Source organism: Geobacter sp., from assembly GCA_009684525.1.
GTDB lineage: Bacteria > Desulfobacterota > Desulfuromonadia > Geobacterales > DSM-12255 > Geoanaerobacter.
The window spans coordinates 980413-1038083 of record WKKR01000001.1 but is presented as its reverse complement, the minus strand read 5'-3'; the positions used below and the strand labels follow the sequence as shown (position 1 = coordinate 1038083).

Here is a 57671-nt window from a genome sequence, read left to right as displayed (position 1 = left end):
CATGGCGGACTTCTGCACGACATTGTTCAACAGATGGTTGCGAATCCTGCCAGGGAGGGGGCCACTGGATCGAGATCGGGTAGCTTTCCACCATCGTCAGCTTGCCGCGTCGGGATATGGTGGAGGATTCGTGCTCGATGCGGGTCTCCAGGTAGCGGTCCACGGTCTCAAGAAAATTCTTGCAGTGGAACGGGGTATGGAACCCGAGGATCGTGCTGCCGAGCATGCCTCGCAACAGCTGTTCCCGCCAGGGGCAGATGCCGAACGATTCGGGGTTCGGCCAGGGGATATGCCAGAACGTGATGATGGTTGCCTTGGGAAGGGCTTTGCGGATCATCTCCGGCAACAGGGCGAAGTGGTAATCCTGGACCAGGACGACCGGGTCGTCGTTGTCCGCTTCCTTGACGACCGCGTCGGCAAATCGCTGGTTGATGGCAACGTACTGCTGCCAGTCGCTGGAGCGAAAGATGGGACGGACATGGGCGATATGGCAAAGGGGCCACAGACCTTCGTTGGCAAAACCGTAGTAATAGCCGTTCTCTTCTTCCTTGGTGAGCCAGATACGTCGCAACGTGTATTCGGGATGCTCCGGAGGGACCTGGATTCGGTCATGCCTGTCCACGGTTTCCCGATCGGCGCTGCCGCTGCCGTGAGAGATCCAGGTGCCGGAGCAGGCCCGCATAACCGGTTCGACAGCTGTCACCAGGCCGCTCGCCGGGCGATGAACCTCGACCCGCTCCTCTTTTCTGCTATGGATGTACGGTTCCCGATTGGAAACGACGATGATCCGTTCCCCGGCTAGCTGCTTGTGAAGCAGGGTGCGGAGAGAGTCGGGGCTCCAGGTGATGGTGACGTCGTCGGCGAAGCGCCGTTCGGTGTCGAGCGACCTGAGGAGTGCCTTCAAATCGCCAACCAGGGGCTGCAATTCCGATGCAACAGCTGGCTGTGAAAATGGCTTCAGAATCCCTTCGCCGCGCAACATCGCCTGCACGCCCTCCATCCAGCCACGCCAGCTCAGATGGGCGACGAATACGGTAATAAAGGAGACCACGATGCTGAGAAAGGCAAAGAAAAGGATAACATATTTGCGGGTATCGGCGCTACGGCGCTCGACAAAGCTCATGTCGTGGACGAGGATTAAGGTACCGTTTTGTCCCCCCTCCGGCGCAAGGGGGTAGGTAGCCACGTGAACGGCCCCTTGGGGGAGCTTGTGCAGTGCATTGACTGCCGTCTCCGTGGTACAGCCGAGCGATTTAGGAAAGGAGGGAGTGTGATAGAGGATCGTTCCGGTGCCATCGCAATAGCCGAGAGCCAGCAGTCGTTCGTCCTGTGTTGCCCGCAGCAGCAGGTCATTGATTCGTTTCCTGTTTCCCATGCGGAGCTGTTCGACCAGCGGGTCGTGCAGGGTGTTGCCGATAAGTTGGGACCGGATATCCATATCACGGATGAACCAGCGCAGGGTGAGCTGGTCAACCAGGGGAACGACGGCATAGGCCAACAGGGTCAACGCAATGACAAGTGGCACGATGAATCGCAGAGAAAGTCGAAGTGAGCGGAAAGGTTTCATGGTTCGGTACACCTCTTTAAATGCGTCATTTCTGCACCTGCCGGTCGTGGCACGCCCGCGAGTGCCTTGAATCAACTGTGAAGCGGTTGCGGGATAATATCCTCAGCTCCGAGCATTTTCACCATCTGCTTCATTCCTTCTTCAACAGTACAGAACTCTTCTTCGGTTAACGCGGTTAGCCCTTTCACCAGCATGATTTGGGCAACTTCGGGTGCTTCTGTCGCCAACTCGTGCCCTTTCTCGGTAAGATACAGGTCCACAGCCCTGCGATCCGTCATCGAACGGGTCCGTGTGACCAGTTGTTTTCCTTCAAGCCGATCAAGGATTCCAACAACTGTTGAAGGACGCAGGTACATCTGGCGAGCAAGATCGGAAACCTTCATGGGAGAGGCAGTGGCCAGGATTTTCAAAGCCCAGAGTTGCGGTCCGGTCAAGCCGGTTGAACGTTCTGCTGTTTTCGAATACTCGGTAATCGCCTGAAAAACGCGCCTTAAATTATCGATTATATGGGGAATAGATTCTCGTTCGGTGCCCATGGTATCTCCAGGAATTACAATGATAAATTAATTAGCCTTGCTAATTATATGTGTTGCTAATCATAATGATGAAGGTACATCTCGTCAAGACTTGATTTCGTACTTGTCTGGACATTAGAAACAACCTGCTGCAGAGGTTGTTTCTAATGTCCAGCCGGATAGGTAATGCCGGCAGTGGTACTATGTGAAAAAACGGTTGTTCCGATTGAGGGGAATACAAAGCATCTCCGCTGAATTACAGCGGAATCAAGGGGCTGAATGTATGTCCATCTATCTATCTGCTGTTTATTTGACATCCGCATGCCGTACAATCCTGAGCGACAACCCTGCAGAAGCGGCTGCATGTGAAGTCGGCTGATTCAGTGCCAGAGAGCTTTCGGGGACGGCAAGCTCTTTGTTGAGGTAATTTCGCAATGTTGCGATGTTTCGAATATTCTTACGCGTGTAGGGCTCCAGGGAGAACCGATACCTTGATGGCCCTTCCGGTAACTGCTTGATGATACTGAGAGCTTTAACACTTTCTGGCGTTAGTGAGCTGTCCTTGGTGAAATGGAGCGTCGGCAACAGCGGGGTCATGGCAACGGAAAGTTCAATGGGTACTCCCAGAGCTTTCTCCAACTGGCGTGTAAGTATTAATCTTTCATCGTCACTTACCGGAAAGTCGCGCTGAAGCGTAGTTGTAACCAGAAGGGGTTTCGTTCTTCCGGCAAAGGCCAGCCTGGTATCAAGAACCGGGAATGGGGCTAATGCCACTGCCAGTTCATGTTCTGTCTTTGCCACCATCCCCCCGACCTTGCCGGATATTTCGGCGGTCGTTTCGAGGCGTGGTGTTCCCGTTGCGCTGTCAGACCTGAACGCACGTATGTCCGTTGCTGCCGGCAGACTTTCCGAGGCGACTATCACCTGTTCCAGCTGCAGCTCAACCGGAATGGCAAGCCTGGCCCGCAGCGCGTCTTCGATCTTCTTTACCGTCTGTTTATCTATGAAATGCACAGTATTGACCGAGGCCGCGACCACAGAGCCGGAATCAAGAGTCTGATAGTCATAGCCGGTCATACGTGATTCATGTTCCTTGTCGAGTTCTGCCTTCAACACCCGTTCGATCTGTTTTTTCGTATTCAATCGCTTCAGATCCACCACCAGGGTGTAGACCAGAGGGATCGAGATCAGCAGGAGCACCACCGCAATGATCAGTAACCGGGTGCGCTGGGAATACTGAATGGTATCTACGTGACTGGTGCGGAATCCCATGGTGAAGAAGACCAGGTCGGAGGTGATGACGATTGCCACGAAGTTAGTGAAAAACAGCAGAAATCCTCCCAGTGCCAGCATCAACTGTCCGGTTCCGAGGCCGTACCCGGCAACGCTCAGGGGGGGGATGACCGCGGTGGCTACGGCTACGCCGGTGGCGGTGATCAGGTAGTTTCGTTTGGTACAGAGCGCCACAGCACCAGAGATCCCGGAAAAGACCGCCACAAAGAGATCGTAGATATTGGGTCTGACCCGTGCCAGGATTTCTGCGGTAGGCTCCTTCAGTGGAGATATAACCGTAACAATGGCGCTGACCGCGATGGTCAGGGCAACGCTGATGGCAATTGTGCGGAAGGCGCGCCGGGCCAGGGGGAGGTCACCGATGGTAAGGGCCAGACCCGAAGAGATGATCGGAGCCATCAGCGGAGAGATCAGCATGGCGCCGATCACCACTGCCACGCTGTTGGTAAGGAGCCCGAGCAACGCAATCAGGCCTGCCATCATCAGCATGAGATAGTAGATCCAGGAACGCTCGACACTGGATACAACGTCTTTCACCACTGCCTGATGATTGACCATCTCTGTTTTAAGTGCCAGAAAATCCTTCGCTTTTTTTGTCAGATACTGGAAATGGGCACTTTTTATCATGAATCTCCTCTTATCCTACCCACGATCATGAACAGCGACATTCCTGCAGCAGGATCTCTATCCCCCGCAACGTGAGATCGACCGAGTCAGGGCGGTTATTCAATTCGTATCCGAGTTCGTAGGCCATTTTATGGAACAGGAAACAGCGCAGCATGATCGAAATATCCTCCCTGTTGGCCGGTACCAGGGGAGAATTCTTCATTGCGTGCAGATAGGCCTTCAGGTATGAACCGCTGACATACACGTACCAGGCTTCCATCCAGGGTTCGAGTAAGGGGATGTCGTCGGGGTGAGCGGCACCATGCTGAAGAAGGGCAGTCATGGCGGCATAGTGGAAGGAGTGGATCATTCCTGCTACATCCCGTAGCGGTGAGCGTTTCAGCCTGCGTTCGCCGAGAGAATGGGCAGGTTCTCCCTCGAAATCGATGAAGATGAAATCCTTGCCGGTGAAAAGCGCCTGACCGAGATGGAGATCGCCGTGGATCCTGCATTTCATGGCTGGGAGGCGACGATCGGTAATTTTTTGCAAACAGGCAACAATCTCTTGTTCTGATGCCAGTATACGCCCGGCCCGTTGCTGGACATCTGCAGGCAGTCGCTGAAGTTTTGCCGCAAGAACCTGGAAATTCCTTCGCACCAGGCCTCGCATGGACTGGAAAATCGAACGCTGGTAGAGAGAGGAAAACTCCTCCATGTTCCATTCGTTCTCTGTCGTTGCCGATACCAGTGCCCGATGCAGTTCCGCCGTGCGCCGGCCGAGCAGCAGGGCCATCTCCAGATGGAGCCCGCGAACGAGATCACGATATTGATCCGGGATGCCACTGTCGACAACTTCCAGGAGTGTCGGAAGCCGGTCCGGGAGTTTCGGCAGATCGTGTTTATGGGACAAAATGTGCTCAGTAAACTGGGTGAGGCTGGTCAAGGTGTTCCGCCAGGCATCGCCATGGGAGGATATATAGGTCTGCAACACGCCGAGGTCGTATGTCCTGCCGCCGGGAGCGCGGTATTGTATCGATCCTGCATAGGATGGCACATTGCGGAAGCGCGTCTTGCTCCCCAGGAAACGGAGAACTTCCGGTTCGGGATTGATTCCTTCATCCAGTTTCCGGTACATCTTGAGCAACAGATGATCGCCGAACAGTATGCTGGAGTTGTTCTGTTCCACAACCGTAACTCTGCCGGGGAACAGCTCCGTCCTTGGCGGCTGGTTTTTTGTGAGAAAGCTGCCTCGCCGTCCAACCAGTTGTGAGTCGTTTGCACCATGTATTTTGCTTTGATTCCCTATAAGGTCATAGAGCAGTTCGCGGAATTCCTCCAGGTAGATCGCATCGCACAAAATCCCCTCGGCATCTCCTATCGCGAGTGGGGCTATGGTCCCCAGCGGGTGGCTGTCCATCAGCGACTGAACTCGCTCGCTCGGCAGCCAGGTCAGGGGGAGCTGGTAGATTTCCGGTACGCCGTCGGTGTAGTTGACCTGAATGAACGCGAGAAGAAACAGCCGTTCATGTTGTTTCAACGGGAAGCTTTCGATCACGCTGACCTGGCTGATGGTGCGGCCTTTGCCGAAATACCAGAAGACTCGCTGCAGATAATTGGGAATCACCATGCTGCAGAGGCGTTCCCCTGCCTTGCCTTTCAGGACGTTCACCCAAGGGGCTCCCTCCCGCAGTTTCAGCTTCTGCACACCCTCTGGCGGTTCTATCCGTGCTTCATTGCTGCGCAGAGCAAACCAGAAATAATCGTATGGCCCGGTGGTGAAGTGGTAACGAGTCTCCTGGATCATGGGGAAACGATTGCGGCTGAAGACCTCTTCCGGGGTCATGCCGGCATAGCGTGAAAGATCGACGGTAACCGTCTGCGAGAAGCGGGACAGGTTGACGACAACCAGTAGTTTTTCTTCCTCGTGGCTGCGAATGAAGGTCAATACCTTTGGATTGTCGGAGGAGAGCATTTCAAGGTTGCCGAAGCCGAATGCCTTGAAGCGCTTGCGCATGGCAATGGTGCGGCGCATCCACCAGAGCAGCGACGAGGTGTTTCGCTCCTGGTTCTCCACGTTGATCGATTCATAATGGTATTCCGGTTCAATGATGACCGGCAGAAACAGTTTCTGGGGGCTGGTTTGGGAGAAGCCCGCATTCCGGTCCGGATTCCACTGCATGGGGGTTCGGACACCGTTGCGGTCCCCCAGGAAGTAGTTGTCGCCCATGCCGATCTCATCACCGTAGTAGATGATGGGGGTTCCCGGCATGGAAAAGAGCAGGATATTCATCAGTTCGATCTTGCGGCGGTTGTTGCGCATCAGCGGGGCCAGGCGTCGGCGGATGCCGAGGTTGATGCGTGCCCGCGGGTCGGATGCGTAGACCCGGTACATGTAGTCGCGCTCTTCGTCGGTTACCATCTCCAGGGTCAACTCATCATGGTTGCGGAGAAATATGGCCCACTGGCAGCCTTCCGGGATGGTCGGCGTCTGGTCGAGGATGTCGACAATCGGGAAGCGGTCTTCCATTTCGATGGCCATGAACATGCGCGGCATCAGCGGAAAATGGAATGCCATGTTGCTTTCGTCCCCGTTACCGAAATAGGCGGCGGCATCTTCCGGCCATTGGTTGGCCTCCGAGAGCAGCATGCGGTTTTTGAAGGAGCTGTCCAGATGTGCCCGCAGTTTCTTGAGAAAGGCGTGGGTCTCTGGGAGGTTTTCGCAGTTGGTCCCCTCCCGTTCAAACAGGTAGGGGACCGCATCGAGCCGGACACCATCGACCCCGAGCCGCATCCAGAAATCTATCACCCGCAGCATCTCGGCCTGCACCTTCGGGTTGTCGTAGTTGAGGTCGGGCTGATGGGAGTAGAAGCGGTGCCAGTAATAGGCCTTGGCCAACGGGTCCCAGGTCCAGTTGGAGGTCTCAAAATCCTGAAAGATGATGCGCGCCTCATGGTACTTTTCCGGTGTGTCGCTCCAGACATAGAAATCGCGATGCGCGGAACCCGGCTTGGCTCGGCGGGCGCGCTGGAACCAGGGGTGCTGGTCAGACGTGTGATTGAGAACCAGTTCGGTAATCACCCGGATACCGCGGCTATGGGCTGCGCGGAGCAGCTGTTTGAACTCGCGCAGGGTGTTGTAGCTCGGGTTCACGTTGTAGTAGTCGGCGATGTCATAGCCGTCGTCGCGCTGCGGAGAGGGGTAGAAGGGGAGCAGCCAGATTGCCGTGATGCCGAGCTTCTGCAGGTAATCGAGCTTGCCGATCAGGCCGTTGAAATCTCCCATGCCGTCCGCATCCGAGTCGGAGAACGCCTTGATGTGCAGCTGGTAGATGATGGCATCCCTGTACCAAAAGGGATTGTCTTCCAGTACCGGATCGTCATGACGCATGGGCAGTTTCTCCTTGTTCTGCTCTGCCGTAGCGCACCAGCTGGGTGCGTACGGAAGTTGCCAGGTCTTTCGGGAGCATCTCCCAGGTAAATCGCCACTCCCAGTTGCCGAAAGGGGTGCCGGGGATATTCATGCGGGCTTCGCTGCCCAGTTTCAGGAGATCCTGCAACGGGATGACCGCCGTATTGGCAACCGACATGAGCGCTGCCCGGATCAGGTCGCCGACGCAGTCGTCGCCCCGGGTCCCAAGGTATGCACACATCTCCTGTCGTTCCGCATCCGATCGTGCTTCATACCAGCCTTTGCTGGTGTCGTTGTCGTGGGTGCCTGTATAGACGACGCCGTTTATGACATGGTTGTGCGGCAGATCCCGGTCATCCTGCTCGAAATCGAAGGCAAACTGCAGGATCTTCATGCCGGGAAAGCGGTAACGGTCACGTAGCGTCAGCACTTCCGGCGTGATCACTCCCAGGTCCTCGGCAATGATCGGCAGCTCTCCCAGGGAAGCACGCAGGGTATCGAACAGCCTCTCGCCGGGCCCGGTGACCCACTCGCCGCAGATGGCCGTCCGTTCGTCTGCCGGAATCTGCCATGCTGCTTCGAAGCCGCGGAAATGGTCGATGCGGACAATGTCGAACAGTTCGAACGTCGATCTGAAGCGGTCGATCCACCAGCGAAAGCCATCCCGCTCCAGGGCATTCCAGTCATAGAGTGGGTTGCCCCAGAGCTGGCCGGTTGCGCTGAAGTAGTCGGGGGGGACGCCTGCCACCACCGTCGGTCTGCCGGAGTCGTCGAGAAGGAAAAGCTCCCGGTCGGTCCAGACATCGACTGAGTCGTGGGCGACAAAGATGGGAATATCGCCGATGATCGCAATGGCGCGCTCGTTGGCATAGCGGCGCAGCTCCTGCCACTGCTGCGAGAACTGCCACTGTAGGTATTTCTGTACCCCGACCTCATGGGCGAAGTGCGCAGAAAGGCGTTCGCGTATTGCGGCTGTGGGGCAGGCGATCTCCCGGGGCCACTGCTCCCAGTGGATGCCATTGTAATGGCGTTTCAACGCCAGGAAGAGGGCGCAGTCGTGCAGCCAGGGTGTGGTTTCGCAGAAGGTGTGGAAAGCATCTGCGCGGGGTGACCCTTTGTGGGCGAGAAAGGTGGAGCCGGCCCGGTGGAGCCGCTCCATCTTTCGTGTCGTCACCATGCCGAAATCGACTCGGCCTGCCGGAAGATCTGCAGGGTCACTGTCGGCAGCGGCAAGGTCTCCGGCGACAACGATCTGCTCGATGTCCAGCAGGAGCGGGTTGCCTCCGAAGGCGGTCAGGGCGGAATAGGGGGAGTTGCCGCAGGCAGGAGGGCCAAGCGGCAGCACCTGCCAGTAGGTCATACCCATTGTGTGCAGCAGATCGATGAACCGCCGTGCATCGGCTCCCAGAGATCCGATACCGCCTGGACCGGGCAGCGAAGTCGGATGGAGCAGGATTCCGGCTCCTCGTTTGTTGAGCATAGATGCTCCCCTGTCAGGTCTGGTGATTATTCCATGATTCATTTGTCGTACAGTGCTGCACCGGTCATGCCTAGGCGGCGGTGCCGGAACGGTCCAGACGTTCCAGCAGTGCGACCGGGAAATCCGCCAGGATCCGGTGCAAAGCCAGGCTCAGTCGCCCCTCTTCCTGGTCGAGCGGTAGGATCTCGCCGGTGAACAGGTTACGGTAGCGGCTTAACGCCGTGTCAAACGGTTGCATGATCCGGGTATCCTGCCAGACCTCCGGCCCCAGCGGCAGTCCGTCGCTTGACTCGATCAGGCGGGAAGTAAAGAGCGGCACCACCACAAGGACCGACCGGTTGTTGTCCGAGCGCTCGAAGGCGCAGACATGCTCCTGCCGGGCTCCTTCGACCGTGAGCGGCAGGTAGCGGCCGGATTCGAACAGCGACCTGTTGTCGCGACGGTAATTGAGCGCCTTGGCGGTGAGGTAGAGCTTTATGCGGCCGTCGTTTCGGCTGGCAACGACCTGCCTCGCCGTTTCCAGCGTTCCTGCGGTCTCTTCCAGATTGAGCAGACCGTCGAGAGCCTCCACTCTTGTATGGAAATCGACCAGACGGCGGTTGTCGGGATCGACCAGGCTGAAATCCCACAGCTCGTTCCCCTGAAAAAAGTCCGGGATGCCCGGCGAGGCGATCTTGAGCAGAGTCTGGGAGAGGGAGTTGAAGATACCGCAGGCGGCGGTCAGTTTCTGGAACGATGCAAAATCGTAGAGGAAATGGTTGTGTCGCGATTCCTTCAGGATCGAGTCGATGAAATAGATCACCGCATCCTCGTGCAGCGAGTGGGGATTGATCCAGCTGGAATGGACCTTGGCCTCGCGCATTGCCTTCAGCATGTATTCCTTGATCCTGCCGCGGAAGCGGGAAAACTCTTCTGCCTCGATCCCGCAGAAGGGCCAGGCACCTATCAGCGTCTGGTAGAGCAGGTACTCCTCGTTGCGGGTCGGCGCCGGCTTGCCGTCGACGACCATCTTCAGTTTCCGGTTCTGGCGGCTCCAGCGGGAAAGCCCCTCCCGCCAACGCTCCGGCATTTCGGAGATGACATTGATACGTGCCCGCACATCCTCGCTCCGCTTGGTGTCATGGGTCGATGTGGCCAGCAATGCCAGTGGGCGATTCTTGCACCGTTCGATGTTCTGGCCGTGGAATGCCTCCAGGGTAATGCCGAACCGCTCCGGACTTCCTCCCACCTCGTTCAGCGAGACAAGGCGGTTGTACAGGTAAAAGGCGGTGTCCTCGATCCCCTTTGCCATGATCGGCCCGGTGATCTGCTGGAAGCGCTTCACGAAATCGAGCCACATCTGACGGTGCTCTTCGAGCAAGGAGTCGGGGAAGCGGAGCAGCAGGACGTCGCGGATGAAATCGAATACCGAGGCGCTGGTGGCCGGATTCTGCCGCCGTGCCTTGCCGGTGGCTGATTCGATGTACTGGCGGTCCCGCTCCGTGACGTCGAAGCTGTAGATGTAGGTCCGGTAGACCGGGAAATAGGCAATCACCTCCACGATCGACTTGATCAGGCTGTTCAGGGTGAAGTCTCTGGTATTACGGTTCTGTTCCGATATGCGGTTCAGGTAGTGGCCCAGGGTGTTGATCTCGCTCGACATGGACACCTGCATGACAAGTTTTTTCTTTTCGTAGACCACATCCTGGAAATCGATACGGTGCTGCATGAAGCGTGTATAGAGCGTTTCAAAGACTTTTGCCTGTCCTGTGTCCACGAACAGCCCGTTGACCTGGTTGGCGAAATCGTACCCCGTGGTGCTGAACACCGGCCATGATTCAGGCAGCTTCTCCGATTTAAGGAGGATCTTTTCTCCAATGATGTAGAACGGCTTGTAGGAAGGATTTGCCGCAACAATCAGGTCATATTTCTCTTGCAGCGCTGCCTCGCTCTCTTCGTCACCTGCATCCTTCTGCCGGGTTTCGGGGGGGCTGCTGTACATGCTGATGAAACAGGCGGTTTGAAGCCTGCGGAAATAATCCTCCGGGTCCTGCAGTCCATCGGCGTGGTCAACGCGCAATCCGGTGACCGTCCCTGCAGCGACCAGCGAAAAGATGAGCCTGTGAGTCTGGTAGAAGACAGTGGGGTCTTCCATCCTGATGGCGCCGAGGGAGTTGATGTCGAAAAACCTCCGGTAATTGATTTCTTCGGTGGCGACGCGCCAGTGGGAGATGCGGTAGACCTGTTCGCAGAGCAGCGCGTCCAACAGATTGAAGCTGCGTGCCTCTCCCTTGGTGCCGTTGATAGTCGAGACGGAACGGTCGATGTACTCCCTGATGGCGATGCTGTTTTGATAGAGGTTCCAGAGGCGTCGCTTGACGATCTCTTTTTCCCGGTAGCGCTCGGCGATCCGCCCCGGATCTGTCTCGGTGATTGGCGGCAAGTGTTTGAGAGCGGTAACGATGCTCATGAGTTCCTGGAACTGGAGGGCATCTGTGGTGATGTCCTGTTCCAGGCTCGGAATGTCGAGCGTCAGGATATTATTGTAGGTTTTCGGGATGATCGGCAGTGTGTGCTCATAGTAGGAGACGAAAAAGGCGCCTTCGGCAAAGGAGAGTTGCAACTCGCCGTTTTCGAGTACCGCACCGTACTGGTCGCCCAGTATCGGGATGAGGATTTTGTTTTCCAGTTCCTTTTTTACCGGATGCCAGTCGATATCGAAAAAGCGCGCAAATGGCGAGCTGGGCCCGTTTTCCAGCACATCCAGCCAGAGTTCGTTTTCTCCTTCGATGCACATATGGTTGGGGACGATGTCGAGAATCTGCCCCATATCCCGTTCCTTCAATACGGCGCTGAGCGCCTCCAATTCCTCCTCAGTGCCGATCTCGGGGTTCAGACTGTTCTGGTTGAGGATATCATAGCCGTGCATGCTTCCTTGCCGGGCTTTGAAATAGGGCGACGCATAGAGGTCGCTGATGCCGAGGCGGTGCAGGTACGGGACGATTTCCCGTGCATCGTCGAAGCGGAACTGCGCGTTGAACTGGAGGCGGTAGGTCGAAGTCGGTATTCTGAGCCCTTTGCCGATCATAGGTCACCATTTCCTGCCGCCAAGACGGCAGGTACGTTGAAATAGAGCAGATGCCCAAGCTCCACGAGCATCTGTCCCAGCGAACTCTTGTCTGCCCCATCGCCGCCAGAGCCGGGGAGGGCAACGCGTGATTGCAGCAGGCTGAAGTACATGTTTTGCGTCTGCCAGAGGTTGACGTTCACCGGGATAGAGACTGCCGCTTCGACGAGCAGGAGAAGTTCTGCCAGGAGCCCGACATTGTCCGGTTCTGCAAGCACTGTTGTCATCGAAGTTTCAAGTCTGCGACGAATGATAAACTCGAGCGCCACCGCATCGAGACCGACTCCCCAGGTGGCGATCTCTGCGGCAACTTCTCTCAGTCTGGCAACATCGACCGTCTCCGAGCTGAACATCTTTTGCAGGAGGAGATTAAGGGCGGTCTCGGCGGTGGTCATGAAACGATGCGGTACCGGCATGCCGGTTTCCCGGAGGAATCCCATCAGGCTCCGGCTGTTTTCGTAGAGGGTGATGAACTTGTCCTCGAAGTCCTGGAGCGTGCCGGCGATGATGAGTTGGAGGATATGGCGCTGTTCATCCCGGAACAGGTCCTTCAGGGAGTAGGTGTGCATGCCGAAATGGGAGTCCATCAGCCTGACGATGGCTGCGAAGTCGGCTTCATTGAAGGCGGTGACAATTTCCTGGGCCATTGCGAGGTAGGCTTCTTCGCCGAGGTAGGAGCGCACCCCGCAGTTCAGGGCGTGGCCTCCGAAGTAGAGGGTACAGAAGCTGATCCGGTCGGCTTCACGGGTAATGGCCGAACGGATGTAGACTCTGCCCACGGCCAGTCGCATCTGACCAGAAGTGAGAAGGACAAAATCCTCCCTGAAAACGCGATAACTGAAAATGCCGGTTTCCTCGCCGTACTCCTCGAACACGGAGCTGACGGCGAAATGGGCGCCGACCTTGATCAGGTCGATCATGGCGGGCTTGACAAATCTCAGGTAGATTTCGGCCCCGTTACCTTGTTCGGGGAGATTGCTCGCTGCCTCTTCCAGGCGCCGGAGAAATCCGGTCTCGATCTCCTGGTGGCAGTATTTCTCCGCCAATTGAATCGCTCGGCCGGCATACCGGATGATCTGGACGGTTTCGAGCCCAGACAGCTCGTCGAAAAACCACCCGCAGCTGGTGTACATGAGCATGGCATGGCGCTGCATCTCCAGCATGCAGAGAACGGCCACCGTCTCATCTTCATCCAGGGGGCGCAGAGAATGTTCGAGCAGGAAGGCGGCCACGTTTTCTTCGCTGCGGTCGAGCATGGCATCGATATATTCGTTCCGCGCAGCCCACGGGTCCGTCAGGTATCCAGCCATTACATCTTCGTAGCAGGTCGCCAGATGTCCGCTGAGCCAGTCCAGCGCCTCCCGCAGGGGCCGGCGCCACTCTTGGTTCCAGTCGCCGCACCCCCCCGAATTGCAGCCGCAGTCGTTTCGCCAGCGCTCGATGCCGTGAGCGCAACTCCAGGAGCTGTTTTCCACTATTTGCACCTCATGGGTGGCGGGGTGCAGCTCCAGGTATTCGCCATAGTTGGTGAGACGGGCCAGGCCTCTCCCCTCAATATGATTCAGGGCATTCCCCAGCGCCATTTCGCCGAATGGGTGGTGGTGGCCGTAGGTTTCTCCATCGGTGGCGATGTGCAGCAGCTGGGCATGCTTGCGGTGCGACGAAAAGCCCGACACCAGCCGTTCCGCAAACTGTTCCCCGCTTCGAAGCAGTTTTTCGAAGGCCACGGCTTGTGAAATGGGGCCGTCATAGAAGAAAATGGTTATGGTGCGGCCGGAGGGAAGCCGGCAGAGATAGGCGCGGGAAGGATCGATGCGCGAATCGGTGACCTCTTTCCATCTGCCGGAGCCGATCCTCCGCACATTTCCCGCTTGGTGGCTGGCGAGAATGGTAAAGCGGATGCCCTCCTCGGCGAGTACCTCCAGGGTATTCGTGTCCACGGCGGTTTCCGCAAGCCAGAGACCTTCCGGGAAGCGGCGAAATCGGTGCTCGAAATCCCTGATCCCCCAGCGGACCTGGGTCTGCTTGTCGCGAAGGCTCGCCAGGGGCATGATGATATGGTTATAGACCTGGGCCAGGGCCGCTCCGTGGCCGGAACGCCAGGCAATGCTCTGTTGGTCGGCCTGCAGGATCGCCTGATAGGTGCCGGGAGAAAACTTCTCCATCCAGGAGAGCAGTGTCGGCCCAAAGTTGAAGCTGATGCGGGCATAGTTGCTGATGATCCCCGTGATGCGGCCTTCGCCGTCGAGAAAACGTGAGGCGGTGTTGGGGGCATAGCACTCGGCGGTTATCCGCTCGTTCCAGTCATGGTAAGGAAAGGCCGAATCCTGGATTTCGATTGCCTCCAGCCAGGGGTTCTCGCGGGGGGGTTGGTAGAAGTGGCCATGTATGCAGAGGAACCGTTCCATGTTCTATTCCTTTCGGTAGACGAGGACGCCGAAAGGGGCAAGCGTCGGAAGCATTTCCGGTTGACCGTCGGTGACGGAAATGGAACTGCCGGAAATTAAGGTGTATGTGGAGTCGAGGAGAACGCTCAGCGTGCCGCTTGCCAGCTGCAGAGGGATCGGGCGGCATTGATCGCTGAAATTGAACAGGCAGTGCAGCTCGCGGTTGCCTGCTTTCCGGATCAGTGCCAGCACCTGTTCCTCCTCGGGGGCAACCACCTGCATCTCCTCTCTGTTGGCTGCGGCACAGGGGATATACTCTTTGCGCAGGCGGATCAGGTCGCGGTAGAAATCGAAGACGGCTTTGTGGCCGCCGCGATGGCGCAGGTCAAGATCCAGCTTTGCAGAGAGGAAGGTTGCCTCTGCTTGAGGATCGGGAGGCGAACCTTGCTGGCTAAATGCGGCGAATTCCTCTTGCCGGCCCTGCCTGACCGCTGCAACCAGGGCTGCATCGCCGTGACTGATGAAATAAGGGAATGGTGCCCGCTCTGCATACTCCTCTCCCATGAAGAGCAGCGGCAGGTAAGGCGAAAGCAGCACGCATGCCGCGGCGAGCTTGAGCTGTTCAGCTGACAGATGCTCGCCCGGACGCTCTCCGCGCATACGGTTGCCTACTTGGTCATGGTTCTGGGAAAATACCACCAACCGGCGCGGGGGGACACCTGCCGTGGAACTCCCGTGGTGGCGCTTTCTGAAGGAAGAATAGTTACCGGAAAGGACGAACCCCTCACGGAATCCTTTTACCAGCTGGGGAAAACTCCCGTAATCGCAGTAGTAGCCCGCCCGGTCGTTGGTGAGCAGGGCTCTCAGGGCATGGTGGAAATCGTCGTTCCATTGCGCGTCAAGGCCATATCCACCCGTTGATGGCTGCGTGATTACCCGCACGTCGTTCAGGTCGCTTTCAGCGATGACGTATGCCGGCCGGCCCAGCGTGGCTGCCAGGCGATGCACTTCGTAAGTCAGTTCGGCCAGGATGTGACGGGCGCTGAAGTCGAATATGCCGTGCACTGCATCGAGACGCAGTCCGTCCAGGTGGTATTCGCTCACCCAGTGACAGGCATTGGCGATGAAATAGTGCCGGACCCCGTCGCTGAAAGGGCCGTCGAAGTTAACCGCATCGCCCCAGGGGGTGCGGTAGCGGTCTGTGAAGTAGGGACCAAAGGCGTGGAGGTAGTTTCCTTCGGGGCCGAGATGGTTGTAGACGACGTCGAGGATGACCGCCAGCCCCTGTCGGTGGCAGGCATCCACGAACCGCTTCAGTCCTGTTGCTCCACCGTAGCTCAGCTGCGGCGCGAAAGGGAAGACGCCGTCATAGCCCCAGTTGCGCCTGCCGGGGAACTGGGCCACCGGCATCAGCTCGACAGCCGTTATTCCCAGGTCCGCGAGATAGTCGAGGCGGTTGATGGCGGCATCGAAGGTGCCTTCTGCCGTGAAGGCGCCGATGTGCAGTTCGTAGACGATGTATTCTTCGAGCGGGATCCCTTGCCAGTTGCCGTCGCTCCAGGCATGACCCGGTTCGACCACTTGGGATGGGCCGTGCACACCATCGGGTTGGCAGCGGGAGGCAGGATCGGGTCGGCGTGTCATTCCGTCCAGCCAGTACCAGTAGCAATCGCCCACTGCTGCCGCTACCAGCCCCTCGAAGTATTCGCCATCTCGCTGGAGCGGTATGTGCAACCCATTGGAGGTGAGTTCCACCGCAACCGACTCTGCTGCAGGCGCCCAGACCCGAAAGCGGACTCCGTCTGTTACAGGGGTGGCACCGATATCAAGGCAAAAGCGATCCATCTCACCCCTCCGTTCCCTTCAGCTGAACCGTACGGATAGGGAAGGGGATCTCGATGCCCTCGGCGAGGTAGCGTCGGTGCAGCCGTTTCACGAACTCGTGCTTGAGGAGGTATTGGTCGACATATTCGTGACAGCGCAGGATCACCGTGAAATTGATGCTGAAATCGGCAAAGGTGTGGTAGCGGACGAACGGATCAAAACCGCTGACGCCGCCCTGGACCTCGCGCAACAATCCCTGCGCCACGTCGACGGTTGTCTGTTCGACCTTCTCAAGATCGCTGTCATAGCTGACCCCGACCTGGACAAGCACCGCCATTTCCGTCTCGGGTAGATGGAAGTTGGTGACAATGGCGCTGGCGAGCTTGGAGTTGGGGATCAGGACCATGTTGTTGGGCAAGGCGCGGATCAGCGTGTTGCGCCAGGTGATGTCGGTAACGTACCCTTCCTCGCCACTCCCCAGGCGGATGTAGTCACCCTGGCGAATCTGCCTGGTGGCGATGATGTGCAGGCCGGAAAAGAGGTTCGACAGCGTATCCTGCAGTGCCAGCGCTACGGCGAGTCCGCCGACGCCGAGCGCGGTCAGGATCGGGGTGATGGAGATGCCAAGCGATTGCAGGATGATCAGGATGCCGACGGAAAAGGCGATCGCCTTAGCCAGATTGGAGAAGATGGACGTGGAGGGGAGCACGGCCTTTTTGGCATAGTGCGAGACAAAGCCGGCAGCTAGTCGCATCATGAGAACGGTAGCCAACAGGAGGAGCACGACAAGAATTCCCCTGTCGGCCAGATGCTGTGTCTTTTCGTCAAGAGGAAGTCGCAATGTTGCGCCGTAAAGTCCCACCAGCAGGAAGGTGTAGAAGGTGAGCCCCTTGAGCGAGGTGATGACAATCTCGTCACCCTCCCAGGAGGTGCGATGCGCCAGGGCAGCGAGGCGTCGCAGCACGATCCGCTCTATGACAAGGCCAATAATGGCGCTTGTGGCAAAAAACGTACCTGCGGAGAGCAGTATGTCCCAGGTGATAGTCTTAATCATGATTTGGTGGGGATCCTTTTATTGCGTATGTACTGTAATACGGTAATCATTCATGATAATTGCCTAAAAATGATACCGTAACGCTCGGAAACTGCAATGTGCGGCACGGGCGTATGCTGCTATCAGCAACGCTCCTGGTTTCGGGATATCCAGTGCTGAGCATGCCGGATAGCATCTGTTCTGTCATGGGCCGTACAATGGTTGCGGGATAATCCGCTCTGCATCGAGCATCCGCACAAGCTGCTTCATCCCCGCTTCAACAGCGTAAAACAGTTCGTCGGGCAATTGTTCCAGCCCCTTTACCAGCATGATCTGGGCAATTTCAGGTGCGAGCGCTGCAAGCTCTTTACCCTGTTGGGTGAGGTGCAGGTCTACTGCTCTTCGGTCATCCTTTGAACGACTACGCGTGACGAGCCCTTTCCCTTCGAGCCGGTCGATAATGCCGACTACCGTTGCCGGACTCAGGTACATCTGACGCGCCAAGTCCGAAACGCGAATCGGGGCATAGTTGACAAGGATCTTTAATGCCCAGAGTTGCGGGCCGGTCAAGCCTGTGGAACGCTCGGCGGTTTTCGAATATTCGTTAATGGCCTGGAAGACCCGCCAGACATTGTCGATGATCTCCGGGATCGATTCTTTCGATTTCATCATGTCTGCTCCCAAAATTGGCTTGACATATTAATTAGCAATGCTAATAATTAGCAACACAAATAATAGTGGTAACACGCCAAGTCGTCAAGTTCGTTTTGACCGGTTCGATTGTGTAGAGCATTCCACGTCGGGTTATCAAGGCAAAGGAGGCAGACATGAAGAGACATGTGGTCGGTTTGGGTCTGGTATTGGGATGTGTCATGTTCGTTGCAGGCGGCTGTGCCAAAAATGAGATCGTCAAGAAGGATGAGTCGGTCGCTGCTACTGCTGCGGGTGGGGGCGCTCCGATCAAGACGGAACAGGTAAGCGAAAAGCCGATCAGTCAGTCATCGATACAGGAAAGCACTGCGTCTGAGGCGTTGGCGCCGATCTCGAACGCGGCTGAATTGAGGACCGCTTTGGACGAGATCTACTTCGATTTCGACAAATATACGCTTTCAACAAAGTCCCGCGATACGCTCCTGAAGAACGCCGGAAATCTGAAGACAGAGCCTGCTGCTGTCGTCAGGATCGAGGGACATTGCGACGAACGTGGCTCGGAACAATACAATCTTGCCCTCGGTGAGAAGCGGGCCAAGGCTGCCATGCAGTACCTGGTGACATTGGGAATCCCTGAAAGTCGGTTGTCCGTTATCAGTTACGGCAAGGAAAAGCCCGTTGCCCTTGGGCACGACGAGGCTTCCTGGGCGAAAAACCGGCGGGATGAGTTTGTGATCGCGACGGAATAGCTTTCCTTAAGCCGCTCCATCAGTGTATTATGCGCGCGGTGGAGCGGTATCGCCACCTATTCCAGTATCGCGGACTAACTCATGCAGAGAAAATTTGTCGAACAGCTCACCTTGCTTGCCAGTGTCATCAAGTGGACGTGTTATGCCTCCATTGTCGGGGTTTTGGTAGGTTTTGGCACTGCCGCGTTCCTCCGCTCACTCGCCTGGACGACGGGCCAAATTGCCAGATACCCGGATTATTATCTGCTGCTGCCGGTTACGCTGGTGGTGAGCAGTGCCCTGGTCTCCTGGCTTGCCCCCGATGCCGCCGGTCACGGGACCGAGAAGGTCATTGAAGCAGTTCACAAGCGGATGGGCAAGATCCCCCTCATGGTTGTGCCGGTAAAACTGGTTGCCACGGTCATTACGCTTGCCGGAGGTGGCTCGGCCGGCAAAGAAGGACCCTGTGCACAGATTGGGGCCGGTCTCGCCTCGGCATTCGGCGGATTGCTCCGTCTTGAAGACGTCGATCGACGCAAGCTGGTCATTTGCGGCATCAGTGCCGGTTTTGCCACGGTTTTCGGTACGCCGATAGCCGGCGCCCTGTTTGGTGTCGAAGTGCTTGTGCTGGGACAGGTGATGTATGACGTACTCTTCCCTTCGTTCGTCGCAGGTATCATCGGTTTCCACGTGGCATCGCAGCTCGGCGTCGATTATCCCCACCTCTCTGCAAAGATTGTCCCCGATCTGACCAGCTGGAGCTTTGCGGAGATGCTCATGCTCGGCATTTGGTGCGGGCTGATCGCGCTGGTTTTCATCGAGCTTATGCAGCTGAGTCACCGGCTGTTTTCACGGCTTCCCTGGCACTCTTCCGTAAAGGCGCTGTTCGGCGGTGGGCTGCTGGTGGTCATCGGCAAGATGGTTTCGGTTCGTTATCTGGGACTTGGTATCGACTCCATCGAGGCCAGCCTGAACGGCACGGTATTGCCGGCCGGAGCCTCGCTGATGAAGGCTATTGCCACAGCGATTACCCTTGGCTGTGGTGGCAGCGGCGGGGTCGTTACCCCCATTTTCTTCATTGGGTCCGCTGCGGGAAACCTTTTTGCAAGCCTTTTCCACGAGCCGTTGGTTGCGACATTCTCCGCCATAGGTATGGTGGCGTTGCTAGCAGGAGCGGCAAATACGCCGATTGCGGCGTCTGTCATGGCCATGGAACTGTTTGGTGCGGGGATCGCTCCCCACGCTGCCGTTGCCTGCATGGTCAGCTTTCTTATCGTCGGCTATCGCAGCATCTACCCGAGCCAGGTCTTGGGGATGCAGAAAAGTACCTCGCTAAAGGTAAAGACCGGCAGGCCGCTCGCCGAATTCGAGCCTGCCATGATCAATCACAGGGGAACATCGCTGCTGGGGCTTATGTCCAAGGGATACAGGTTGGTTCGGCGCGAAAGGGAGGATCGTAAGCATGACCATGAATAGTCCGGGGCGACGGTGGCAGAGGGCCGCAATGATCTGTCGCCTGTTTCCGCTATTTTTATGGGCGCTGGCGATGTGCGGCTTCACCTGGGGAGGGCTTTCCGATTCTTGTGCCGAAGCAACGAATGCTCTGGCCGATAGTCAAACGGGGTTAACCGATGGACTTGCGGCGAGAGCTATCGACCTCTGTCCCAATGGCGCGGTTGGCCACTTGGCGAAAGGATTCCAGTTCGAACGCAAGGGTGACGTGACTCAGGCTATCAAGGAATATAGGATAGCCATTGCAGCCGATCCCAATCTCAGCCAGGCCCACGGCAACCTGGGTCTGCTGCTCCTGCAGCAGGGAGCCGATGACGATGCTGCATCAGAACTGTCGAAAGCTCTCACGGGCACATCCGATCCACGCTATCACCGGGGACTTGCAGAACTCCTGAACAAAGGAAAATGGTCATCACTGCTTCTCTTCCATGCTCGCGAGGCGTTGAAGGGCAACCCTGATGACTCTGATGCGCGTACGTTGCTGGGGGACGCTTTTACCCTGCAGGGCAATCTGGAATTGGCAGAAAAAGAGTATGCACAGGTTTTGGCCGAGACTCCGGGTCATGAACTTGCCCACATCGGTCTGGCCGTGGTCTATACCAAAAAAGGCCAGCTTGATGATGCCATCGGCGAGCTCAATGCCGCAGCACTTGCCAATCCGGCCAGCAGGGGGATCCACAGGAAACTGGCGGATCTCTACCAACAGAAGGGGGAGATGGCCCTGGCTGACAAAGAGCTGCAGTTGGCCGGCCTCAATCCCGACGATGCCTATATCGACAGGCTCATGCAGCAGGGCGATCGTTATCTGCTGGCCCGCAATTACGAAAAAGCCATTGAGTCGTATGAGGCCGTCCTGAAAAAGCGGCAGGGTTGGGCAGAGGCGCTGGAGAAGCTGGGTGATGCCCAGATGGCTGCAGGCCGCGATGAAGATGCCATCAACGCCTATGGTCAGGTGCTCGCCCTCGATGCGGCCAACCCCTCGCTGCACTATACACTTGGCATCCTCAACGAGCGGAAAGGTTTACTGGACAAGGCAGAGGACGAATACCGGAAATCATTGCGCTACGATCCTAAGAACAGCGACGCCCGCCGTCGTTTGGCTGACATATACACCCTGCGCGGCAACTTTGCACAATCGATCGAGGAATACACCGAACTGATCAAACTCCGGGGTGATAACCCGATTCTCCATTTCCGCTTGGCCCGAGTCTATGAGAAGAGCAAGGATTATAAGAAGGCCATTACCGAATATCTGGTCGCTGTGAGGCTTGCGCCGGACAACCTTGAGGTGAGAAAGGAACTGGCTGCCCTCTATGGGAAAAGAGGGATGATCGATGAGGCGGAGAGGCAGTACCAGGAAGTCCTACGCATTTACCGGGATGACAAGGAAACACGCAATGCCTTGCTCTCCATCTACGTCAGGCAGAAGAATTATGACGGTCTGCAACTGCTGCTCAGGGAAGCGGTGGAGCAGAATCCCGAAGATGCCAACAACCATTACCGGCTCGGGATCATCTATGACTTCGAAAAGGAGTATGACGCGGCTACAGCCGAGTATCAGAAGGCGATAGACCTGAATGCCGGTCATGCCAAGGCGTTGAATGCCCTCGGGCGGCTGTACATCAAGACGGGGAATATCGAAAAGGCAAAAATGTTTTTGGAGGCAGCCCGCACTGCTGATCCCGATTTCATCGAGCCTCGTGAATTGTTAAGCAATATTCGCGAAGATCAGATCATGAAGCCGGTGAAATATCGCAAGAAATCGTTTAAAGGGAAGAAATCAGTCAAGCGGAGCACGGTAAAGAAGAAGGCCGTAACGAAAAAGCATAGTAAAATCAAGAAGAAGGCGATAAAGAAGAATCGGTAGAAATCATAACCACAATCTGAAGTAACCTGTCCCTCCTCCTATTTGCGAGAAGGGAATCATGCCAAGCTGGTTGCGTGGCTGCAGGTTCAGGCTGCTTTCGGGAAGATCGAACCGATGCTCCGCCTCTTATCACAACAAAGTCCGCATCAAGCCCTGCCGCGATCTCTTCACAGGTAGCTTTCAAAGGGCTGGTGTCCTCATGTCCCTCCCAAACCGGTGGATGCAACTATCGAGAATATGACGCCGGCTTTCAGTCAGATCCACTCAAGAAGAATCCTGATTACCCGATACGCAACACTATAACTGTCCAATTTGTTTTCCGACCGGAAACTCCGGAGGAGAAACTATTGGTTATCCGGATCTGACGAGATGGAGAGCGATTTCCCGATGAGATGGAAAGAGAATATTGTCATCGGAATTTCTGCTGATTACGAAAAACGCTCCCGAGGAGGGAAGAACATGAAAAGAATCTTCCTTGTGGCATCTGCGCTGCTCATGACCGGTTGCCTGACGACTTCACCGGATACCTCAGCCTGGAACATGGTGAAAGAAGTCAATTCGCCGGCAGCGTATGAGGATTTCATCCGGCGCTATCCGGACAGCGGATATGCGGATGATGCCCGTGAGATGATCGAAGATGCGAAAATGGATCGGATCATGAAGGCAAGCACCGTGGCCGAGTGCGTCCAAACCATTAAGACGAATCCCGAACCCGAGATTGCCGCTACCGTGGCCGATCTTGCCTTTAAAGCCGCCCGTAACGAAAACTCCGTGGAGGCCCTCTACGATTTTCTCTTCTATTTCAAGGAGCACAGCGGAGCGCCGGAAATCCGGGAGCGTCTGGAGGAGATCGAGTTCAAGAGGGCGAGCGGGGACGCTTCTCCCGTGCCCATGGAATACTTTCTGCTCAAGTACCCGGAGTCCCGCTTTGCCGGGGAGGGCCGAAAGCTCCTTTCGCAAAAGACCTACAAGCAGGTCAAGGCCTGGAGGAGTCAATACGGTTACAAGGCTTTTCTGCTGAGGTTCCCGGAAAGCTCCTCTGCTGCGGAGTTTCGGGGGTTGATCCTGCCCGCACAAGTACAACCGGGCGCTTCGAATGTCAGGGAAAGGCTCGCCGACGTCATCGAACAGAGTCCATGGCTGAAACGATACGGCTGCGCACTCTCCCTTTCTGCAGGCATCAGGAAGAAAACCGGCGATATCGTCATGTTACGGCGACAGCTGTACGAGCTTGAAAAGGGAGGGGCTTCCGGAACCCTTCCGGAATGCTGTTCTGCAGCGATTCTCGTGGCCAGACCGGGGGTAGGTGAGGATTTGAATGAAGTCCTCCGGATGATGGCAAAGACAGAGGAGCGCAGGAGAGAGCTGGCGAATATCTGGGAGGTTTACAAGCAGCGGGACGATATGGCCAAGACCGCCGCAGAAACGAGTTCTAAGGTCGCCGACGACCTGGAGGCTGCCGAGCTTTCCGAAGAGGTGTTGGGCAGCGGCCCCCTTGGTGCGCTGGACATCGGCAGGGAAAAGGGTTCGGTGTCGGCCAGGAAGGCATTTGAGCGTTTCAAGCTGGCAGGGAAAACCATTGAGAAAAACCGGGACGATATCAAGCGTCTGCTGATTGAAATGGACGGTTTGTACCGGCCTTTGAAGCTGTATCTGAGTAGTTGTCTTGTTGCAGGATAGTTCTCTGTGCGGAGGCCAACCATGAAAAATTCGACTGCCAAGGCGTTCATCTTTGCGACGTGTATCCTCTGCGCCCAAGGCCCGGCTTTTGCCGGCAGCCCTCTCTTTATGCCCAAGGATGAACCGAGCCCTTCCATGTTGTCCGCAACTGAGACGGAAGAGATGAAGAAGTCGGCGGAGACGCTGAAGCGGAAGGCGGAACTCCTGAAGGCAGCGGCACGCAAAAAATATGCTGCTGCCGAAGAGCTGAGAAGGAAGGCCGGAGGATACCGTTCGGAGTCGTCGCAGAAAGGCGAGATGCTGCGGAGCAAGGCGGAACAGGATGCCGCCGTATCCGGGTTCATCGGGGAGATGTTCGGTGCCATTACGAGCATGGGGGGAGGGCAGTTTTCATCGAATACTGCTTTGGCCTCAGCCATGACCGGCAGGATGATCCAGGGGCAGCAGTCGATGGATGCACAGGCGGTCATGGATGCCCAGGGGAAGGCGGGCCAGCTGAGCGCTGAAGCCGAAAAAAAGGCCGGCCCCCTGGAGATGCGGGCCGATGAATTCGAAAACGAGGGAAACCGGCTCATGGAGGCCCACAACCGTCTGATCAGTATCGCGAACGCAAAATACCTGCTGGTGGCTGCCGATGAACTGCTGCAGAAGATCGAAGGCGATGGCCGACGTCTGGAACAGATCAAGGAAGACGCCCGGGAATTTATTGCCCTCACCCCGAGTCGCTGAATCTCGTCATGCGTATCGGTACAGCCAACAGAGGAGGATGGTGCTGTGCGGTTCTCTTCGCCGTAACGCTTTCCTGTCCGTTTGCGTGGGCGGAGACCGGCAGGGTGAACGCCGATCTTCTCTGCGAAAGGGCTGAAAGAGCGGACCGGGACGCCAGGGATGCCGAAAGGAGATCGGAAGAACGGAAACGGTTTCTGAAAGGCACAGCAGGGAATCTCTCCCAGAACCAGGTGGCACGCGGGAGCAACACTGTTGCAGTCAGTCAGTCGATCAGGACCAGGATCGCACAGGTCCGGGATATCCTGCCGCAACTCAGGCAGGGAGCGACTTCCAGTTATCAGGATAGGGGGATCGTTCCCGGGCTCAACCAATATTTTGTCCAGATGGAGCGTACCATCAACCAGGCGCTCCAGGCCATCGATACCTGCCTGGACGCCCCCGGCTCCTGTAGCATGCCGGCGTTCTTCTGCCCATCGCCGCCGAGCTTTGCGGCAGGGACCGGCAGGGGGCAGAGCGCTGATTTCGTCCGTAAGGTCCAGCAGAGCTATGTCCAGGCAGGGAATATGGCCCACCAGGCCTGCCAGAATCTCAAGACCGAAGCCCTGGGGGAGATCGAGCGGCTCAAGCGGGAAAGCCGAAGCATGGCCATGAAAGGTGATCAGCCGAGGATCAGTCCGGCACAGTCTTTTGGAGATACCGATCTCTATCTCAAGAGGGCTGAATCGCTGAAACGGGAAGCTGCGCAGCTGATATCGGAAGCCGACCGGATCTCCGGGACCAGCGGCTATTGTGGTGCCCGCCGGCATTCGCAAGCCGGGGCCGGTACTTCCGGCGACCTGATCGGCGCCCTCAAGGCCACCGAGATGCAAGAGCGGGACAACGACACCGGTCTCCGCTACGACGCAACGGTCGTGGACCTCAAGTCGGCATGGGACCGGAAGTGGAACAAGGGGAAGAGGCTCGATGCGTCGGACGTCCCCCTGCCGAAGGTCTCAGCGGATGATCGGGGCAAAGCGGCGCTCAAGCCTTCTGACGATTCCCCGGACAGCGACGGACCCGGCTGGTGGTCCAAGGCGAAATCTGCGTATCAAAAAGCGGACGAGCAGGTGGAACTTACCGAGTTCATAAAGTCACGGCCAAAGGAATTGCTGAAGGATGTGGCAAAAGAGCTCATCGAGAAGAACCTCGGCGGTGTCGGCAAGACCCTGACGACGGGGTATACCATCCTGTCGGCAGTGAAGTCCACCAGCGACGAGGTCGGTGAAATCCTGACGGACGCCCCACGGGTCATCGCCTCCGGCAGTGCCGATAATGCCAGGGAACTGGCAGCGAGGGCGGACAGGGTCCCCCTGAATTTCCTGAACAGCCTCTTTGATGACGTCACCGGCAAATTCCCGCCACCTCGATACACGTACCAGTACAAAAAGGCGCTCGGCAATGAATAGGGAACGCCACGGTTGCAGAATCCTTGCATGGATCTTCATGGTGCTGGCGATGCATCTCGTCACGCCGGCCACGGGGCTGGCCGCGGGTGTCGAGGTTCGCAGGTTGCTCGATACCGCCTTTCTCGGCGATTCGTATGTCTATGATGTGGACCCGGCAGGGGCTGTTCTCGTCCTCACCAGGGACAATATCTACGATGCCGGCGCAGGAGAATTCCTGTTCGGAGAGCCGCTCAGGAACCCCGGATGGCTCGCCTTTTCCGGCGCCAGGTTTCAGTTCCTGACAAACGGCGCACTTTTCGTCTCAGACGGTGGTACCCCGCGGAAACTGCTGGACGTCCCCCTGAAGAGCCGCATCCTTGCCTCTGACAACGAGCGTACCTTCATCAGTGGGATCACGCCGACTGGGAAGCCGGTCTTGTTTCTCTACAAGGAGGGCATGGGACACAAGGCATTGCTCGAACTCGACGCGCCGATCGACGCCATGGCCCTGGCGCGGGGAGTGTTGTTTTTCTCCGTTGGCCCGAGAATCTATACGCTCCGGGAGGGTGGTTCTGCCGGGCTCTTTGCCTATCTGCCCGACTTCCCGGCCATCTCTTCCCTAGCGGTCGACGAACGGCACGGTCTGCTCTATTTCTCGGAGGGGGAGAACCTGTATGCCGTGCGCGGCAGCGACTTCGTCGTTGTCCGGCGCGGTCTGGGGGGGATGCTCCGGTGCCGGGAAGGCGATCTCTATCTCCTTTCCTGGCGCGACCATGCCCTGTTCCGGTTGCGCGGTCTCGCTGAGGCATTCGCGTCCGCCGGGACACTGTCTCCCCTGACGGACCCGTGCGAAGATCCCGTTCTGTCCCTGTATTGCAAAGCAGAGGAGAAGCGGGCGCTCCTCAGATCCCTGGCGCAGATCGAAGGGGCCAGGGGGGCCGGAGACGGTGCCGCCCGCGGGGAAGTGGACGACTACATGGCGGCGCAGAAAAACGAGTTCGCTCAGATCATGGCCGGTCTCGAAAAAGAAGCGGCGACGGGCGCCATCGGGATCAGGTGGGGCGGTGGTCTCGAACCGCAGGCAATCGGTGCAAACGACGTGATCACGACGGCACGGAGGGGGGTCGGCCTTACCCTCTGGAATGGGAGCGAGTTCAGGATCGGGCCGGATTCGAAGGCGGTTATCGGCGATTGCAGGCCGACTGGGGAATGCCGGCAGACGCTGTCACAGGGGCTCACCTATTTCGCGGCAAACAGGTTGCCCGGCAGGGAAGATGCTCTCTCTGTGCCAGGGAGATTCTCAATTGTCACCGAGGCGCTCAGGTTCAGATTCGATTCGGGTCGGTTAGCCGTATTTGCTGCCGGCGGCCAGACCGCAGTCGTCGTCATCGAAGGCCGGGTCGAAGCCGTGACCCCGCTGGGTGAATCGGTGACGGTCGCGGCCGGAGAGACGCTCGAAGCGAGAATCGGCGAGCGGCCTGGCGCACCGGCGCCTGCCGAGATGAAAAGGCTGAATAGATGGTGGGAGGAGATCCGGTGAAGCCGGAAGGCAAGACGACAACGCAGGGAAAGGAGTTTCCATGAGACATAAGCTATCGAGACTGACGTTGGCTATTGCAGCCCTGGCCCTGTTTTCGCTGACAGGTTGCGTCGAGACGAAGTTCGTCTATAAGCCGGGTGCTCCCGCGGCAGGGGTGACCCCGATCCCGACGAAGATTGCGGTCCTCCCCTTTGTGGATGGCACCGAGGATTTCACGCAACGCGGCAGCATATTCGACCCGGACAATTTGAGGTTCAATGTCGTGAAGACCGGCATCAGCGGTTCCATGGCCGCCCTGACACCCGACCTGTGGGCCAAGGCATTTGCGGACGAGATGGTGGCGTCGGGAAGGTTTAGGGACGTAAAGTTCATCTATAGCCCGTCGGAACTGACGGACGAGACCTACTTCGTTGAAGGGACGCTGGAGAAGGCCTATCTGGCCGGTGGCTGGAACACCCCCAACGAATATGCCCTCAGCCTCCGGGCACTGCAGAGAACCGACAAGACAGCGGTCTGGGCAAAGGAAGTCAAGAGCGTACGGAATACCCCCAGGAATATCTACGAAGGATGCGGGATGGGGCTCCAGTGTATGACGGACCATTTTCACGCCGATATCAACGGGGTGATACAGCTCATGTATGCCGAAGCGATCGCAGACCTTGCCGCGAAGCTGTCACGCGGCAATGAAAGCGGCGGCAGAGAGGACGCTGGTCAGCCGCTGATCCCCGTTGCCGCGAAACCCTCATCGCAGGTCGCCCCTGGATCGGTGGACGATACCATCGAAAAAATCCTCATGGAAAAATAAGCCTAGTGTTCATCCGGAAACACCGGATGAACACAGATCACTCTGCGGGCAACGGCCCTGTACCTGTTCTACGAGAACGGTACGGGGCCTTCGGTCTGTTCCTCAGCCGGTTTGCCGCACTCTCCGCATCGCAGTCTCTTTGCAAACGCACACTCCTCGACCGAATCCTCCCCAAAAGCCGAAGATTCCTGTTTTTCTTTCGGGATAATCCCAGTGGAACTCCGTTCCCGTCCGGAAGAATTGATCGCCCGACATGGTATACTGGAAGATATTCCAATGAGGAGATCCGGGGATCATATGAACGACGTATATGTGGTCGAAGCGCTGCGGACGCCTTTTGGCTCCCTTGCGGGGGCGCTTGCCGACGTGGCGGCGCCGCAGCTGGCTGCAACGGTGATGAAGGGGCTCCTGGCGCGGTCCGGCCTTGCGGCCGAGGCAGTGGACGAGGTGATCGTCGGCCAGGTCCTTGCCGGCGGTTGCGGCCAGGCCCCAGCCAGGCAGGCTATGCGGCTGGCCGGAATCCCCGATGCGACCCATGCCCTGACCATCAACAAGGTTTGCGGCAGTGGCCTCAAGGCGCTCATGCTCGGCGCCGGCTCCCTCATGCTCGGCGACTCCCGGGTGGTGATCGCCGGCGGCATGGAGAGCATGTCGCAGGCTCCCTACGCTCTCAATAAGGCTCGTCGCGGCTATCGCCTCGGCCATGACCGGATCTTCGACCTGATGATCCTCGACGGCCTCCAGGACCCGGACAACGGCCGGCTCATGGGGGAGATCGGCGAGGAGAGCGCATTGCGCCACGGCCTGACCCGTGCCGAACAGGACGAATATGCCCTTCGTTCGTACCTACTGGCCCGAAAGGCCATGCAGGAGGTGGTGTTTGCCGAGGAGATCGTCCCGGTGGCGATCCCGGACAAAGCGGGCAGCCGGGTGGTCGAAGCGGACGAAGAGCCGTTCAAGGCGGACCTGGAGCGGCTTCCCCTTCTGAAGCCCGCCTTCCGGCAGGAGGGGACCATCACTGCCGGCAACGCCTCCACCATCGGAGACGGGGCGGCCCTGGCCCTTCTCACCGACGAGGCGGGGCTCACGAGCTTCAACCTGCGGCCCAAGGCGCGGATCGTCGCCGCTGCCAGCGAAAGCCGCCATCCCGACCGGTTCCCCGAGGCGCCGGAGGGGGCGATCCGGAAGGTCTGCGCCAAGGCGGGGCTCCCCCTGGACGCCATCGACCTGTTCGAGATCAACGAGGCATTCGCCGCGGTGGCGCTCATCGCCATCAGGACCCTGGGGCTCGACCCCGACCGGGTGAACGTGAACGGCGGCGCCATTGCGCTCGGCCATCCCATCGGCGCCAGCGGCGGCAGGCTTGCGGCGACGGTGATCCGGGAACTGCACCGACGGCAGGCGCGCTATGGCCTGGCCTCCCTCTGCATCGGCGGTGGCGAGGCGGTGGCCATGATCTTCGAGCGGGTTTGACAGGTTGTTGAAAAACGGCCATCTCGCCGCCGTCCTCGAAAGCCTCCTTGTGCGGCGTAGCGCTGCTACGCCTCCGCGGGGCTTTCTGCGGGTGCGACGATCTGACCATTTTTGAACAACCTGAGTATTTCAACAACCTGCCGCTAAAGAGGAGTGGGGCATGATCGAACGGATCGGCATCGTCGGCGCAGGGGTAATGGGGCAGGGGATCGCACAGCTCTGTGCCGCGCACGGCCTCGCCTGCATCCTGTGCGATGCCGTCGCGACCCAGCTCGAACGGGCGGTTGACGCAATCCGCGAACAGCTGCAGAGGCAGGCAGGGAAGGGGGCTATTGCCGAAAGCGAGATCGGGGAGATCCTTTCCCGCATCGACACGACAACCTCCCTTGCCGACCTTGCCGCTGCCGATTTCGTGGTCGAGGCGGTGAGCGAAGATGAAGCCCTGAAACTGGAGCTGTTCCGCCGGCTCGACGCTATCGTGCGACCCGACGTCGTCCTTGCCTCCAATACCTCCTCCATCCCCATCACCAGGATCGCCGCGGCAACCGGGCTCCCTGGACGGGTGATCGGGATGCACTTCATGAACCCGGCGCCGGTGATGCAGCTGGTGGAGGTCATCCGAGGGGAGGAGACGGGCGAAGCGGCCTTTTCCGCCACCGCTGACCTGGCGACCCGCCTGGGGAAGGAGCTGGTGGTATCCCGCGACCGCCCCGGTTTCATCGTCAACCGGATCCTGATCCCGATGATCAACGAGGCGATCCGGGCACTCCACGAGGGGGTTGCCAGCGCGGAGGAGATCGACAAGGGGATGCGGCTCGGCGCCAACCTGCCGATGGGGCCGCTGTCCTTGGCCGACCTGATCGGGCTCGATACGGTGCTGGCCATCGCCAACACACTTTACGCCGGTTTCGGCGACCCCCGGTACGCCCCCTGTCCCCTGCTGGTGACCATGGTCGGGGAGGGGCTGCTGGGGAGGAAGTCGGGGCAGGGGTTTTTCCCCTATCCTGACCGATAACCGGGGCAGATGCCCGCCGGCCCCGCCGGTTCCGGGTGCGGGGAGAACGACAGAGTGAGGTGACGGCATGGATTTCGAGCTCACGGAAGAACAGGCAGCGCTTCGGCAGACCGTGCGGGCATTCGCCGCAACTGAACTGAGGCCGGGGGCCAGGGATCGCGACAGGACCGGGGAATTCCCCTGGCAGGCGGTGGAGGGGATGCGGCAACTCGGGCTGCTGGGGCTGGTCCAGCCGCCGGCCTACGGCGGGGGAGGGCGCGACCTGGTCAGCTATGCCATTGCCGTGGAAGAGCTGGCCAGGGAGGACGCCTCGGTCGCCATCACCCTGCTCGCCCACACCCTCTGTGCCAGCCATATCAACCTGTTCGGCACCGAGGCACAGAAAGAGCGCTTCCTCGGACCCCTGGCGCGGGGTGAACACCTCGGGTCCTGGGCCCTTACCGAACCACAGGCAGGAAGCGATGCCGGCGGCATCCGGACCGTGGCGCTCCCCGATGACGGCGGCTGGCGCCTGACCGGCAACAAGCTCTTCATCACCAACGGTTCCGTGGCCGGGACCTATGTGGTCATGGCCTCCACCGATCCCTCCCGGGGCGACAAGGGGATCTCCGCGTTCATCGTTCCCGGCGATGCCCCCGGACTGGCAAAGGGGCAGAACATGGAGAAGCTCGGCTTCCATTCCAGCGACACGGTGGGGCTCGGACTGAAGGGTGTCGCGGTGCCGGCGGGGAACCTGCTGGGGGAGGTGAACCGCGGCTTTGTCCAGGCCATGGAGGTCCTCGTCTCCGGCAGGGTCGGCGTTGCCGCCATGGCGGTCGGGATCGGCCGCGGCTGCCTGGAAGAGAGCCTCGTCTATGCCGGGAAGCGATCCGCATTCGGCCAGCAGATCGGCGAATTCCAGGCGATCCAGTGGATGCTCGCCGACATGGCCACCGAGCTCGATGCCGCCCGTCTCCTGGTGCTGCGAGCCGCCCGGCTCAAGGAGACCGGGCAGCCGTGTGTCAAGGAGGCGGCCATGGCCAAGCTCTTTGCGGCCGAAGCAGCCATGCGTGCGGCGGTGAAGGGGGTGCAGATCCACGGCGGTTATGGCTACACCCGCGCCTTCCCGGTGGAGCGCTACCTACGGGACGCAAAGCTCTGCGAGATCGGCGAAGGGACCTCCGAGGTCCAACGGATGGTGATCGCCAGGGAACTTTTGAAGGCAGGTTAAGGTTAAGGAGGGGGTCCTTAACCTCAACCTGATTTTCGGAGGAAATCATGAGACCGGTCTACATGATTACGGGGGGTATCACCAGGTTTGCCAAGGCCCATCCGGACAAGGATTTCCGCCTCATGGTGAAGGAGGCGTTCGAGTATGCCCTGGCAGATCTGCCGGGGCTTGACCGCGACCTGATCGACGGCAGCGTCTGCTCCTACTTTTCCGATCACTTCACCCGCCAGCCCATGGCCGGCGCCATGGTCCAGGATTACCTGGGGCTTTGCCCCAAGCCATCCCGTCGTGTCGAAGGGGGGGGCGCCACTGGCGGGCTCTGCTTCCAGGCCGCTTGGGAGGCGGTGGCCTCCGGCAGGATGGAGGTCTGCCTGGCCATGGGGTTCGAGACCATGAGCCGGGTCAACACCTGGAAGGGGAACGAGTTCATCGCGCTCGCTTCGGACACCAACTTCGACTACCCGGTGGGAGGGTTCTACACCGGCTACTATGCCATGATGGTCAGGCGCCACATGCACGAATTCGGCACCACCCTGGAGCAGATGGCCAAGGTGGCGGTGAAGAACCATCGCAACGCCCTCCATAACTCCTATGCCCAGCAGCCGGCCCTCTTAAGCGTGGCGGATGTTCGCGGCTCCTCCATGGTGGCAACGCCGCTCACCATCCTGGACTGCTGCCAGATGTCTGACGGCGCGGCCGTGGCCATCCTCGCCTCCGAGGAGGTGGCCCAGCGGCTCTGCCAGCAGCCGGTCCGGATCACCGGCATCGGCTCGGGCACCGATGCCATGCGGATGGCCGACCGTCCCCACGGAGAGGTGCCGCTCCTCCCCCATGAGACGGCCGAGGAGTACCGCGACCTGCGCTATCCGGGTGTCCACTCTTTCCGGGGGGGAAGGATGGCGGCCAAGCTCGCCTACCGGATGGCCGGGATCATCGATCCGGGCAGGGAGCTGGACTTTGCCGAGATCCACGACGCCTATACCTCGTCCGAGATCCAGACCTACGAGGACCTGGGATTCTGCCGCTACGGTCAGGGGGGGCGGTTCGTCGATGCCGGAGCGCCGTTCATGGCCAACCTGGACTATGGCCTGACATTTTCCGGCGAAGGGACCTGGCCCCGCCTGCCGGTGAATCCGTCAGGCGGGCTTCTGGCCTGCGGCCACCCGGTGGGTGCGACGGGCCTCATGCAGGCGGTCTTTGCCTTCTGGCAGCTCCAGGGGAGCATTGCCCGGCACTTGGGGGATGCGGCCCTGCAGCTCCCCGATCCGAAGAAGGGGCTCATCCACAGCCATGCCGGGACAGGGACCTACATCACGGTGACGGTCATGGAGCGGGTGTAGGAGACTTCAGGCGGGGGGATCCCCCCTGCGAGCGGGGTTACCCATGAACACGGATGCGAAACTTCCCGAGACCGAAGAAGGAACAATCCTTTTCAATACCGACCCGATCATCGTGAAAGACCACTATGAGATCGACTACCTGCATTCCTATGCCCAGGACTCCCCCTTCTTTGCCGGCCTTGCCGGGAAGAAGCTCCTGGGAAGCCGCTGCATCGGCTGCGGCTACACCTATGCCACGCCGCGGGGGCACTGCATGGGGTGCGGTGCACCGACCTCATGGGTCGAACTGCCGCAGGAGGGGAGGGTCCACACCTACACCACCTGCCACTTCGGCGGCGAGGCGTTCCTCAAGGAGACCCCCTTCACCCTTGTCCTGGTCGAATTCGACAGCGTCGACACCCTCTTCCTCTCCCGTCTGATCGGCGCCGAGCCGGACGAGGTGCGAATCGGCATGCCGATCCGGGCGCGGTTCCGCCGCAACTGCCAGTTCAAACCGACCGATGTCTATTTCGTGCCCCTGTGAGCTGCATGGAGATTCCTGTCAATCGGCAAGTTCCGGGAGGTCCCGGTATAACTCCCGCGATTCGGGATTGGCCAGGGCGTCCCGGTTTTTCACCGGTTCGCCATGGATAATGTCTGGTGAGCATGGCGATCACGGTCTCGGCGATGTTCGGCATGAACCCGGCGATCCGGTCCCCTGGCCCCACTCCGACCGTGCGGCAGAACGCTTGATTGTAACCTCTTCGTCGAAACGATATAATACAAATATGGAATAAATTCCCCGCGTTTTATGAAATGGCCGCACAGGATGGCTGATGCCGGACATCGGGGAGCGTGAGTAAGATGAGACTGGAAGCCGTGATGCAAGAACAGTCTGAGCAGTTGACGACAATCCTGGACAGGCTCGCGAAGATGCTGGAGAAGGTCAGATCCGCCTTCATCCACCAGCAGCCCGGGCAGCTTGATTCCTTGCAGCAGGATCGGCAGGATCTGCTGGAAGAGATCGCCTTTGCCGGTGCGCAGGCCGACGATCGGATGTTCGGGCTTGCGTTGAAGAGCAGGCGGCGCTTTTATCGTTACCAGAGCATCCTCGCCCACTTGGACATGGCGGCCGGGGCCATCGCAAGCCTTGGCGAGGCTACCCTGATGCAGATCAGGGACGGGATCCCCTTCTCCGACCAGGCGGTCCAGCAGGTCACGCTCCTGTTCGAGTACCAGAAGAACATCCTCGACTCCCTGACGGAAGCGGTGAAGAGAGGCGATCGGGGGCCGTTGCGGCAGGTGATCGAGTCGAGCCGCGAACTCTGCCGATACTGTCTCAGGTTTGGTACCCATCATGAGACACGGCTCGTGGAAGGGCTCTGTCTCCCCAGGTCGGCCCCGCTCTTCCTGTCCATCCTCGACTGGATGCAGACGCTTTCCCACCACGAGGTCGAGACGGTGAAACTGTTGAACCGCTGGTTACGCAAAGAGGTCTAAGGCGATGGCCGGCACCGGGAGTGCCGCATGTGGCGGGAGGTGAAAGGGATGGGGAGAAGACCGTACGTGGATCAGGAAGTCTGTATCAGTTGCGGGGTGTGCGTCGAGATGGTGCCCGAGGTCTTTCGGATGAACGACGATAACTATGCAGAAGTGTACGATCCGGCCGGAGCCCCTGAGGAGAGGATACAGGAAGCCATGGACGCATGTCCGGCAAACTGTATCGATTGGGAGTAGACATGCCGGGGTGAGGTCGGGAAAGGGGGTTGTCATGAACACGGCAGAGAACATTCCATTGGCAGAGGAACTGGGTGAGGTCGAATACGGGCAGTTGAAGGAAACCTATTGCCGGCTGCGGGAGCTGCACGAAGAGCTGAGCGACATCCGTGCGGCATACGTCTCTGACGGGACCGCGCCGACGCTGGATCAGATCCAGGCGCTTCAGATGCAGATGGAGGAGCTGTACACCGAGCTGGAACGGTTTCTCCTTCCTGTTTGTGCCCCTGACAGCATGTGCGGTCCGGGGATGTGCATATAATCGGTGAACGGCAGGTCGACACGCCGGCGCAGGGGTAGGATAGCCGGCAGGGGGGGATTTCATGAACGTGTACGATTTTGCGATGAAGATGGAACTCGACGGCAAGGCATACTACGAGGGGCTGGCAGCAGAGACCGAGATCAGCGGATTGAAGACCGTCTTTACCATGCTGGCGGCCGACGAGCAGAAACACCATGACACCGTGATGGCCATGAAGGCCGGAGGAGACGGGAAGATGGCCGATACCACTGTTCTTTCCGAGGCGAAAAATGTCTTCACTGCGCTGAAGGGGCAGGAACTACTACTCGGCGGCATGAGGAAGTCTCTGGAAGGTTATCTGCATGCGATGAAGATCGAGGCAGAGAGTGTCCGTCTGTACGAGGATATGGCAACAAAGGCGAGTCAGCAGGAGGTCGTGCAGATCCTGCTGGAGATCGCCAACGAGGAGAAGAAGCACTACAACGTCATGGAAAATCTCTACGAGATTGCCCTGAAGCCGGAGTATTTCCTTGAATGGCGGGAGTTCAGCAACCTGAAACCGCTGTGACATGGCTACTTCTCATGACGCCACACCGACCGGTGGTCCGCCGATCGAGCGGATGATTATCGAATCCTCCGGTAACAGCAGATATCGGGGGATTTTTTTACGTTGTGCACGGGCATGCATAGATGCGAGGCACTCAGGCAGCGTCATGCGTGTCTCGGCATGCAGTTGCAATCAGATCGTTAAGGAGTGTTCATCCGGTGTTTCCTGATGGACACTCCTGGTTTCCAGATCGGGGACAAGGGATTAATTGTCAAGGAAATCAAGGGAGTGCGCGGAGGTGCACATCGGTACGCTGCACAAGCAACCCCGCAGATTGACACCGTCAGGGCGGAAAAGAACCGCTTCCGTATGGGAACTAAGGAAATACCCGATGATCGGGTATGAAATGCCCTATAACGCCACAACGAGAGGTTGTGAACAGGGCAATCCTCCCTGGGTGAATCAGCGACCTCCAGGCATGGCGCATGATGTTTCCGGATTAAAATCAAGTGTATTCACCCCCCACCTGGATGCATCCCGTAAAAACAGCGATGCCACAACCATCTGTTCGCTTCTTCCTGGACGACGATGCGGTGGTCTGACAAATGCGCTTCTGCTTGTTATGATGTTGTATATGAATCTATAGAATATGGGCTGCATGGGTCGGACCGGGATCGCGGCACAACGCAGGGAGACGCTCTCCTGATCTGAGCCGGAGATATCATTGCCCGCTCCCCGCCTACAGTTTGTCTGAAATGCGCAAGCAGGTGATCCCTTCGAAAAAAGGAAACGAATGATGCAAAGGCATATGCGCGCGTCGATGAAAATTGCGTCTATCTATGCGCTGACAGGGATCTTCTGGGTCCTTTTTTCCGACAAGGTCGCCAACATGATCTCCACTGACCCTGAAGCGGTCGCTGTCATCTCCATGGTCAAAGGGTGGGGGTATGTTCTGCTTACCGCGGTGCTGCTTTACTGGCTGATCCAGAGGCATATGACGGAACTCGGGAGGGCGGAGGAGCAGCTCATTGAGCAGAATGAAGAACTGTGCATGACCGAAGAGGAGCTCCGCCAGCAGATTGACGAATACCAGAACAGCCAGAATGAGCTTTTTGAAGCACATAAGACGCTGAATGCGCTCTTTCAGTTTTCACCGTTGGCTATTGTGGCATTGGACACGAATGGCATTGTCACGCTCTGGAACAGATCGGCCCAGCTGCTTTTTGGCTGGTCTGAGAATGACGTGCTGGGGAAGCCCTATCCTCTTGTTTCGCTCGAAAACTTTCAGGGAGACCGGAGTGATCTGGAGATTACGGTTCAGGAGAAATCGCTCCGGGACGTTACCACCTGCAGGCTGAGCAAGAGTGGCGAATCGATTGACGTGAGCATCTACACCGCCCCCATGCACGGCAACAGAGGAGAGATCACGGGGATCATCGTGATGTTGACCGACATTACCCAGCGCAAGCAACAGGACCGGTTTCTGCGAGAGAGCGAGGAGCGGTACCGTCTTCTGTTTGAAAACATGCAGGAAGGGTTTGCCTATAGCAAAATGCTATACGACACCGATGGCCGAGCCTGTGATTTCATCTATCTCAGTGTGAATAGCGCATTCGAGGAATTGACCGGCTTGCGGGGGGTGGTCGGGAAAAAGGTGACCGAGATATTTCCCGATATCGGTAGAGAGCACGCCGATCTGATCGAAACGTATGGCCGGGTCGTCCGGACCGGCCAGCCGGAACGGCTGGAGCTCTTTTTCCAGCCGCTGGGGATCTGGTATACGATTTCAGCCTACAGCACGGGGAATGATCACTTTGGCGCGATCATCGACAACATCTCCAGCCGCAAGAAAGCCGAGCAGACCAGAGAGGCAACGGTCGAGCTGCTGCGCATCTGCAACAGGTCGAAGAATTCCCGTGAGCTGATGCGCGACCTGCTAGGGTACTTCCAGCAGCTGCTGACATGCGATGCCGTCGGTGTCCGCCTCCATGAAGGGGACGACTTCCCCTATTATGAAACGCGGGGCTTTCCCGAAGAGTTCGTGCTGCAGGAAAACAGCCTCTGCGCCTATGATCAGGCAGGCGAGATGGTGCGCGACAGTGCCGGTCACCCGGCGTACGACTGCATGTGTGGCACCATCCTCAGCGGCCGGTCTGATCCATCCCGTCCGTTCTTTACCGCGCGGGGCAGCTTCTGGTCAAACTGCACGACAGAACTGCTGGCAAGCACCACGGAGGCCGATCGTCAGGGAAAGACCCGAAACCGCTGCAACGGTGATGGATACGAATCGGTGGCCTTGGTCCCGCTTCGTCTCCAGGGAAAGACCTTTGGCCTGTTCCAGTTCAATGACAAGAAAAAGGGCTGTTTTACGCTCGAAAAAATCACCCTGCTGGAAGACCTTGTCGACTCTGTGGCAATCGCACTGGCCAAGCTTAAGATCGACGATGAACTTGCCGAGAGCAATGAGCGATTTCGGATGATATTCGAGAACAGCCTGGATGCCATTATGCTGGCAACGGCAGAATGCGACATCCTTACGGCAAATCCGGCGGCATGCCGGATATTCGGCAAGAGTGAAGAGGAGATTTGCCGCGCCGGTTGCGCCGGTCTGATGGCACACGATGTCATCGACATCTCGGGACTGCTTGAAGAGCTGAGGCGGACCGGCCGGAGCAGGGGCGAAACCATGATGCTCCGTGGCGATGGCAGCCAGTTCCCTGCCGAGATATCGTCGGCACTCTTTTCGGATCAGGCGGGCATCCAGAAATTGAGCATAGTCATCCGCGACGTGACGGAGCGTCTGAACCTGGAAACCCAGCTTCGCCATTCGCAAAAGATGGAGGCCATCGGCACCCTGGCCGGCGGGATTGCCCATGATTTCAACAATATGCTCGCAGTGATCCAGGGGATGGCTGAAATGTCGAAACGCAAAGTCCCTGGCGAAGGCGAACTGTGGGAGCATCTGAATCTGATCTCCAAGGCCGCTGACCGTTCCATTGAGATCACCCGCCAGCTTCTCGCCTTCTCTCGCAAGGATCTGGCCTCTCCCAAGCCGGTCAATCTGAATGTGCATATCATCGAGACGGAAAAAACCCTGTTGAGACTGATCGGCGAGGACATCGTGCTGACATTCCGGCCTGCAAGCGACGTCTGGTCAGTGCTGATCGACCCTTCCCAGGTGGACCAGATTCTGGTCAATCTGGCTGTCAATGCCCGTGATGCCATGGCTGGCGGCGGTACCCTGGTCATCGCCACGGAGAACGTCTCCGTCGACGCCGCCAGTTGTCAGTCCGTGCTTGACGCGACACCGGGAGAGTATGTCCAGTTGTCGGTCAGCGACAGCGGTGTCGGCATGGAGAAGAGCATTCTGGACCATATTTTCGAACCGTTCTTTACCACCAAGGAGGTCGGCAAGGGAACGGGGCTCGGACTTTCAACGGTCTACGGCATCGTCACGCAGAATAACGGATTCATCAAGGTTTCCAGCAAGCCGGGCCAGGGGACAACCTTCCATCTGTATCTCCCCCGGTTACTGGAAGCGGGGGCAGTAGAACAGGAGACCCCGCAGACGGTTCCTTCCGGGAACGGCACGGTTCTGATCGTTGAGGACGACAACATGATGCGCTGTGTCGCTTCGCTGCTTTTGAAGGAAATAGGTTACCGCTCGATCATTGCTGAATCGCCCGAGAGTGCAATAGAGATCTGTGGAAAAAGAGACACGGAGATAGATATCATCCTGTCTGACGTGATATTGCCGGGGATGAACGGAAAAGCGATGATGGAAGAGATCCGGAAGATTCGCCCCGGGATCAAGGTGCTGTTTATGTCCGGGTACACCGCGGATGTGATCACGCAGCGCGGTGTGGTCGATGAGGGAACGAATTTCATCCAGAAACCGTTCAATATTTTTACCCTGAATGCCAAACTGAAAGAAGCGCTTGGAGTATGATGACCCGATGACACGATAGATTCCGCATGACTCGAAATCGTGAAGTAACCTCTCCGCAGAGACGGCAAGAGCGGGGTCAGTTCGCTGGGACTGGCCCCGCTTCCGTTTTCTGTTGCGGATTCCCGGCCGGCCCGGTTGACTCGCCCGGCATTACGGAGTACCTTATCGTAATTGAGGCGGAGGATGGGGTGCATGGGTGAATCGGTGGTGTTCTGGCTGGAGAACAGAAACTGCGCCGGGATCAAGGCTGCGGAGATCGGGGATCAGCTGCTGGTGCTGTACCGGGACCGCTACTACGTGGTGACGGGTGGTGCTGCGCAAAGCCGGGGCGGCAGACCGTTGCGCTATGCCACCTCTTCGTTGCCGACACCCTGGAAACGGGCATTGAAGGGGGATCTGCCGTCAGCGGTGGCGTTGCCGCCCAACATCGATCCGGACCCCGCCCAGCAACCGCGCAAGCCCGTGCGGAAGAAAAGGGAGAAGCCTGCCATGCCGGAACCGGAACTGGAAACAACAGCGGCTAAGAGCGAGAATGCGTCGCTGCCGCCAGCAAAAAACTCGCGGAAGGTTGAGGCGAAACCGGTTGCCCAGGCACCCGTTGTCGCGAACTGCCCCTACTGCAACGCCCGCCATGAGATCCCGGTGGAGAAGGGGAAGAACGGCAAGCCGTTTTTCATGCCGTGCAGCAGGTGCAAAAGCGATTTCGCGGTCCGCTTTGTCCAGGTTACCGTATTCCAGGCCCAGGTTGCCGGGTTCCGTTAGGTGTCGGGCAGTCTGCGCACGACCGAACTCCTGCACCTGATCATCTCCCGGCTCGGCCACGACCTGGAGGTGCTCTTCACCGCGGCCAAGACCGCTCACGAAGCATCGATCCATGAAGAGAACCTGCCGGACAACAAGTACGACACCCTGGCCCTGGAGGCATCCTACGTGGCCCAAGGGCAGGCGAACCGTGCCCGGGAGCTGCGGAAGTCCATCGAGGTCTACAAACAGCTGAAGCCCCAGGGGGAAGGGGACGGTTCGATCCGTCTGACTTCGCTGGTGACCCTGGCCGATGACGCCGGCACGACCAGGAAGGTCTTTCTCGGCCCTGTCGAAGGGGGCTTGCGGTTAGAGCACCACGGGGACGAGATCGTGGTCATCACCCCGGCATCCCCCCTGGGCAGGGAACTGCTCGGCAGGGCCGTCGGCGACAGTGTCGAGATAGAGGCGGGAGACAACCGCACGGAGTATGAAATTGTCCAGGTCTGTTGAGGTGATCAGGGTGCCCGAGGATGACCTGCCGCACCAGGGGCAATCAGCCTGCCCCGAAGATGGGGTGGAAGTCCCGCTGGAACGGATCAACCCGGATACCCTGCGGAACCTGATCGCCGAGTTCGTCACCAGGGAATGGGAAGAGCTGGGCGATTCCCGCCATACGCTCGACGACAAGATCGAGCAGGTACACCGACAGCTGCGGGAGAAGAAGGCCAGGGTGGTGTTCGACCTGGCTTCGGGGACCTGCAATATCGTGACGAGCAGCTAGCCTGAAGGATGAGGCGTTCCTTTCATAACCGGACCATCAGTCTGCTACCGCCGGGACCTTTTATCCCGGCAGAACCGGCTCCCCCTCATAACGGAGCAGAGTCGAGGAATGCATGAAAACAGCACTGCTACTCATCGACATCCAGAACGACTATTTCCCCGGCGGCAAGATGGAACTGGTGGAAAGCATCCACGCAGCCGCTGCTGCGGCACGCCTTTTGGGTGCGTTCCGCCGGCAGAAGTGGCCCGTCTACCATGTCCGGCACATCTCCTCCCGCCCCACTGCCACCTTCTTTCTCCCCGACACTCCGGGGGCAGAGATCCACGATTCGCTGCATCCGCTGGTCGTTGAGCCGGTCATCACCAAGCACTTCCCCAACAGTTTCCGCGAGACCGATCTTTTGGAGAGGCTCAGGGACGACTCTGTCGGCAGCCTGCTCATCTGCGGCATGATGAGCCACATGTGCGTGGACGCCACTACGCGGGCTGCCTTCGACCTCGGTTTTTCCTGCATCGTGACCCATGATGCCTGTGCAACCAGGGAGCTTGCCTTCAACGGGGTCATTGTCCCGGCAGTGCACGTCCACGCCTCCTCCATGGCGGCTTTGGGCGCGGTCTACGCCCAGGTAAAGGGTGTCGACGAGATTGTGGGAAACATTGCCGACACGCACTGAAGAGAGGGGAGATGCCATGAACAGCCGGGAAGCCACTTCACTGGATCGGGCGCTGTCGCGTGTCTGCGAACTCTGCCCGGTCTGTCTTCATGCCCGTCATTACCAGAAAGGGATGGTCCATTCCTTTGTCAGGAACATAGAGGATCGCATCTGCCCCTTCTGCCAGGCCTACGAGCGCGTGCACGGCAAAAAGGCCCACGAGCCGAGGGATTGAAGGGGCGCGCCACCCCGCGCTCAACCGTAAGAAAAGAGGAGAGACATGCCCCCCATAACCGTAGTCGCAAAGGTTGTCGCCAAAAAAGACGCTCTCGAAGCGGTGAAGGCGGAACTGCACAAGCTCGTTGCGCCGACAAGGCTTGAGACAGGCTGCATCGCCTACACGCTGCATCAGGACAACGACGATCCTGCCGTCTTTCTCTTCTATGAGACCTGGGAGGACCCGGCCTGCCTGGAAAAACACATGAAATCCGATCATTTCAAAGGGTATGTCCGGGCGATCGAGGGGCTGATCGAGGAGAAGCAGGTGCAGATCATGACGCGGATCGCATAGACGCCGGGCATCTGCCGCACAAACAGTCCGGGAAGGAGTGCCCACGCTGAAAATCTGGATCGATGCCGATGCTTGCCCCAGGGTGATCAAGGAGATCGTGTTCCGTGCCTCCGCACGGCTCGACCTGCCGGTTCTGCTCGTGGCGAACAAGAGCCTGAACAAGCATACCACCAGGCTGGTGCAATCCATTGTCGTTGCCGACGGCTTTGATGCGGCAGACGACTACATTGCCGAACATGCAGCGGCAGAAGACCTGGTGATCACCGCGGACATCCCGTTGGCGGCCAGGGTCGTTGCCAATGGCGGCGTGGCCCTGGACCCGAGAGGTGAACTCTACACCGAGGAGAACGTGGGCGAGCGGCTTTCCATGCGCGACCTGATGATGGAACTCCGTTCGGGAGGGCTTGTCCTTGGCGGGCCGAACCAGTTCAGCCTCACCGACCGGCAACGCTTTGCCTCATCCCTCGACCGCCTGCTCACCCAGATGCTGCGGGGCAGGAGACCGGTTTGACGTCACCATCCCCTGCCAGGGCAGGCCGAACCTTCCCGAAATCCCCGACCATCGGCAGGGGCGCCGGCATCACTCACCCGATGCCGGGTGAAGGCCGGACTGCCCGGCAAACCGGGCAAAACCCAAATATTCCTATCTATTCGCTTCGGAAGGGCGTAGAGTAATCAGCTGACCTTCTTCCGAAATCATTTCTTTCAGTCATTTCGAATCCCCCCGGTTTTCCGGTCATCTCCAGCCACCTCGTACGTCAATCCCTCTGGAACATACCGCACAGTTCCTTTCTGAATCTTCCTGTCACGTGAAATCCTTCGCCATGGCTCGACGCTCAGACTACGCGGTGAGTAAGGGACAGATAGTGGGCGTTGGCATTCTCATTGGTTACTTCGCAAAACAGGATGAAGCTTGCAAGGCACTTCGCGGGCTGTCGAAACAGGGGCTCAGCCGCGTTGCCCTGATCCATAAGGGTCTGGACGGAGATGTCCGGACTGTTGATCCGCTCTTCCGGCGTCGCGCCCTCAGGGCAACCCTGGCAGCCTGCCTGTCCGGGGGGATCGGCGGGATTGCCGTCCTGCTCCTGGACTGGTTCAACCTGCTTCCGGGCGTGGATGCGTCAGCTTTCCTGGCTTTGATCCTTGCGCCAGCCACAATCGGTGCTCTGGCGGCCCTGCTCTGGCAACGACGCTTCAGGTGCGGAGTCGCGGCCGAGGTTCTGCATGAGCACGCCCGTTGGCTGGTGTCCGGGGAATCCGTTCTCATTCTCCAGGCGCCGGTCGAATCATTGCAACGTCCGCTGGCCCTGCTGCGGGAATGCGGCGATATCCCCCCGGCGCTGTTCGTCCTCCATCCCAGGGCTGAGCGGCGGGCAGAGGTCAGGGGGCCGGAGGTAAAGCTTTCCCCTGCGCAGGTTCTGGAGCATGCGCAACGCCATGCCGGGGAGCAGCAGGTCGACCCGGCGCCGCACCACTCCGCCGAACTGCTCAGGCGTCTCAAGCAGTCGCGTCAAAGGGTCAGGCAGGTCTGCGCGGATCTCACCGCTGCGAGCCGCCTGGAACAGAAGGCCACGCCGGCTGCCGATTGGATCCTCGACAACGAATACATCATGGAGGGGAATGCCCGTGATGTCCTGCTGAATCTTCCCCGGCGCTTTTACCGGCAACTGCCCGCCCTGGCCTCCGCTCCCTACCAGGGGCTCCCCTGCATCTACGGATTGGCCAAGGACCTCGTTTCCCATACGGAACTCTGCCTGGACCAGGAGAATATCCAGGCGTTTATCGACGCCCACCAATCCGTGCGTCCGCTGACCATCGGCGAACTCTGGGCCATGCCGCAGATGCTGCGCATCGCGCTTATGGAGAGTATCCAGAGCCTTGCCATTACTGCCCTTGCAGACCTTCGCGAACGTCAGCTGGCCGACTTCTGGGCGAACCGGCTGATCGCCGCCAACCGTCGCGATGCCAACCAGCTTTTCGCGATCCTGGCGGAACTCGCCGCAACCGAGTCCTCTCCCACCCCGTATTTCGGGGCGCAGCTGGTCGGCCTTCTGTACGACGAGGCGACCGCATTGGTGCCGGTCCAGAGCTGGCTTGAGCGCACCTTCAAAAAACCTCTGCACGAGATTACGGTGCGCGAGCAGACCCGGCAGGCCAGGGAGCAGTTGACCTGCGGGAATGCCTTTACCAGCCTGCGCCAGCTTGCCCTGCTGGACTGGCGGGAAATCTTCGAAAAACTCAGCCGGGTGGAACAGATGCTGCGCCGCGACCCGTCCGGGATTTACCCTGGGATGGATTTCGCAACCCGTGACCGTTGCCGTCGGGCAATTGAAGAGATCGCCCGATGTTCGACCGCAACCGAGGAACAGGTAGCTGAGCGGGTCATCAGGCTGGCAACGGAGGCGGGGCGCGGATCGGCAACCGACGATCGCGCAGGCCATGTCGGCACCTGGCTGTTTGGGGAGAAACGGGCTGAACTGGGCAGACTGCTCGCCTGTCGGGAAGGGGGCCGTTATCGCACCCTGGCATGGGTCTATCGTCGCCACGCCGCCATCTATTCCATAGGCATTGGCGGCTTCACGGCCCTGTTTGTGTCCCTGGCCACCGCCTTCAGCCCGGCCGGGCTATCGCCTGGCTTTCGCATCGGCCTGTTGCTGCTCCTGCTGATCCCGGCCGGCCAACTGGCTATCGAGGTGGCCAATTACCTGATTACGCGGCTTCTGCCGCCCCGGCCCCTGCCCAAGATGGATTTCGAGGATTCGGGGATTCCCGATGCGTTCCGCACCCTGGTGGTCGTGCCGATGATGCTGGCGAACGCCGAGACGGTCCGCGCCGAGGTGGAGAAGCTGGAGATCCGGTACCTGGCCAACAAGGAAGACAATCTGCTCTTCAGCCTGTTCACGGACTACACCGACTCGACAACGCTTTCGCGAGAAGACGACGATAGACTGCTGCAGATCGCCAGCGCCAGCATGACTGAGCTCAATCAGCGCCATGGCGGCGAGCGGTTTTTCCTCTTCCACCGGGAGCGTACCTGGAGTGAATCCGAGCAGAAATATATCGGCTGGGAGCGCAAACGGGGCAAGCTGGAAGAGCTGAACCGCCTGATCGACGGCACGCGTCCAGAGACTGCCGAGCGCATGGTTTACGTGGGCAACCCCGACCATCTGGCAGACATCCGTTTCGTCATTACCCTGGACAGCGACACCCAGTTGCCGCACGCAACGGCCCGCAGGATGGTGGAAACCCTGGCACACCCCCTCAATCAGCCCCGCTTCGATGCCGAGGGTAACGTCATGGCCGGTTCGTTCACCATCATCCAGCCTCGGGTGAGCCCGACCCTACCGAGCACCAGCGCCTCGACCTTCAGCCGGCTCTTTGCCGATGCGGTCGGCATAGATCCCTATACCCAGGCTGTTTCCGATGTCTACCAGGATCTGAGCGGCGAAGGGTCCTATCACGGCAAGGGGATCTATGACGTCCGCGCCTTCAGCCGCGTGCTGTCGGGCCGGTTTCCCGAAGAATGGGTGCTGAGCCACGACCTGATCGAGGGGGCTCACGTCCGGGTGGGACTGGCCAGCGACATCGAACTCTACGACGAGTTCCCGCAAGGGTACCAGAGCTACAGCAGCCGGGCTCATCGCTGGATTCGCGGCGACTGGCAGATTGCGGGGTGGATCTTCCCGCGTGTGCCGAAAGCTGCAGGGGGGCGCGGTGCCAACCCGCTCTCCCTGCTCAACCGCTGGAAGATCCTCGACAACCTGCGCCGCAGCCTCTTGCCCGCCGCGAGCCTGTGCCTGCTGATAGCCGCCTGGCTCGTTTCTCCGGGGGCAGGCTGGATCGCCGGCCTGGTGGTCGGCACCCAGCTCCTCTTTCACCCGCTGGCGCAGCCCTTTACCATGGCCACAACCCGCAAGGGTTTGAAGTACTTCTCTCCGCCCAAGCTGGTGCACGACCTGCTGCGGGCCATTGCCGACGCCGCACTGCTGCCGCACCAGGCTGCTGTGGCCCTGGATGCCATTGCCAGGGTCTGCTACCGTCGTCTGGTATCCCGTCGCGATCTTCTGGAGTGGACGGCCCAGTCAACCCATTGGAGCGCCTCGCGCCGGCAGCCGCTCTTTGTTGCGTCCCTGGCCCTGGGGAGCGTCTTCAGCTGCAGCGTGGGCCTGGCAATCTGGTTCGCCATGCCGGACAGCCTGCCGCAGGCCGCACCCTGGCTCGTTTTGTGGTTTTTCTCGCCGCTTCTCGGCTGGCTGTTGAATCTGCGGCCTGCCATGCAGCAACGGGCCTGCCCGCTGCCGGAAACGGACCGCCGGTTCCTCAGGCAGGTTGCCCGGCGAACCTGGCGATACTTCTCGGCGTATGTCGGCGCTGAGACGTCATGGCTGCCGCCCGATAACTATCAGGTATCCCATCAGACCCGCCTGGCCATGCGGACCAGCCCGACCAACATCGGCCTCTGGATGACCAGTGCACTGGGAGCCCATGATTCCGGCTACCTGACCATCAATCAGGTCGTTGAAAGACTGACCGGCACCATGGAGTCCATAGGCCGTCTGGAGCGGTTTCAGGGGCACCTCCTGAACTGGTACGACATCCGGACCCTGGTGCCGCTCGAACCTCGCTATGTCTCTACGGTCGACAGCGGCAACCTGCTGGGTGCCCTCTGGACCCTGGAGCAAGGGCTCGACGAGCTGGTGCACACCCCTGTCCTGGATGGAAAGGCCTTTGCCGGCCTATACGACACCGGCGAAATCCTGAAACAGGTCGCAGGTCTTGAACGCCGTTCCGGCTTTGATCTGCACATCCTGAACGAGCTGTCGACCGAATGGGAATCTCCACCAGCCAACATTGTTACTGAACTCCGCCTGTTGCGGAAAATGGAGAACAGCCTCAGGGTCCCTCTCGTTCCGGAGGGGGCGGCCTCCTGGGCCGGGGAGATGGAGGCGCAGATTGCCTCCTGGATAACGATCTCGAACCGGTATCTCGCCTGGATAGAAATCCTGGCCGAAAAGACGGAAGCGGAGCTTGCCCCGCTCGGTCGGGAAGTCGTGCTGGCCATTCGCCAAGACCTCTGCCGGGCGCCGTCGCTCTTCGATCTTGCCCATGGCAGTATCGCATCGATCCGGATACTCACCGCCATCAGGGAGGGGGCTCTCCCTGCCGGCTCAACGCTTCTTTCGTGGCTCGACCGCGTTATTGCGGCCTTCGCAACCGCCCAATGGCTGGCCGGCGAAACCCTGGGCATGGCCGAGCGGCTGATAGCAAGCGTACGCGAACTGTCGGCCGGCATGGACATGCGTTTTCTCTACGCTCCCAAGCGGAAGCTGTTCACCATTGGCTACAACGTCTCTTTGGGCCGTGCCGACGCCTCCAGTTACGATCTCCTTGCCAGTGAGGCCCGGCTCGGCAGCTTCGTCGCCATTGCCCGTGGAGACGTCCCCCTGGAACACTGGTTCTCCCTGAGCCGCCCCTACGGCGCCATTGGCCGCCAGCGGGTGCTGCTCAGCTGGACCGGAACCATGTTCGAGTATCTGATGCCGCACCTGTTCCAGCACTCCTACGACAATTCGCTCCTCGACAAGGCGGCCAGGGAAGCGGTGGCGGTCCAGATCGCCTATGGCCGCACCCATCGCGTGCCGTGGGGCATCTCCGAGTCAGCCTTTGCCGACCTCGACCTGGAAAAGACCTACCAGTACAAGGCCTTCGGCGTGCCGGCGCTCGGACTGAAACGGGGTCTGGAGGAACAGCTGGTCGTCGCACCCTATGCCACCATGCTGGCACTGAACGTGGCGCCGCACGAGACCGTAAAGAATCTGAAACGCCTGTCCGACCTGGGAATGCTCGGCGATTACGGTTACTACGAAGCCATGGATTTCAGCCGGCAACCGCAGCGGGACACCGGGAGGCAGACTCTCAAGCGCGGGGTGATTATCGAGGCTTATATGGCCCATCACCAGGGGATGGCGTTTCTGTCGCTGACCAACTTTCTCCATGGGCAGCCGTTCCACCGCCGTTTCCATGGCGATGCGCGGGTGCGGGCCTTTGAGGCCCTGCTCCAGGAGCGGATCCCGACCCTGCCGCCGTTGCACCTGATCTCGACGCGGCAGAACGAGCCAGTGCTTCTGGGCGGAGACCAGGTCGCTCTGGCAGGGAGCACCTTTACCACGCCCCATACCGCCACGCCCAAGAGTCTCCTCCTTTGCAACGGCCGCTATGGCCTGATGATCACCAACAGCGGTGGCGGCTACAGCCAGTGGGGCGGCCGGGAACTTACCCGCTGGCGGTCGGATCAGACCTGCGACAGCCAGGGAACCTTCTGCTACATCCACGAGGCAGAGTCGGATCGAGTCTGGTCCACCGCCTATCACCCGGTCGGCGGGGACATCGAAGGGTATTCCGTGGAATTTGCCCTTGACCGTGCCGTGTTCCGCTGCACCAATAACGGAATCCAGACGGAAACGGAGATCACCGTCTCGCCGGAAGACGATCTGGAGGTGCGCCGGATCACCCTGGTCAACCGCTCCGCTCATCCTCGCCACCTCAATCTCACCAGCTATGTCGAACTCTCCATGGCTCCCCACAACGCCGATCGCCAGCATCCGGCCTTCAACAAGCTGTTCATCCAGACTGAGGCGGTCCCGGAACTGGAAGCGCTCCTCGCCTACCGGCGACAGCGCAGCGACAACGACCAGCCGCTGTATGTGGGTCATTGCCTGACAATGCAACAGTCCGGGGAGGAGGGTTCACCCGGAAGCGCGTGGCAGTTCGAGACCGACCGGGGGCGATTCATCGGCCGCGGCCGGACCCTTGCCAACCCCATGGGCGCTCTGCAGGATCTCGGCAACAGCCAGGGGTTTGTCCTCGATCCCATACTCAGCCTGCGGCGGAGTATCACCCTGGAGCCGGGCCAGCAGGCCAGGGTTTCCCTGGTGCTCGCTGCCGGGGCGACCCGCGAGCAGGTCGTGCTGCTGATGGATAAGTACCGCGATCTCCATGCGACCGAACGGGCCATGGATTTTGCCTGGCGCACTGCCCAACAGCGGCTGCAGGTACTGCAGATCCAGCCCGACGAAGCGCGCCGTTTCCAGCAATTGGCCAGCCACCTGCTGTTTCCCAATCACCTCTTGCGCGCACCTGCCGAACGCCTGGAAGAGAATCGCAAGGGGCAAGCCGGATTGTGGCCCTACGCCATTTCCGGCGACCTGCCGATAGCCCTGGTTACCATTGGTGAGGTGCGGGATATCACCCTGGTCCGCCAGATGCTCAAGGCCCACACCTATTGGGGATCGCACGGCCTGGCCGCCGACCTGGTGTTCCTCAACGAAGAGGCCGGGAGTTATGAACGACCGCTCCAGGAACGGTTGGAACGGCTGATCGAGGCCCATATCCTCTCTGCTGCGCCCGATCTGCCGGGCGGAATCTTCCTGAGGAGTGCGGCACAGATCCCGGAGGCGGACCAGCTTCTCCTCAAGACTGCGGCCAGCATCGTGCTGGTGGCCGCACGCGGCACATTGCCCCAGCAATTGGGGGTGCCGGTGGAGTCTCCCGAGCAGATGGGAAAACTGGTCCGGAGGCGCAGCCCCAGGGAACCCTCGGCTCCGCTCCCCTTCATGGAACTGAATTACTTCAACAGTCTCGGCGGGTTTACCGCGGATGGCCGCGAATACGCGATCTATCTCGGCCCCGGCACCAACACCCCGGCACCCTGGGTGAACGTCATCGCCAACCCCACCTTCGGCACCCTGGTCAGTGAAACCGGGTCCGGCTTCACCTGGTACGGCAACAGCCAGCGCAACCGCCTGACCGGCTGGTCCAACGACCCGGTGCTGGACCCCGCCCAGGAGGCGATCTACATCCGCGACGAGGAGAGCGGCCTCTTCTGGTCGCCGACCGCGGCACCGATCCGGGAGGGGACCGCCTATCGTGCCCGGCACGGGGCGGGCTTCACGGTCTTCGAGCATAACAGCAACGGGATCGAGCAGGAGCTGACCGTCTTTGTCCCCGTGGACGGGAACGGGGGTGAGCCGATCAAGCTTCAGCGGCTGCGGCTCACCAATGGTTCCTCCAGAAGGCGCAGGCTCTCGGTAACCTATTATGTGGAGTTGACCCTCGGCGAGAACCGCGAAACCTCCCAGATGCATGTGACAACCGACTGGGACGACGAAGTCGAGGCCCTTTTGGCGCGCAATCGCTACCACCCCGAATACGGGGAGCGGGTTGCCTTCGTGGCCATGACCCCCCTGGTCGATTCATATGGCGGCGACCGCACCGCCTTTATCGGCCGCAACCGTTCGCTGGCACGACCGGTGGCCATGGAGCAGATCCGGCTGTCGCAACGGGTGGGAGCGGGGCTGGATCCGTGCGCTGCACTCAGGGTCTCCCTGGAATTGGCTCCGGGCGAACGCCGTGACATCACCTGCATGCTGGGTCAGGCCGGGTCCGTGGAGCAGACCAGGGAACTGGTGCTCCGCTTTCGGCAGGATCTGGCTTTCGAGGAAGGATTCGACCGGACCCGGGCCTGGTGGGACGAACTGCTCGGCACCATAGAGGTGCAGACCCCCGAACTGGCAACGGACATCCTGATCAACCGCTGGCTTCAGTACCAGTCTCTGAGTTGCCGGATCTGGGGCCGCTCCGCGTTCTACCAGTCCGGCGGCGCCTTTGGTTTTCGCGATCAGTTGCAGGACGTCATGGCGTTTCTGTACGCCAGGCCGGAACTGGCGCGCAGCCAGATCCTGCTGGCCGCCGGCAGGCAGTTCAAGGAGGGGGATGTCCAGCATTGGTGGCATGAGCCTGCCGGTGCCGGGATTCGCTCGCGTATCTCCGACGACCTCCTCTGGCTTCCGTATGTTGTCGCACACTACGTGCGAACGACCGGCGATGTCGACATCCTCAGGGAGGAGATCCCCTTTCTCAACGCACCTGTGCTGACAGACGAGCAACACGAGTTATTCTCCACCCCGGAGCCCACCTTTGAGCGCGCCACGCTCTTTGAGCACTGCCGTCGTGCGGTCAGCCGCGGGTTGACCGTCGGTCCCCACGGCTTGCCCCTGATCGGGACGGGCGACTGGAACGATGGGTTGAACCTGGTGGGCGCCGGCGGAAAAGGGGAGAGCGTCTGGCTTGCCTGGTTCCTATGCGATGTGTTGCAGGGAATGGCCGAACTGTCCGGCCTGATGCTGCAGCCTGAGCTGGGCCGGACCTATCGAGAAGAGCGGTATGCCTTGATCCAGCGTGTCGAACAGGCTGGTTGGGACGGGGAATGGTATCTGCGGGGCACCTTCGATGATGGTACCTTGCTTGGGTCCGCGGCAAACGGGGAAGCGCGGATCGATTCCCTGCCCCAGTCGTGGGCAGGGCTTTCCGGTGCTGCCGACCCGGCGCGAACGGAGCAGGCCCTGGAATCGGCATGGAAGCATCTCGTCCGCGAGGATGAAGGCCTGGTGCTGCTTTTCGAGCCCCCTTTCGACACGGCAGAGCCATCACCCGGCTACATCAAGGGATATCCTCCCGGCGTGCGCGAGAATGGTGGTCAATATACCCATGCCGCCCTCTGGATGGCCATGGCCATGGCCCGTAAGGGGGATGGGGCGCGGGCGGTGCAGCTTTTGCGCATGCTCAACCCGATCGAGCATGCCCGGGATGCGGAAACGGTCTGGCACTACGGGATCGAGCCCTATGTGGCTGCGGCCGACGTCTACCGGTTGCCCGGCCGGGTCGGGCAGGGGGGCTGGTCTTGGTATACCGGCTCGGCAGCGTGGATGTACCGGGCCTGGATCGAGGAGGTCCTGGGTTTGCAGGTTCAAGGGAACCGGATGCGGATTCAACCCGCTATCCCGGCGACATGGAAGGGCTTCAGCCTGCGCTATCGCCACGGTGATACGATCTATGCGATTGCGGTGGAGAATCCGCATGGCTTCGAGCATGGTGTCGCCTGGGTGGAGATGGATGGCCAGCGTCTGCCCGGGGGGGGGGAGATCCTGCTGGAGCGGGGCCTGGTGAAGCATCAGGTTCGCGTCCGGATGGGGGTACCTGAACTGCAGTTTTGTACAGGCGAAGCAATGAGAAGCAGTGGTTGTTAACCCGGTTTGTCGAGGAGAAATCATGATTATCAAACGAGGTACCGTAGTGAGTCACGCTGGAGCGGTTGAATGGGGAGTCGGCAAGGTTATGGAGGTGACCGACCTCAAAGCGACGATCCAGTTCAGTGACGGAATTGTCAGGAAGATTGCCGCTTCCCATTACCCGACCCTGCAACCGGGCGATTCGGCTTTATTCGTCCCGCTTCCCGAAAGCGTGCCTGAGGTTAAGGTCCGGGCGACTCCCAAGAGGCGGGTAAAGGTGAAAGAAGTGGTTGCGTGAGGAGAGAGCACGACAAAGACTTGACTCCGGCGGCCGGCTTTGCAAAAGTGCAGGGGGACGATATCGAGTCCTCACTGCAGATCGACGGACAAGGAGCCGACCATGCCCTCTCTGGATTTTGAACAGGAAAAGATCGCCTTCAGGAAATACTACGACGGCAACCAGAAGTTTTTTGCCGAAGCCAAGAATGCCTATATCCGCATCATCAGCGCACTGATCAAGCGTTTTGACGTGGGAGAGGTGACCAAGATTGAAGGCAGGGTCAAGGACAAAGAGGAGTGCATCAAGAAGTTTCACCGGAAATACCAGCGTAAGCTCGAAGCCGACGAACAGCCCTACGAGATCAAGGATTTCATATCCGACCTGATCGGCATCCGGATTGTCTGCCTCTACGAAGACCAGATCCCGGTCCTGTCGGAGGTGTTGCAGCGGAACTTCAATATCCTCGACGTCACCGACAAGATATCGGCGGTGGAGAGCACCGAGGATTCCTTCGGTTACAAAGGGCTGCACATGGACCTGGCCCTGAACGACGAGATGGCTTCCCAGCCGAAGTACCAGCCGTATGCGGACTGCGCCTTCGAGGTGCAGATCCGGTCCCTGATCCAGGACGCCTGGAGCGTGCTGGATCACAAGATCAAATACAAGAAATCGATCCCCATCGACCTGAAGCGGAGAATCAATGTCCTTTCGGCCCTGTTCGAGCTGGCCGACCGGGAATTCAAGGAGATCCGCAATGCCACCACGGAACTGATGCAGCAGGCGACGGTGGCGCCGATCAGCGATCCACCCGATGACGCCCGCGAGGCGGCAGGGCAGGAGGCAGCGGCCAGCGCAAAATCGGTCAATGCCTTCAATTTCCTCCGTGTCGCCGGCCATTTCTTCAGGGATTTCGAATTCGAGGACTTCAAGGTCGACGATTTCGTCCAGGACATCCTGAAGCTGGACAGCGGCTTCCAGAAGTCCGATTTACATAAATGCTTGAACGAAAAGCTGAAAATCGTCAGGGATTATCGCGACCATTTCATGGCGGAAAACCCTGACAAAACCTTCAGCCCCTATACCTCGATCAGGCACTGCCTCTACCTCTACGATCAGGATGTCTTCGAGCGGATTCTGTCCAAAGGGGCGCGAGAGCGTTTTACCGCCTGGTTGAAGGCATCCCGTGGATAGGGGGGACTGCCGCCGGGTTGCCGGGAAATCGCAGGAGTAGATGCCGCGGGGATTCAAGCGCTGCCCATTCCCATTTTGATGTCTCCTTTTTCGGGGGGTTGCACGTTGTGCAAGCCCCTTTTTTCTTGATCTGCACCAAGAGTTATGTATAGTTCATATGTTTACTTGCATAGTCGGGATTGTGAAATAATTTTCATAACAAAAACAAACCGTTCCGCGTTTCTTTGGCTCAAGCGACGACCTCCCGCGTCGATACGAACAAGTGGGGCGTTGCCGTTCATTAAGAGTTGCCCTGCTGCCCTGGGGCAGAAAACACGGCCGCATAAGACGTAACCCGCAACTACGGAAGGATCTCCTTGTTGTCCGAACCGACCATCAGCCTCATCAAGAGCAGGATCAGAATCTTCGTCGGTATCGTCCTGGCTGCGGTCGTCGCCATATCGGCCTGGAGCATCGTTACCGAATACCGGAATACCATCACCACGGCCGAAAGGCAGGCCTCTGGGTATGCACAGGCTTTGAGCGAGCATACGGAGAGCTCCTTTGCCGAGGCTGACCGGGTGGTCAAGGACGTCATTCATGAAATCGGGAGGGCTGGCGGCATCCGACATATGCCGCAGCGCGAACTGTACGACATCCTGCAGCGCCAGGGAGGAGGAGCCCCCCAGATCGGTTCGCTGTTTATGGCCGACGCCTCGGGGCTGATGTTCATCAACTCCCTGGCGTTCCCCTCCAGGCAGATCAATGTGGCCGACCGCGAATATTACCGGCATTACCGCGAGAATCCGGGCGCGGGCCTCTACATCAGCAAGCCGGTCATGAGCCGTCTCGTCGGCCGCTGGCGCTTTAACCTCATCCGGCCGCTCTTGGGACCGGACAAGGAATTTGCCGGCTTGATGGCCGTTGCTTTTGAGGTCGAGTATTTCAAGCGCTTCTTCAGCGAATCCAGTCTCGGGCCCCGCGGCAGGGTGCTATTGATCCGCGACGACGGTGCGCCGCTGGTCTTCGTGCCTTACGTGGACAGGGCGTACGAGGCGGATTTCCGCTCTTCTCAGCTGTTCCGCACTTGGCTGCCCAAGGCTGCAACCGGCACCTTCCATCTGGAGAAGGGGTTGCTGGACAAGACCCCGCATATTGTCTCCTACAAGCGTCTGAACCGTTTCCCTATCATTGCGGTCGTATCCCTGCACCGCGACGACGTGCTGAAGCCCTGGTCCCGCAAGGCGTACCTGCAGGTGGCGGTCACGTTTGCCCTCTGCACGGTCATCTGTGTCCTGACCCTGCTCATGTTCCGCCACCTGGACAGGCTGGAAAGCGCCCAGGACGGGCTGCGCCGGCAGCAGGAGCTGCTCAGGATCAAGGCCGCCCAGATCGATGCGGCCAACGATGCCATCCTGCAGGTCGATCTCACGGGGCGCCTGGTTCATTTCAACCAGGCGCTCTGTCGCATCACCGGTTACAGCGCCGAAGAACTGACAGGGATCCGCTTGCATGACATCGTGCACGCAGAGTTTGCGGGACAGATCGAGGGGAACCTGCAGAGAATCAGGGAGCATGGCGAGGCAACCCTCGAATCGGGATATATTGCCAAGGATGGCGGTCTGATCCCGATCGAGGCCAATGCCCACATCATGGAGAGCAACGGCGAGCCCTTCATCCTCAGCATCGCCCGTGACGTGCGGGAACGGAAACGGGCCGAGTCGCGCGAACAGGGACGCCTGTCGATCCTGGAAGAGATGGCGACCGGAGCGGGTCTGGGGGATCTGCTTGCCCAGATCGTCACCTTTGTCGAGCAGCAGTGTCCGGGTGCGCTCTGTTCAGTTCTGCTCGCCGACGAGGGGGGGCGTCAGCTCCTTCATGCCGCCGCTCCCAACCTGCCGGACGAGTACAACCGGGCCGTGCACGGACTGAAAATAGGGCAAGGGATGGGATCGTGCGGTACTGCGGCCCATCTGAAGAAACGGGTGGTGGTGGAGGATATCTGCGGCCACCCCTACTGGAAAGGGTTCAAGCCTGCCCTTGACCATGGGTTCAGGGCCTGCTGGTCCCAGCCGATTCTCTCCTCTGAGGGGGAAATTCTCGGGACCTTCGCGATCTACTACCGCGAGCCGCGCCTGCCGGATGATGCGGAAATCAGCCTGATCGAATCGGCTGCCCACCTGTCGAGCATCGCCATTGGCCGTTTCAGGGACGAGGAACGGAGAAAGCACCTGGAAGACCAGCTGCGGCAGATCCAGAAGATCGAGGCCATCGGACAGCTGGCCGGCGGGATTGCCCATGATTTCAACAACCTGCTGACGCCGATCCTGATCTATTCGGAAATGATCAAGATGGGCCTGCCCGAAGATGCGCCCCAGGTCAAGAAGGCGGATGGCATCCTGAAGGCGGCCCACAAGGCCAGGGAACTCACCCAGAAACTGCTCTCTTTCGGCCGCAGGCAGATGCTCGACATCCATCCGGTCGACCTGAACGAGGTCATCGAGTCGTTCCATGATATCCTGCGCCGGACCATCCGGGAGAACATCGGCATCCAGGTGGGCCTCTCCACGGGGCGTGCCATTGTCATGGCCGACCGGAGCCAGATCGAGCAGATCCTCCTCAACCTGGCCATCAACGCCCAGGACGCCATTGCCGGGAATGGCCGTATCACCATAGAAACCGGCCAGGTGCTACTCGACGACGAATATGCCCGTCTGCATCCCGGCATGCGGACCGGAAAGCATATCCTGCTCTCCATTACCGACACCGGCTGCGGCATGGATGATGCCACCCTTTCGCGCATCTTCGAGCCCTTTTTCACCACCAAGGGGGTTGGCCATGGCACGGGCCTCGGCCTGGCAACCGTTTACGGCGTCATCAAGCAGCATGAAGGGTACATTGACGTCAGAAGCACGGTCGGTGCCGGCACCACGTTCTCCATCTACCTCCCGGTGAGCACGCACCCGCTCGGCTCCGGCACAGGCAATGAAGCGGACGGGGGCATTGTCACATCGACGACTGTAGCGACAAACCGGACGATCCTCGTGGTCGAGGACAACGAGATGGTCCGTACCATGGTTGTCGAACTGCTCATGGCTGCCGGATTCCGTGTCATGGTGGCAGAAACGCCGGAACTGGCTCTGGAGATGGCGTTGGCGCCCGCTGATGCCATCGATCTGCTGGTGACCGACGTGATCATGCCCGGCATGAATGGTCAGGAACTGTACGAGCGGCTGCTGGAATCGCGGCCCCACCTGCCGGTCCTTTTCATCTCCGGCTATACCAACGACCTGGTCGTCCACAACGGCATGCTGGAGGAGGGGATCAATTTCCTGCAGAAGCCGTTTACCATCGAGCAGTTCATGGCCAAGGTGCGCCTGGCCATTGCATAGCCTCTGCTTCCCGGTGTCGGCACTGTATGCGGTCAATAACCGGCACGCCTTTTTCGGTCATTCCCTCCCTTGACAATCCGTCAGAACATGGTGGAATTATTTAAACAACACAATAATTGGATGTAATATTGTCTGACAAAGCCGAGCCTGCCGCGAGACAGGTACGGAAAGCCACGGGTCTTTTGATGAAGACGGCCGGGCTGCCGATGATCACCCATTGGCATGCCCGGCCTTTTGTTATTTCATATGGGGACAAACTCGTATCGAGAGGCGCAGTGCACATGAGAAAGGAGTGTCCGAATGATGCGTTTATCTGGCGCAATGGGTA

Annotated in this window: 40 protein-coding genes and 1 riboswitch (2 of these 41 only partly in view); of the genes, 30 read left to right on the top strand and 10 right to left on the bottom strand. The window is 59.2% G+C overall.

Annotated features, from left to right (window positions below; genetic code table 11):
- The 10 genes from GJT30_04535 to GJT30_04490 all read right to left on the bottom strand — a co-directional run.
- Nucleotides 1–1567: the 5' portion of a trehalose-6-phosphate synthase gene (locus GJT30_04535; protein MSM38876.1), read on the bottom strand. It extends 662 nt beyond the left edge of the window; the window shows 1567 of its 2229 coding nt (coding positions 1–1567); the start codon lies at nt 1565–1567; the stop codon falls past the left edge of the window.
- Nucleotides 1568–1638: 71 nt separating this feature from the next.
- The gene (locus tag GJT30_04530) at nt 1639–2103 is read right to left on the bottom strand and encodes a MarR family transcriptional regulator (GenBank protein MSM38875.1); all 465 of its coding nucleotides are present in this window, start codon (nt 2101–2103) and stop codon (nt 1639–1641) included.
- A gap of 285 nt (nt 2104–2388) precedes the next feature.
- Nucleotides 2389–3999, bottom strand: coding sequence for a TIGR00341 family protein (locus GJT30_04525; protein MSM38874.1), 1611 nt, complete (start codon nt 3997–3999; stop codon nt 2389–2391).
- Nucleotides 4000–4027: 28 nt separating this feature from the next.
- Nucleotides 4028–7369, bottom strand: a complete 3342-nt coding sequence (gene treS / locus GJT30_04520) for a maltose alpha-D-glucosyltransferase (protein MSM38873.1) — start codon at nt 7367–7369, stop codon at nt 4028–4030.
- Complete coding sequence (malQ, locus tag GJT30_04515; protein ID MSM38872.1) at nt 7359–8870, bottom strand: 4-alpha-glucanotransferase; 1512 nt, start codon at nt 8868–8870, stop codon at nt 7359–7361. Before malQ ends, treS begins: the two co-directional genes overlap by 11 nt.
- A gap of 70 nt (nt 8871–8940) precedes the next feature.
- The gene (locus GJT30_04510; GenBank protein ID MSM38871.1) at nt 8941–11937 is read right to left on the bottom strand and encodes a malto-oligosyltrehalose synthase; all 2997 of its coding nucleotides are present in this window, start codon (nt 11935–11937) and stop codon (nt 8941–8943) included.
- A complete protein-coding gene (locus GJT30_04505; protein MSM38870.1) occupies nt 11934–14384 on the bottom strand; it encodes a DUF3536 domain-containing protein in 2451 nt (816 codons plus the stop codon). The genes GJT30_04510 and GJT30_04505 overlap by 4 nt, the downstream gene beginning before the upstream one ends.
- Nucleotides 14385–14387: 3 nt before the next feature.
- Complete coding sequence (gene treZ / locus GJT30_04500; GenBank protein ID MSM38869.1) at nt 14388–16208, bottom strand: malto-oligosyltrehalose trehalohydrolase; 1821 nt, start codon at nt 16206–16208, stop codon at nt 14388–14390.
- 1 nt (nt 16209) lies between these two features.
- A complete protein-coding gene (locus GJT30_04495) occupies nt 16210–17241 on the bottom strand; it encodes a mechanosensitive ion channel (protein MSM38868.1) in 1032 nt (343 codons plus the stop codon).
- 183 nt (nt 17242–17424) lie between these two features.
- Nucleotides 17425–17889, bottom strand: a complete 465-nt coding sequence (locus GJT30_04490) for a MarR family transcriptional regulator (GenBank protein MSM38867.1) — start codon at nt 17887–17889, stop codon at nt 17425–17427.
- Between the two features lie 158 nt (nt 17890–18047).
- On the opposite strand from GJT30_04490, the gene pal reads away from it, so the two are divergent.
- The 30 genes from pal to GJT30_04340 all read left to right on the top strand — a co-directional run.
- A complete protein-coding gene (pal, locus tag GJT30_04485; protein MSM38866.1) occupies nt 18048–18620 on the top strand; it encodes a peptidoglycan-associated lipoprotein Pal in 573 nt (190 codons plus the stop codon).
- 81 nt (nt 18621–18701) lie between these two features.
- Entirely contained in the window at nt 18702–20075 is a 1374-nt protein-coding gene (locus GJT30_04480; GenBank protein ID MSM38865.1) for a voltage-gated chloride channel, read from the top strand.
- Nucleotides 20062–21978: a tetratricopeptide repeat protein gene (locus tag GJT30_04475; protein ID MSM38864.1), complete on the top strand. Its 1917-nt coding sequence runs from the start codon at nt 20062–20064 to the stop codon at nt 21976–21978. Before GJT30_04480 ends, GJT30_04475 begins: the two co-directional genes overlap by 14 nt.
- A gap of 459 nt (nt 21979–22437) precedes the next feature.
- Entirely contained in the window at nt 22438–23658 is a 1221-nt protein-coding gene (locus tag GJT30_04470; GenBank protein ID MSM38863.1) for a hypothetical protein, read from the top strand.
- Nucleotides 23659–23679: 21 nt separating this feature from the next.
- The gene (locus GJT30_04465; protein ID MSM38862.1) at nt 23680–24387 is read left to right on the top strand and encodes a hypothetical protein; all 708 of its coding nucleotides are present in this window, start codon (nt 23680–23682) and stop codon (nt 24385–24387) included.
- 8 nt (nt 24388–24395) lie between these two features.
- Complete coding sequence (locus tag GJT30_04460; protein ID MSM38861.1) at nt 24396–25832, top strand: hypothetical protein; 1437 nt, start codon at nt 24396–24398, stop codon at nt 25830–25832.
- A complete protein-coding gene (locus tag GJT30_04455; protein ID MSM38860.1) occupies nt 25825–27351 on the top strand; it encodes a hypothetical protein in 1527 nt (508 codons plus the stop codon). The genes GJT30_04460 and GJT30_04455 overlap by 8 nt, the downstream gene beginning before the upstream one ends.
- A 40-nt stretch (nt 27352–27391) precedes the next feature.
- Nucleotides 27392–28156: a hypothetical protein gene (locus tag GJT30_04450; protein ID MSM38859.1), complete on the top strand. Its 765-nt coding sequence runs from the start codon at nt 27392–27394 to the stop codon at nt 28154–28156.
- Nucleotides 28157–28453: 297 nt separating this feature from the next.
- Nucleotides 28454–29629 (top strand): acetyl-CoA C-acyltransferase, encoded by a 1176-nt coding sequence (locus tag GJT30_04445; GenBank protein ID MSM38858.1) that lies wholly within the window; start codon nt 28454–28456, stop codon nt 29627–29629.
- A gap of 160 nt (nt 29630–29789) precedes the next feature.
- Complete coding sequence (locus tag GJT30_04440; protein ID MSM38857.1) at nt 29790–30644, top strand: 3-hydroxybutyryl-CoA dehydrogenase; 855 nt, start codon at nt 29790–29792, stop codon at nt 30642–30644.
- Between the two features lie 67 nt (nt 30645–30711).
- Complete coding sequence (locus tag GJT30_04435; GenBank protein ID MSM38856.1) at nt 30712–31854, top strand: acyl-CoA dehydrogenase; 1143 nt, start codon at nt 30712–30714, stop codon at nt 31852–31854.
- Nucleotides 31855–31901: 47 nt separating this feature from the next.
- A complete protein-coding gene (locus GJT30_04430; protein ID MSM38855.1) occupies nt 31902–33194 on the top strand; it encodes a thiolase domain-containing protein in 1293 nt (430 codons plus the stop codon).
- Nucleotides 33195–33237: 43 nt separating this feature from the next.
- Entirely contained in the window at nt 33238–33717 is a 480-nt protein-coding gene (locus GJT30_04425) for a nucleotide-binding protein (protein MSM38854.1), read from the top strand.
- A 338-nt stretch (nt 33718–34055) separates the two neighbouring features.
- A complete protein-coding gene (locus GJT30_04420; protein MSM38853.1) occupies nt 34056–34673 on the top strand; it encodes a hypothetical protein in 618 nt (205 codons plus the stop codon).
- Between the two features lie 48 nt (nt 34674–34721).
- Complete coding sequence (locus GJT30_04415; protein MSM38852.1) at nt 34722–34910, top strand: ferredoxin; 189 nt, start codon at nt 34722–34724, stop codon at nt 34908–34910.
- A gap of 34 nt (nt 34911–34944) precedes the next feature.
- On the top strand, nt 34945–35211 hold the full coding sequence (locus tag GJT30_04410; protein MSM38851.1) for a hypothetical protein: 267 nt from the start codon (nt 34945–34947) through the stop codon (nt 35209–35211).
- A 61-nt stretch (nt 35212–35272) separates the two neighbouring features.
- Nucleotides 35273–35758 carry a ferritin gene (locus GJT30_04405; GenBank protein MSM38850.1) on the top strand — a complete coding sequence of 162 codons (486 nt, stop codon included), beginning with the start codon at nt 35273–35275 and terminating at the stop codon, nt 35756–35758.
- Nucleotides 35759–36530: 772 nt separating this feature from the next.
- Nucleotides 36531–39686, top strand: coding sequence for a PAS domain S-box protein (locus GJT30_04400; GenBank protein ID MSM38849.1), 3156 nt, complete (start codon nt 36531–36533; stop codon nt 39684–39686).
- 192 nt (nt 39687–39878) lie between these two features.
- Nucleotides 39879–40448, top strand: coding sequence for a hypothetical protein (locus GJT30_04395; GenBank protein ID MSM38848.1), 570 nt, complete (start codon nt 39879–39881; stop codon nt 40446–40448).
- A 12-nt stretch (nt 40449–40460) separates the two neighbouring features.
- On the top strand, nt 40461–40940 hold the full coding sequence (locus GJT30_04390) for a transcription elongation factor GreAB (protein ID MSM38847.1): 480 nt from the start codon (nt 40461–40463) through the stop codon (nt 40938–40940).
- Nucleotides 40918–41211, top strand: a complete 294-nt coding sequence (locus GJT30_04385; protein MSM38846.1) for a YheU family protein — start codon at nt 40918–40920, stop codon at nt 41209–41211. Before GJT30_04390 ends, GJT30_04385 begins: the two co-directional genes overlap by 23 nt.
- A 112-nt stretch (nt 41212–41323) precedes the next feature.
- Entirely contained in the window at nt 41324–41884 is a 561-nt protein-coding gene (locus tag GJT30_04380; GenBank protein ID MSM38845.1) for an isochorismatase family protein, read from the top strand.
- A 16-nt stretch (nt 41885–41900) separates the two neighbouring features.
- Nucleotides 41901–42098 carry a hypothetical protein gene (locus GJT30_04375; protein ID MSM38844.1) on the top strand — a complete coding sequence of 66 codons (198 nt, stop codon included), beginning with the start codon at nt 41901–41903 and terminating at the stop codon, nt 42096–42098.
- A gap of 45 nt (nt 42099–42143) precedes the next feature.
- Nucleotides 42144–42434 carry an antibiotic biosynthesis monooxygenase gene (locus tag GJT30_04370; protein MSM38843.1) on the top strand — a complete coding sequence of 97 codons (291 nt, stop codon included), beginning with the start codon at nt 42144–42146 and terminating at the stop codon, nt 42432–42434.
- A gap of 46 nt (nt 42435–42480) precedes the next feature.
- Entirely contained in the window at nt 42481–42945 is a 465-nt protein-coding gene (locus GJT30_04365; protein MSM38842.1) for a YaiI/YqxD family protein, read from the top strand.
- 355 nt (nt 42946–43300) lie between these two features.
- Nucleotides 43301–52519 carry a glycosyl transferase gene (locus tag GJT30_04360; GenBank protein MSM38841.1) on the top strand — a complete coding sequence of 3073 codons (9219 nt, stop codon included), beginning with the start codon at nt 43301–43303 and terminating at the stop codon, nt 52517–52519.
- A gap of 22 nt (nt 52520–52541) precedes the next feature.
- Nucleotides 52542–52799 (top strand): DUF3553 domain-containing protein, encoded by a 258-nt coding sequence (locus GJT30_04355; GenBank protein MSM38840.1) that lies wholly within the window; start codon nt 52542–52544, stop codon nt 52797–52799.
- Between the two features lie 102 nt (nt 52800–52901).
- Nucleotides 52902–53972, top strand: coding sequence for a (p)ppGpp synthetase (locus tag GJT30_04350; GenBank protein ID MSM38839.1), 1071 nt, complete (start codon nt 52902–52904; stop codon nt 53970–53972).
- A gap of 350 nt (nt 53973–54322) precedes the next feature.
- Nucleotides 54323–57343, top strand: a complete 3021-nt coding sequence (locus tag GJT30_04345; GenBank protein ID MSM38838.1) for a PAS domain S-box protein — start codon at nt 54323–54325, stop codon at nt 57341–57343.
- 130 nt (nt 57344–57473) lie between these two features.
- Nucleotides 57474–57551: riboswitch (cyclic di-GMP riboswitch) on the top strand.
- A gap of 92 nt (nt 57552–57643) precedes the next feature.
- On the top strand, nt 57644–57671 hold the start of the coding sequence (locus GJT30_04340) for a hypothetical protein (GenBank protein ID MSM38837.1). 1301 nt of this gene lie beyond the right edge of the window; only the first 28 of its 1329 coding nucleotides appear in the window; the start codon lies at nt 57644–57646; its stop codon lies beyond the right edge, outside the window.

Bases quoted from the DNA above. Each gene is read 5' to 3' on its own strand.
- GJT30_04530 (MSM38875.1), bottom strand. From the start codon at position 2,103: ATGGGCACCGAACGAGAATCTATTCCCCATATAATCGATAATTTAAGG.
- treS (MSM38873.1), bottom strand. From the start codon at position 7,369: ATGCGTCATGACGATCCGGTACTGGAAGACAATCCCTTTTGGTACAGG.
- malQ (MSM38872.1), bottom strand. From the start codon at position 8,870: ATGCTCAACAAACGAGGAGCCGGAATCCTGCTCCATCCGACTTCGCTG.
- GJT30_04510 (MSM38871.1), bottom strand. From the start codon at position 11,937: ATGATCGGCAAAGGGCTCAGAATACCGACTTCGACCTACCGCCTCCAG.
- GJT30_04505 (MSM38870.1), bottom strand. From the start codon at position 14,384: ATGGAACGGTTCCTCTGCATACATGGCCACTTCTACCAACCCCCCCGC.
- treZ (MSM38869.1), bottom strand. From the start codon at position 16,208: ATGGATCGCTTTTGCCTTGATATCGGTGCCACCCCTGTAACAGACGGA.
- GJT30_04495 (MSM38868.1), bottom strand. From the start codon at position 17,241: ATGATTAAGACTATCACCTGGGACATACTGCTCTCCGCAGGTACGTTT.
- GJT30_04490 (MSM38867.1), bottom strand. From the start codon at position 17,889: ATGAAATCGAAAGAATCGATCCCGGAGATCATCGACAATGTCTGGCGG.
- pal (MSM38866.1), top strand. From the start codon at position 18,048: ATGAAGAGACATGTGGTCGGTTTGGGTCTGGTATTGGGATGTGTCATG.
- GJT30_04480 (MSM38865.1), top strand. From the start codon at position 18,702: ATGCAGAGAAAATTTGTCGAACAGCTCACCTTGCTTGCCAGTGTCATC.
- GJT30_04475 (MSM38864.1), top strand. From the start codon at position 20,062: ATGACCATGAATAGTCCGGGGCGACGGTGGCAGAGGGCCGCAATGATC.
- GJT30_04470 (MSM38863.1), top strand. From the start codon at position 22,438: ATGAAAAGAATCTTCCTTGTGGCATCTGCGCTGCTCATGACCGGTTGC.
- GJT30_04465 (MSM38862.1), top strand. From the start codon at position 23,680: ATGAAAAATTCGACTGCCAAGGCGTTCATCTTTGCGACGTGTATCCTC.
- GJT30_04460 (MSM38861.1), top strand. From the start codon at position 24,396: ATGCGTATCGGTACAGCCAACAGAGGAGGATGGTGCTGTGCGGTTCTC.
- GJT30_04455 (MSM38860.1), top strand. From the start codon at position 25,825: ATGAATAGGGAACGCCACGGTTGCAGAATCCTTGCATGGATCTTCATG.
- GJT30_04450 (MSM38859.1), top strand. From the start codon at position 27,392: ATGAGACATAAGCTATCGAGACTGACGTTGGCTATTGCAGCCCTGGCC.
- GJT30_04445 (MSM38858.1), top strand. From the start codon at position 28,454: ATGAACGACGTATATGTGGTCGAAGCGCTGCGGACGCCTTTTGGCTCC.
- GJT30_04440 (MSM38857.1), top strand. From the start codon at position 29,790: ATGATCGAACGGATCGGCATCGTCGGCGCAGGGGTAATGGGGCAGGGG.
- GJT30_04435 (MSM38856.1), top strand. From the start codon at position 30,712: ATGGATTTCGAGCTCACGGAAGAACAGGCAGCGCTTCGGCAGACCGTG.
- GJT30_04430 (MSM38855.1), top strand. From the start codon at position 31,902: ATGAGACCGGTCTACATGATTACGGGGGGTATCACCAGGTTTGCCAAG.
- GJT30_04425 (MSM38854.1), top strand. From the start codon at position 33,238: ATGAACACGGATGCGAAACTTCCCGAGACCGAAGAAGGAACAATCCTT.
- GJT30_04420 (MSM38853.1), top strand. From the start codon at position 34,056: ATGCAAGAACAGTCTGAGCAGTTGACGACAATCCTGGACAGGCTCGCG.
- GJT30_04415 (MSM38852.1), top strand. From the start codon at position 34,722: ATGGGGAGAAGACCGTACGTGGATCAGGAAGTCTGTATCAGTTGCGGG.
- GJT30_04410 (MSM38851.1), top strand. From the start codon at position 34,945: ATGAACACGGCAGAGAACATTCCATTGGCAGAGGAACTGGGTGAGGTC.
- GJT30_04405 (MSM38850.1), top strand. From the start codon at position 35,273: ATGAACGTGTACGATTTTGCGATGAAGATGGAACTCGACGGCAAGGCA.
- GJT30_04400 (MSM38849.1), top strand. From the start codon at position 36,531: ATGATGCAAAGGCATATGCGCGCGTCGATGAAAATTGCGTCTATCTAT.
- GJT30_04395 (MSM38848.1), top strand. From the start codon at position 39,879: ATGGGTGAATCGGTGGTGTTCTGGCTGGAGAACAGAAACTGCGCCGGG.
- GJT30_04385 (MSM38846.1), top strand. From the start codon at position 40,918: ATGAAATTGTCCAGGTCTGTTGAGGTGATCAGGGTGCCCGAGGATGAC.
- GJT30_04380 (MSM38845.1), top strand. From the start codon at position 41,324: ATGAAAACAGCACTGCTACTCATCGACATCCAGAACGACTATTTCCCC.
- GJT30_04375 (MSM38844.1), top strand. From the start codon at position 41,901: ATGAACAGCCGGGAAGCCACTTCACTGGATCGGGCGCTGTCGCGTGTC.
- GJT30_04370 (MSM38843.1), top strand. From the start codon at position 42,144: ATGCCCCCCATAACCGTAGTCGCAAAGGTTGTCGCCAAAAAAGACGCT.
- GJT30_04355 (MSM38840.1), top strand. From the start codon at position 52,542: ATGATTATCAAACGAGGTACCGTAGTGAGTCACGCTGGAGCGGTTGAA.
- GJT30_04350 (MSM38839.1), top strand. From the start codon at position 52,902: ATGCCCTCTCTGGATTTTGAACAGGAAAAGATCGCCTTCAGGAAATAC.